53 protein-coding genes (1 of these 53 running past the window's edge) are annotated in these 55,553 nt (G+C 67.3%); 35 read left to right on the plus strand and 18 right to left on the minus strand.

The window, feature by feature from the left end; translation table 11 throughout:
* Nucleotides 1-1,120, minus strand: a 1,120-nt coding sequence (gene mnmD, locus HB681_RS32860; protein WP_256735192.1) for a tRNA (5-methylaminomethyl-2-thiouridine)(34)-methyltransferase MnmD, incomplete at its 3' end; no start/stop codon positions are given.
* A 191-nt stretch (nt 1,121-1,311) separates the two neighbouring features.
* Nucleotides 1,312-1,584: an oxidative damage protection protein gene (locus tag HB681_RS32865; protein ID WP_213959084.1), complete on the minus strand. Its 273-nt coding sequence runs from the start codon at nt 1,582-1,584 to the stop codon at nt 1,312-1,314.
* Between the two features lie 118 nt (nt 1,585-1,702).
* Here HB681_RS32865 and HB681_RS32870 point away from each other — a divergent pair, with 118 nt between their 5' ends.
* The 8 genes from HB681_RS32870 to HB681_RS32905 all read left to right on the plus strand — a co-directional run bounded on the left by HB681_RS32870 (nt 1,703) and on the right by HB681_RS32905 (nt 8,120).
* Nucleotides 1,703-2,743, plus strand: a complete 1,041-nt coding sequence (locus HB681_RS32870; RefSeq protein ID WP_213959085.1) for a sulfate ABC transporter substrate-binding protein — start codon at nt 1,703-1,705, stop codon at nt 2,741-2,743.
* Between the two features lie 95 nt (nt 2,744-2,838).
* The gene (ssuE, locus tag HB681_RS32875) at nt 2,839-3,423 is read left to right on the plus strand and encodes an NADPH-dependent FMN reductase (protein ID WP_213959086.1); all 585 of its coding nucleotides are present in this window, start codon (nt 2,839-2,841) and stop codon (nt 3,421-3,423) included.
* A 115-nt stretch (nt 3,424-3,538) separates the two neighbouring features.
* On the plus strand, nt 3,539-4,498 hold the full coding sequence (locus HB681_RS32880; RefSeq protein WP_213959087.1) for a sulfonate ABC transporter substrate-binding protein: 960 nt from the start codon (nt 3,539-3,541) through the stop codon (nt 4,496-4,498).
* Nucleotides 4,495-5,664: an FMNH2-dependent alkanesulfonate monooxygenase gene (gene ssuD, locus HB681_RS32885; protein WP_213959088.1), complete on the plus strand. Its 1,170-nt coding sequence runs from the start codon at nt 4,495-4,497 to the stop codon at nt 5,662-5,664. The genes HB681_RS32880 and ssuD overlap by 4 nt, the downstream gene beginning before the upstream one ends.
* Before the next feature lie 14 nt (nt 5,665-5,678).
* Entirely contained in the window at nt 5,679-6,518 is an 840-nt protein-coding gene (gene ssuC / locus HB681_RS32890) for an aliphatic sulfonate ABC transporter permease SsuC (protein ID WP_213959089.1), read from the plus strand.
* A gap of 10 nt (nt 6,519-6,528) precedes the next feature.
* Nucleotides 6,529-7,341 carry an ATP-binding cassette domain-containing protein gene (locus HB681_RS32895; protein ID WP_213959090.1) on the plus strand — a complete coding sequence of 271 codons (813 nt, stop codon included), beginning with the start codon at nt 6,529-6,531 and terminating at the stop codon, nt 7,339-7,341.
* Between the two features lie 31 nt (nt 7,342-7,372).
* Entirely contained in the window at nt 7,373-7,588 is a 216-nt protein-coding gene (locus HB681_RS32900) for a molybdopterin-binding protein (protein WP_213959091.1), read from the plus strand.
* Between the two features lie 151 nt (nt 7,589-7,739).
* A complete protein-coding gene (locus HB681_RS32905) occupies nt 7,740-8,120 on the plus strand; it encodes a hypothetical protein (RefSeq protein ID WP_213959092.1) in 381 nt (126 codons plus the stop codon).
* 11 nt (nt 8,121-8,131) lie between these two features.
* On the opposite strand, the gene HB681_RS32910 is transcribed toward HB681_RS32905, so the two are convergent.
* Entirely contained in the window at nt 8,132-10,564 is a 2,433-nt protein-coding gene (locus HB681_RS32910; protein WP_213959093.1) for a PAS domain-containing sensor histidine kinase, read from the minus strand.
* A 265-nt stretch (nt 10,565-10,829) separates the two neighbouring features.
* On the opposite strand from HB681_RS32910, the gene HB681_RS32915 reads away from it, so the two are divergent.
* The 5 genes from HB681_RS32915 (at nt 10,830) to HB681_RS32935 (ending at nt 15,095) form a co-directional block, all read left to right on the plus strand.
* Nucleotides 10,830-11,009, plus strand: a complete 180-nt coding sequence (locus HB681_RS32915; RefSeq protein ID WP_345944798.1) for a hypothetical protein — start codon at nt 10,830-10,832, stop codon at nt 11,007-11,009.
* Between the two features lie 8 nt (nt 11,010-11,017).
* Complete coding sequence (locus HB681_RS32920) at nt 11,018-12,037, plus strand: PHB depolymerase family esterase (protein WP_213959095.1); 1,020 nt, start codon at nt 11,018-11,020, stop codon at nt 12,035-12,037.
* A gap of 117 nt (nt 12,038-12,154) precedes the next feature.
* Nucleotides 12,155-13,189, plus strand: a complete 1,035-nt coding sequence (locus HB681_RS32925; RefSeq protein WP_213959096.1) for a L,D-transpeptidase family protein — start codon at nt 12,155-12,157, stop codon at nt 13,187-13,189.
* Between the two features lie 10 nt (nt 13,190-13,199).
* Complete coding sequence (locus HB681_RS32930) at nt 13,200-13,766, plus strand: M23 family metallopeptidase (protein ID WP_256735193.1); 567 nt, start codon at nt 13,200-13,202, stop codon at nt 13,764-13,766.
* Between the two features lie 255 nt (nt 13,767-14,021).
* Nucleotides 14,022-15,095 carry a helix-turn-helix transcriptional regulator gene (locus HB681_RS32935; protein WP_213959098.1) on the plus strand — a complete coding sequence of 358 codons (1,074 nt, stop codon included), beginning with the start codon at nt 14,022-14,024 and terminating at the stop codon, nt 15,093-15,095.
* Nucleotides 15,096-15,126: 31 nt separating this feature from the next.
* On the opposite strand, the gene HB681_RS32940 is transcribed toward HB681_RS32935, so the two are convergent.
* The gene (locus tag HB681_RS32940; protein WP_213959099.1) at nt 15,127-17,703 is read right to left on the minus strand and encodes a DUF6351 family protein; all 2,577 of its coding nucleotides are present in this window, start codon (nt 17,701-17,703) and stop codon (nt 15,127-15,129) included.
* Between the two features lie 198 nt (nt 17,704-17,901).
* Here HB681_RS32940 and HB681_RS32945 point away from each other — a divergent pair, with 198 nt between their 5' ends.
* The 4 genes from HB681_RS32945 (at nt 17,902) to HB681_RS32960 (ending at nt 21,852) form a co-directional block, all read left to right on the plus strand.
* Entirely contained in the window at nt 17,902-19,656 is a 1,755-nt protein-coding gene (locus tag HB681_RS32945; protein WP_213959100.1) for an IlvD/Edd family dehydratase, read from the plus strand.
* A gap of 86 nt (nt 19,657-19,742) precedes the next feature.
* On the plus strand, nt 19,743-20,576 hold the full coding sequence (locus HB681_RS32950) for an extracellular solute-binding protein (RefSeq protein WP_213959101.1): 834 nt from the start codon (nt 19,743-19,745) through the stop codon (nt 20,574-20,576).
* A gap of 16 nt (nt 20,577-20,592) precedes the next feature.
* Nucleotides 20,593-21,588, plus strand: a complete 996-nt coding sequence (locus HB681_RS32955; RefSeq protein WP_213959102.1) for a molybdopterin-binding oxidoreductase — start codon at nt 20,593-20,595, stop codon at nt 21,586-21,588.
* 54 nt (nt 21,589-21,642) lie between these two features.
* Nucleotides 21,643-21,852: a molybdopterin-binding protein gene (locus HB681_RS32960; RefSeq protein WP_213959103.1), complete on the plus strand. Its 210-nt coding sequence runs from the start codon at nt 21,643-21,645 to the stop codon at nt 21,850-21,852.
* Nucleotides 21,853-21,982: 130 nt separating this feature from the next.
* On the opposite strand, the gene HB681_RS32965 is transcribed toward HB681_RS32960, so the two are convergent.
* The 3 genes from HB681_RS32965 to adh all read right to left on the minus strand — a co-directional run bounded on the left by HB681_RS32965 (nt 21,983) and on the right by adh (nt 25,273).
* Nucleotides 21,983-23,296 (minus strand): DUF2325 domain-containing protein, encoded by a 1,314-nt coding sequence (locus HB681_RS32965; RefSeq protein WP_213959104.1) that lies wholly within the window; start codon nt 23,294-23,296, stop codon nt 21,983-21,985.
* An 82-nt stretch (nt 23,297-23,378) separates the two neighbouring features.
* Nucleotides 23,379-23,750 carry a DUF779 domain-containing protein gene (locus tag HB681_RS32970; RefSeq protein ID WP_213959105.1) on the minus strand — a complete coding sequence of 124 codons (372 nt, stop codon included), beginning with the start codon at nt 23,748-23,750 and terminating at the stop codon, nt 23,379-23,381.
* A 2-nt stretch (nt 23,751-23,752) separates the two neighbouring features.
* Nucleotides 23,753-25,273 carry an aldehyde dehydrogenase gene (gene adh, locus HB681_RS32975; protein WP_213959106.1) on the minus strand — a complete coding sequence of 507 codons (1,521 nt, stop codon included), beginning with the start codon at nt 25,271-25,273 and terminating at the stop codon, nt 23,753-23,755.
* A 225-nt stretch (nt 25,274-25,498) separates the two neighbouring features.
* Between adh and HB681_RS32980 the strand changes: the two genes are divergently transcribed.
* Together HB681_RS32980 and HB681_RS32985 are read left to right on the plus strand one after the other, a co-directional pair.
* Entirely contained in the window at nt 25,499-27,391 is a 1,893-nt protein-coding gene (locus tag HB681_RS32980; RefSeq protein WP_213959107.1) for a sigma-54-dependent Fis family transcriptional regulator, read from the plus strand.
* Between the two features lie 160 nt (nt 27,392-27,551).
* Nucleotides 27,552-27,890 (plus strand): LysR family transcriptional regulator, encoded by a 339-nt coding sequence (locus HB681_RS32985; RefSeq protein WP_256354609.1) that lies wholly within the window; start codon nt 27,552-27,554, stop codon nt 27,888-27,890.
* A gap of 55 nt (nt 27,891-27,945) precedes the next feature.
* Here the strand turns inward: HB681_RS32985 and msrB are convergent, their stop codons facing one another.
* Nucleotides 27,946-28,449 carry a peptide-methionine (R)-S-oxide reductase MsrB gene (msrB, locus tag HB681_RS32990; protein ID WP_213959109.1) on the minus strand — a complete coding sequence of 168 codons (504 nt, stop codon included), beginning with the start codon at nt 28,447-28,449 and terminating at the stop codon, nt 27,946-27,948.
* A 66-nt stretch (nt 28,450-28,515) separates the two neighbouring features.
* On the opposite strand from msrB, the gene HB681_RS32995 reads away from it, so the two are divergent.
* Nucleotides 28,516-29,562 carry an XdhC/CoxI family protein gene (locus HB681_RS32995; RefSeq protein WP_213959110.1) on the plus strand — a complete coding sequence of 349 codons (1,047 nt, stop codon included), beginning with the start codon at nt 28,516-28,518 and terminating at the stop codon, nt 29,560-29,562.
* A gap of 18 nt (nt 29,563-29,580) precedes the next feature.
* On the opposite strand, the gene HB681_RS33000 is transcribed toward HB681_RS32995, so the two are convergent.
* The gene (locus tag HB681_RS33000) at nt 29,581-30,564 is read right to left on the minus strand and encodes an ABC transporter substrate-binding protein (protein ID WP_213959111.1); all 984 of its coding nucleotides are present in this window, start codon (nt 30,562-30,564) and stop codon (nt 29,581-29,583) included.
* Between the two features lie 178 nt (nt 30,565-30,742).
* On the opposite strand from HB681_RS33000, the gene HB681_RS33005 reads away from it, so the two are divergent.
* Nucleotides 30,743-32,038 carry an acetyl-CoA hydrolase/transferase C-terminal domain-containing protein gene (locus tag HB681_RS33005; RefSeq protein WP_213959112.1) on the plus strand — a complete coding sequence of 432 codons (1,296 nt, stop codon included), beginning with the start codon at nt 30,743-30,745 and terminating at the stop codon, nt 32,036-32,038.
* A gap of 139 nt (nt 32,039-32,177) precedes the next feature.
* Nucleotides 32,178-32,897, plus strand: a complete 720-nt coding sequence (locus HB681_RS33010) for a Crp/Fnr family transcriptional regulator (RefSeq protein ID WP_213959113.1) — start codon at nt 32,178-32,180, stop codon at nt 32,895-32,897.
* Between the two features lie 14 nt (nt 32,898-32,911).
* Here the strand turns inward: HB681_RS33010 and HB681_RS33015 are convergent, their stop codons facing one another.
* Nucleotides 32,912-36,847: an AAA family ATPase gene (locus HB681_RS33015; RefSeq protein WP_213959114.1), complete on the minus strand. Its 3,936-nt coding sequence runs from the start codon at nt 36,845-36,847 to the stop codon at nt 32,912-32,914.
* 171 nt (nt 36,848-37,018) lie between these two features.
* Between HB681_RS33015 and HB681_RS33020 the strand changes: the two genes are divergently transcribed.
* The 4 genes from HB681_RS33020 (at nt 37,019) to HB681_RS33035 (ending at nt 38,884) form a co-directional block, all read left to right on the plus strand.
* A complete protein-coding gene (locus HB681_RS33020; protein ID WP_256735195.1) occupies nt 37,019-37,435 on the plus strand; it encodes a hypothetical protein in 417 nt (138 codons plus the stop codon).
* A 23-nt stretch (nt 37,436-37,458) separates the two neighbouring features.
* Nucleotides 37,459-38,265: a hypothetical protein gene (locus HB681_RS33025; protein WP_213959115.1), complete on the plus strand. Its 807-nt coding sequence runs from the start codon at nt 37,459-37,461 to the stop codon at nt 38,263-38,265.
* Nucleotides 38,266-38,372: 107 nt separating this feature from the next.
* Nucleotides 38,373-38,663 carry a hypothetical protein gene (locus HB681_RS33030; RefSeq protein ID WP_213959116.1) on the plus strand — a complete coding sequence of 97 codons (291 nt, stop codon included), beginning with the start codon at nt 38,373-38,375 and terminating at the stop codon, nt 38,661-38,663.
* Nucleotides 38,660-38,884: a hypothetical protein gene (locus HB681_RS33035; protein WP_213959117.1), complete on the plus strand. Its 225-nt coding sequence runs from the start codon at nt 38,660-38,662 to the stop codon at nt 38,882-38,884. Before HB681_RS33030 ends, HB681_RS33035 begins: the two co-directional genes overlap by 4 nt.
* 33 nt (nt 38,885-38,917) lie before the next feature.
* On the opposite strand, the gene HB681_RS33040 is transcribed toward HB681_RS33035, so the two are convergent.
* Nucleotides 38,918-39,955 (minus strand): zinc-dependent alcohol dehydrogenase family protein, encoded by a 1,038-nt coding sequence (locus HB681_RS33040; protein WP_213959118.1) that lies wholly within the window; start codon nt 39,953-39,955, stop codon nt 38,918-38,920.
* A gap of 209 nt (nt 39,956-40,164) precedes the next feature.
* Here HB681_RS33040 and HB681_RS33045 point away from each other — a divergent pair, with 209 nt between their 5' ends.
* A complete protein-coding gene (locus HB681_RS33045) occupies nt 40,165-40,434 on the plus strand; it encodes a hypothetical protein (RefSeq protein WP_213959119.1) in 270 nt (89 codons plus the stop codon).
* Nucleotides 40,409-40,657 carry a DUF1488 family protein gene (locus tag HB681_RS33050; RefSeq protein ID WP_213959120.1) on the plus strand — a complete coding sequence of 83 codons (249 nt, stop codon included), beginning with the start codon at nt 40,409-40,411 and terminating at the stop codon, nt 40,655-40,657. Before HB681_RS33045 ends, HB681_RS33050 begins: the two co-directional genes overlap by 26 nt.
* Nucleotides 40,658-40,671: 14 nt before the next feature.
* On the opposite strand, the gene HB681_RS33055 is transcribed toward HB681_RS33050, so the two are convergent.
* Nucleotides 40,672-41,685 (minus strand): AraC family transcriptional regulator, encoded by a 1,014-nt coding sequence (locus tag HB681_RS33055; RefSeq protein ID WP_213959121.1) that lies wholly within the window; start codon nt 41,683-41,685, stop codon nt 40,672-40,674.
* 207 nt (nt 41,686-41,892) lie between these two features.
* Between HB681_RS33055 and HB681_RS33060 the strand changes: the two genes are divergently transcribed.
* From HB681_RS33060 to HB681_RS33070, 3 genes are all read left to right on the plus strand, one after another.
* Entirely contained in the window at nt 41,893-43,341 is a 1,449-nt protein-coding gene (locus HB681_RS33060; RefSeq protein WP_213959122.1) for an FAD-binding oxidoreductase, read from the plus strand.
* On the plus strand, nt 43,338-44,630 hold the full coding sequence (locus HB681_RS33065; protein ID WP_213959123.1) for a tetratricopeptide repeat protein: 1,293 nt from the start codon (nt 43,338-43,340) through the stop codon (nt 44,628-44,630). Before HB681_RS33060 ends, HB681_RS33065 begins: the two co-directional genes overlap by 4 nt.
* A gap of 81 nt (nt 44,631-44,711) precedes the next feature.
* Nucleotides 44,712-45,659 (plus strand): hypothetical protein, encoded by a 948-nt coding sequence (locus tag HB681_RS33070; RefSeq protein ID WP_213959124.1) that lies wholly within the window; start codon nt 44,712-44,714, stop codon nt 45,657-45,659.
* A 30-nt stretch (nt 45,660-45,689) separates the two neighbouring features.
* On the opposite strand, the gene HB681_RS33075 is transcribed toward HB681_RS33070, so the two are convergent.
* From HB681_RS33075 to HB681_RS33090, 4 genes are read right to left on the minus strand one after another with little or no spacing between them, the layout of a single operon-like run.
* Nucleotides 45,690-47,222, minus strand: coding sequence for a TolC family protein (locus HB681_RS33075; protein ID WP_213959125.1), 1,533 nt, complete (start codon nt 47,220-47,222; stop codon nt 45,690-45,692).
* Nucleotides 47,209-49,251 (minus strand): FUSC family protein, encoded by a 2,043-nt coding sequence (locus HB681_RS33080; protein ID WP_213959126.1) that lies wholly within the window; start codon nt 49,249-49,251, stop codon nt 47,209-47,211. Before HB681_RS33080 ends, HB681_RS33075 begins: the two co-directional genes overlap by 14 nt.
* Entirely contained in the window at nt 49,232-50,281 is a 1,050-nt protein-coding gene (gene mdtN / locus HB681_RS33085; protein WP_213959127.1) for a multidrug transporter subunit MdtN, read from the minus strand. The genes HB681_RS33080 and mdtN overlap by 20 nt, the downstream gene beginning before the upstream one ends.
* Nucleotides 50,282-50,285: 4 nt before the next feature.
* Nucleotides 50,286-50,522: a YtcA family lipoprotein gene (locus HB681_RS33090; RefSeq protein WP_256735197.1), complete on the minus strand. Its 237-nt coding sequence runs from the start codon at nt 50,520-50,522 to the stop codon at nt 50,286-50,288.
* Between the two features lie 270 nt (nt 50,523-50,792).
* On the opposite strand from HB681_RS33090, the gene HB681_RS33095 reads away from it, so the two are divergent.
* Nucleotides 50,793-51,788: a hypothetical protein gene (locus tag HB681_RS33095; protein ID WP_213959129.1), complete on the plus strand. Its 996-nt coding sequence runs from the start codon at nt 50,793-50,795 to the stop codon at nt 51,786-51,788.
* Here the strand turns inward: HB681_RS33095 and HB681_RS33100 are convergent.
* Both HB681_RS33100 and HB681_RS33105 read right to left on the minus strand, forming a co-directional pair.
* Complete coding sequence (locus tag HB681_RS33100) at nt 51,781-52,611, minus strand: hypothetical protein (protein WP_213959130.1); 831 nt, start codon at nt 52,609-52,611, stop codon at nt 51,781-51,783. The genes HB681_RS33095 and HB681_RS33100 overlap by 8 nt on opposite strands.
* A gap of 314 nt (nt 52,612-52,925) precedes the next feature.
* On the minus strand, nt 52,926-53,537 hold the full coding sequence (locus HB681_RS33105; protein ID WP_213959131.1) for a LysE family transporter: 612 nt from the start codon (nt 53,535-53,537) through the stop codon (nt 52,926-52,928).
* A 173-nt stretch (nt 53,538-53,710) separates the two neighbouring features.
* Between HB681_RS33105 and HB681_RS33110 the strand changes: the two genes are divergently transcribed.
* The 3 genes from HB681_RS33110 to HB681_RS33120 form a co-directional block, all read left to right on the plus strand.
* Nucleotides 53,711-54,385 (plus strand): glutathione S-transferase family protein, encoded by a 675-nt coding sequence (locus tag HB681_RS33110; RefSeq protein WP_213959132.1) that lies wholly within the window; start codon nt 53,711-53,713, stop codon nt 54,383-54,385.
* Between the two features lie 28 nt (nt 54,386-54,413).
* Nucleotides 54,414-54,905, plus strand: coding sequence for a VOC family protein (locus tag HB681_RS33115; protein ID WP_213959133.1), 492 nt, complete (start codon nt 54,414-54,416; stop codon nt 54,903-54,905).
* Between the two features lie 125 nt (nt 54,906-55,030).
* Nucleotides 55,031-55,553 carry the 5' portion of a hydroxyacylglutathione hydrolase gene (locus HB681_RS33120; RefSeq protein ID WP_213959134.1) on the plus strand. The gene runs 269 nt beyond the window's last position, so only the first 523 of its 792 coding nucleotides appear in the window; the start codon lies at nt 55,031-55,033; its stop codon lies off the right edge, out of view.

The raw sequence follows: 55,553 nt of genomic DNA on the forward strand, positions 1-55,553 counted from the left end.
ACAGTGGGGTGTCTGGGAAGTCGGGAGACGCGCGCTGACTGAGGAAGCGATGTAGTATGTTGGTGAGTACCGTGCGATAAAGAGCGTCCAGGAAAACACGCACGGAAAGCGGGGGGGCACGGGGGGGGGGGGGGGGGGCCTCGGGGGGGGGGGGAGGGGGGGGCGGGGGGGGGGGGCGGGGGGGGGGGGGGCGGGCGGGCGGCGGGGGGGGGGGGGGGGGCGCGGGGGGCGGGGGAGGGGGGGGGGGCGCGGGGGGCGGGGGGGCGCGCGCGGCGCCCGGCACGGGGCCGGCCTTGGCGAACACGTCGACTTGCCATCCGGGCCGCGCCAGGCTGGCCGCGACCGCCGCGCCCGCCAGACCGGCGCCGATGACGGCGCAACGACCGGGTGCCGCGCGTTCGGCCCGCGGGGTGCGGCGCCGCGGTGTCCAGGCCGGGTGGAACACGGCGCGCAGGCAGTCGCGCTTGGGCGGCAGGCCCGGCGCCTTGCGCACCTGGAATCCGTTCTGCGCGAGCGCATCCCGAACGGCCCGTGCAATGGTCCAGGTGGCAAGGCCGGTGCCGCGCCGGGCAAAGCGCGAGACGGCCTTGAGAGTTTCCGGGGACCACATCGCGGGGTTGCGGTCCGGGCTGAAGCCGTCGAGGTAGATGCTGTCGGCCTCGAAGCGCTGGGCGCGCAGCATGGCCTGCACGTCGCCGACGCACAGCGTCAGCAGCACATGGCCGTCGTCGAAGCTCATGCGGTGAAAGCCCGGCAGCAGTTCCGTCCACTGCCTGGCCAGCGCCTGGGCGAGTTCGGCCAGTTCCGGATAGCCTGACGCGGCGCGCAGCAGACCCTCCACGCCCACGGGATGCGCCTCGATCGAGACGAAGTGCAGCATGCGCGGCCGGGCCGGGTCTGAACGCCAGGCCTGCCAGGTTGTCAGGAAATTGAAGCCAAAGCCGAAGCCGGTTTCGAGAACCAGCCATTGCGGCTGGCCGCGCCAGGCTTCAGGAAGCCCGCAGCCGCCGAGGAATACATGGCGGGACTGGGCCAGAGCGCCGGTTTCCGTGTGATAGATGTCGTCGAAGCGCTCGCTGCGCGGAACACCGTCGGCGCGCCACTGGACGGGTTCGGGCATTAGTCAGCGGACGTCATGAAGCTGGGTACTGGAATACGGGGACCGGACGCAGAGGACGCGAAGGTTTCGCGAAGGACGCGAAAGAAAACCAGAAAAGTCTTCTTTGACTTTTTTGCGTCCTTTGCGTTTCTTCGCGTCCTTTGCGTCCGGCCAAGTCCGCTTTCAAGTCCCCTTTCACAGCCGCCTGAAGATCAGGCGCTCGGCGGCACGTAGCCTTGCGCGACGTCCGCGCCGTCGCCGAAGAAATGCTTTTCCATCTGGCGCTTCAGGTATTCACGGGCGCGCTGGTCGGCCAGGTTCAGGCGGTTTTCGTTCACGAGCATGGTCTGCTGCTTGAGCCAGGCGGCCCATGCTTCCTTGCTCACGCTCTCCCAGATCTTCTTGCCGAGTTCGCCTGGATAGGGGGGAAAGTCGAGTCCCTCGGCTTCCTTGCCGAGTTTCACGCACTGAATCATTCGTGCCATTTGCGGGGTCCTTAGTTGATTTGGCTATTTGGAACTGTGAAAACGGTAGTTCCTGTTTTGTAGGGTGGCTTTCAGAATCGGCAGCTTCTCAGCCAGATTTGCCTTCCGAAAGACCGCCATGAGCCTTCGCCGCGACTTTATCAAGCTTTCCCTCGGTGCCACGCTGGGCGCGAGCATGGCCCTGACGGCGCTGCCGTCGTTCGCCCAGACCGTCAACCTGCTCAACGTGTCCTACGACCCGACGCGCGAGCTCTACGTCGACTACAACAAGGCCTTCGTCGCCTACTGGAAGGCCAAGACCGGCCAGGACGTGGTGATCAAGCAGTCGCATGGCGGCTCGGGCAAGCAGGCCCGCTCGATCATCGACGGCATCGATGCCGACGTGGCCACGCTGGCGCTGGCCGGCGACACCGACGCGCTCGTCACGCACGGCGGCCTGGTCAAGCCCGACTGGCAGAAGCGCCTGCCGCACAACTCGGCCCCGTACACCTCGACCATCGTGTTCCTCGTGAAGAAGGGCAACCCGAAGGGCATCAAGGACTGGGACGACCTGGTCAAGCCCGGCGTGCAGGTGATCACGCCGAATCCGAAGACCTCGGGCGGCGCCCGCTGGAACTACCTGGCTGCCTGGGAATTCGGCAAGCGCAAGTACGGCGGCCCGAACAACGGCAATGACAAGGCTAAGGAGTTCGTCGGCAATCTCTACAAGAACGTGCCGGTGCTCGATGCCGGCGCACGCGGCTCTACCATCACCTTCGTGCAGCGCGGCGTGGGCGACGTGCTGCTGGCCTGGGAGAACGAGGCCTACCTGGCGCTGAAGGAATTCGGCGCCGACAAGTTCGACATCGTTGCACCGTCCATCAGCATCCTTGCCGAGCCCACCGTGACGGTGGTCGACAAGGTGGTCGACAAGAAGGGCACGCGCGCCGTGGCCGAGGAATACCTGAAGTACCTCTACTCGGACGAAGGCCAGGACATCGTCGGCCGCAACTACTACCGCCCGACCTCCGACAAGGCCAAGGCCAAGTACGACAGCCAGTTCCCCAAGCTGACGCTGTTCACCATCGACCAGGCTTTTGGTGGCTGGACCAAGGCCGACAAGGAGCATTTCGCCGATGGCGGCTCCTTCGACCAGATCTACACGGCCAAGTTGAAGTAGGCCGGCCGCCTCCTTTCCCGCGTCGCCCCGATCCGCAAGAGCGCCTGTCCAGCAGGCGCCCGGGGCGAACTCACCCTTCAAAAAAGTAGCTTCCCGTGACCGTCCTCCTGATTGCCGGTAGTCCTTCGTCGCCGTCCCGTTCCACCGCCTTGCTCGAATCGGTGGGCAGCCGGCTCCACGGGCGCGGCGCGCGCATCGAGCGCGTCACTGTGCGCGAGCTTCCGGCGCAGGCGCTGTTGCGGGCCGAGTGGGAGCATCCCGACATTGCGCATGCCATTGCCCAAGTGGCGCAGGCCCGCGTGGTCGTGGTGGCCACGCCGGTCTACAAGGCGGCCTACAGCGGCGTGCTGAAGGTGTTCCTGGACCTGCTCTCGCAAGGCGCGTTGAAGGGCAAGACGGTGCTGCCGCTGGCGACTGGCGGCAGCGCGCACCACATGCTGGCACTCGACTACGCACTGCGGCCGGTGCTGCAGGCCCTGGCGGCGCGGCACATCCTGCCGGGCATCTACGCGACCGATGCGCAGATCACCGCCACGCCGCAAGGCGAATTCCGGGTGCACGACGACCTGGCGCACCGGCTCGACGAAGCGGCCGAGGTGCTGGCCGCCGAAGGGCTGAAGCTGCCGCCGATGCGGGGCTTCGAGCCGGTGCATTTCTCCCGGGTGCGATGTAGCGTTTGAAGCTTCCGCCGCGCATTGGCGCCAGGGCGCGGCAACCGATATCCCGTTCATCGTCCCGCTCTTTTTTCGCCGCTCATTCGCGGCGCGGGACAAGGCTTGCCTGAAGGAATCCATCATGACCTCTTCTCATTCGATCCAGCGTCGCCGCCTGTTGCAGGGCGCGGCCACCGCCATCGCGCTGCCGTCGTTCGCGGCGCTGGCGCAAAGCCCGTCGCGCACGCTGCGTGTGGGCAACCAGAAAGGCGCGCTCACCGTGCTCAAGGGCCGTGGCACGCTGGAGAAGCGGCTCGCACCGCTCGGCGTGGGCGTGACCTGGACCGAGTTCAATGCCGGGCCGGTGCAGCTCGAGGCGCTCAACGTCGGCTCGATCGACTTTGGCGATGTGGGCGAGGCACCGCCGATCTTTGCGCAGGCCGCCGGCGCGCCGCTGGCCTATGTGGCCGCGACCGTGCCGCGGCCGGGCGCCGAGGCGGTGCTGGTGCACAAGGACTCGCCGATCAAGACCGTGGCCGACCTGAAAGGCAAGAAAGTCGCGCTCAACAAGGGCTCGAACGTCCATTACTTCATCGTCAGGCTGGCGGAGCAGGCGGGCTTGAAATACAGCGACCTCAACTTCGTCTTCCTGGCGCCGCCCGATGCACGCGCTGCCTTCGAGAAGGGCTCGATCGACGCGTGGGTGATCTGGGACCCGTTCCTGGCCTCCGCCGAACTCACGCTGGGCGCGCGCATCCTGGCAGATGGCAAGGGCGTGGTCGGCAATCGGGGCTACTACTTCTCGTCTCTGCCTTATGTCGCGAAGAACGCCGACGTGCTCAAGCTGGTGGTCGAGGAGATCGACAAGCTCGACCAGTGGGCCGTGGCCAACAAGAGCGCCTACGCGCAGGAACTGTCCACGCTGTGGGGCTTGCCGAAGTCGGTGGTCGATGTGTCGGTCGCGCGAGCGGCCTATGGCACCGCGCCGATCACCAAGGCCATCCTGGCCGAGCAACAGCAGATCGCCGACACCTTCTTCGAACTGAAGCTGATCCCGAAGAAGATCAACCTGCTCGAGGCCGCCGGGGCGGGCATTGCATGAACATTTTCTGGTTCCTCCCCACCCATGGCGACAGCCGCTATCTCGGCAGCACCGAGGGCGCCCGGCAGGTCGACCTGCCTTACCTGCAGCAGATCGCCGGCGCCGCTGACCAGCTGGGCTACGAGGGCGTGCTGATCCCGACCGGCCGCTCCTGCGAAGACCCGTGGGTGATCGCGTCCAGCCTGATCGGCGCCACGCGCAAGCTCAAGTTCCTGGTGGCAGTGCGGCCCGGACTCCATCAGCCGGGCCTGGCCGCGCGCATGGCCGCGACCTTCGACCGGCTCTCCGGCGGCCGCTTGCTGGTGAACCTGGTCACCGGCGGCGACCAGGCCGAGCTCGAAGGCGATGGCGTGTTCCTCGACCATGCGGCGCGCTACGAGCAGTCGGCCGAGTTCATCCGCATCTGGCGCGAGATCCTGGCGCGCAGTCACGACGGCCAGGCCTTCGACTACGAGGGCAAGCACCTGAGCGTGAAGGGCGCGAAGCTGCTTTATCCGCCGGTGCAGGCGCCGTATCCGCCGGTATATTTCGGCGGTTCCTCGGAGGCGGCGCATGAGCTGGCGGCCGAGCAGGTCGACACCTACCTGACCTGGGGCGAGCCACCGGCCGAAGTCGCCAAGAAGGTGGCCGATGTGCGGGCCCGTGCCGCGCGCCGGGGGCGCACGGTGCAATTCGGCATCCGCCTCCACGTGATCGTGCGCGAGACCGAGGACGCCGCATGGCGCGCCGCCGAAGAGCTGATCAGCCGCGTCGACGACGACACCGTGATCCGCGCGCAAGCCGCCTTCGCGCGCATGGATTCCGAAGGTCAGCGCCGCATGGCTGCGCTGCATGCCGGGGGCAAGAAGCGCTCGCGCGCCGACCTGGAGGTGTCGCCCAACCTGTGGGCCGGCGTGGGGCTGGTGCGCGGTGGCGCGGGCACGGCGCTGGTCGGCGATGCGAAGACGGTGGCCGCGCGCATCGAGGAATACGCGGCGCTCGGGCTCGACAACTTCATCCTCTCGGGCTATCCGCACCTGGAGGAAGCCTACCGGTTCGCCGAACTGGTGTTCCCGCTGCTGTCGAAGCGCGTCAGGCAGCAGTTGCGCGGCGGGCCGCTCGGCGGACCGTTCGGCGAGGTGGTGGCCAATCTCGATGCGCCGTCGCGCCTTCATTCGCAGAGCTGAAAGCAAAAGCATTCATGACTGAACAAGTGCAAACCTTGCCCGTCGATTCCTCACCTCCGTCCGGCGCCGCCAAGGCCTTTGCGCTGGGCGTGGGAACGCGGCTGGTGCCGTGGCTGGTGCCCATCACGCTGATCGTCGTGTGGCAGATCGCCTCCTCGCTGGGTTGGCTGTCGACGCGCGTGCTGCCGGCCCCCATCGACGTGGTGAAGGCCGCGTGGACGCTGGCGCTGTCGGGCGAGCTGTGGACGCATGTGAAGGTGAGTGCGGGCAGGGCGCTCGCGGGGCTGGCCATCGGCGGTGGACTCGGGCTCGCACTGGGCCTGCTGACCGGCTCGGTGAAGTTCTTCGAGACGCTGCTCGACTCGACCATCCAGATGGTGCGCAACATCCCGGCGCTGGCGCTGATCCCGCTGGTGATCCTGTGGTTCGGCATCGACGAGTCGGCCAAGCTGTTCCTCATCAGCGTGTCGGTGTTCTTTCCGATCTACCTGAACACCTTCCACGGGATTCGCAATGTCGACCCGCAGTTGATCGAGATGGGGCGCACCTACGGCCTCAGCCGCTGGCAGCTCTATCGCGAGGTGATCCTGCCGGGGGCGCTGTCGTCGATCCTGGTGGGCCTGCGCTTCTCGCTCGGGCTCATGTGGGTGATCCTGATCGTGGCCGAGACCATCTCGGCGCAGGCCGGCATCGGCTACCTGACGATGAATGCGCGGGAGTTCCTGCAGACGGACATCGTGCTGGTGGGGATCCTGCTGTACGCGTTGCTGGGGAAGCTGGCGGATCTGTTCGCCCGCGGCCTGGAGCAATGGTGGCTGCGTTGGCACCCGGGCTATCAAAAGAAGACCACCTGAAAGAAGCTCAATGACCGATCAAACGATTTCCAACGAAGGCGGCGTCAAGCTGGAAGCGCGCGGCCTTCACAAGCGCTACGGCCAGCGCGAGGTCCTGCGCAACACGCGGCTTGTCGTCGAGCCGGGGCAGTTCGTCGCCATCGTCGGGCGCAGCGGGTGCGGCAAGAGCACCTTGCTGCGGCTTGTGGCCGGCCTGGAAGCGGCCAGCGAGGGCGCGCTCTACACGGATGGAAAGGCCATCGACGGGCTGCACGACGACACGCGGATCATGTTCCAGGAGGCGCGGCTGCTGCCTTGGCGGCGCGTGCTCGACAACGTCACGCTGGGCCTGCCGGCGCAGGCCAGGGGGCGCGGCAAGGAAGTGCTGGCGCAGGTCGGGCTGGCCGACCGCGAGAACGAATGGCCGGCGCGCCTGTCGGGCGGGCAGCGGCAACGCGTGTCGCTGGCGCGCGCGCTCGTGCACCGCCCGCGGCTGTTGCTGCTGGACGAACCGCTGGGTGCGCTGGATGCGCTGACCCGCATCGAGATGCACCGCCTCATCGAGGACCTGTGGCTGCGCCATCGCTTCACCGCGCTGCTGGTGACGCACGACGTGCAGGAAGCCGTGGCGCTGGCCGACCGCGTGATCCTCATCGAGGACGGCCGCATCGCGCTCGACGAGAACATCGCGCTGGCCCGCCCGCGCTCGCAGGGCGACCCGGCCTTTGCCGCGATCGAGAAACGCATCCTCGACCGTGTGCTGCAGAAGCCCGACGCCGAACCCGCCCGCAACGACCCGCACTGGGCCGACGGTCCCGCCCACGCCCTGCGCTGGGCGCTCTGAAGTTTCTTTTTCAACCCACAGGAGTCATCTCATGTCCATCCAGGCCATCAACGTTCGCAACCAGTTCAAGGGCAAGGTGAAGGAAATCATCCGCGGCGACGTTGTCTCCGAAGTCGATGTCGAGACCGCCTGGGGCGTGGTCACCTCGGTCATCACCACCCGCTCGGTCGACGAGCTGCAACTGCGGCCCGGCTCCGACGTGGTCGCTCTGGTGAAGTCGACCGAAGTGTCGATCGCGAAGCTTTAGCAAGCTCGCGCTCGCGTGGCTCGCCCGCTCGCTTGCGAGACTGGACCTACGCGGGTTGCGCCCCTGTGCCCACATGGCGGGTACGTTATGGTCCCAAGACTCCTTTCATCGATACGGCATGTTGCCGTTCCGAAGTACAAGGAGTTGCCAGATGGATGAATTGCAAACGAAGACGCCGGCTGAATTGGTCGAGGACGCCCGCCGCGCCAGCCATGACGCCAAGATTGCCGCATGGAATGTCGCGGCCGAAGCCCGGACCACGGGACAGCATGCCGCCAACGTCGCCAGGGTTGCTGCGAGTGACGCCGGGGACATCGCGTCGGATGCCGCGGCCACCGGACGGGTCTACGCGAAGAACGCGGCGACTGCCGCCGGTGACAAGCTGAATGAACTCAAGGGCCGTGCGATCGACCTGAAGTCCAGGAGCGCCCGGTACATCGCCGATGAGCCCATGCGCTCGGTGGGCTATGCAATGGCGGGCGGCGCCGCGCTGATGGCCCTGCTGGTCGCGATGCGTCCGCGCAGATATTGACCCTTGCGCACTCAGCGCAGTCGGCGCGCCTTGTCCGCGAGGACGCGCCGAATCCGTTTCGCCAGCGCATCGTGCGTATAGGGCTTGCCGAGCAGTTCCACCCCGCTGTCCAGCCGCCCGCCGTGCACGATGGCGTTCTGCGTGTACCCCGATGTGAAGAGCACGGCGATCCCGGGTTGCAACTGTCGGGCCTTGCGTGCGAGTTCGGGGCCGCGCAGCTTGCCCGGCATGACCACGTCGGTGAACAACAGGTCGACCTGCGCACCGTTCTTGAGGATGGCCAGCGCCGCAGCCGCGTCGCGCGCCTCCAGCACTTCGTAGCCCAGGTGACCAAGCAACTCGACGACCGTGGCGCGCACTGCGTCATCATCCTCCGCCACCAGCACGGTCTCGCTGCCACCATCGAGTACGTCCACCTCCTCCGCCACCGTCGACACGTCCCCGGCGGCGCGCGGCAGGTAGATCTTGACGGTCGTGCCGTGCCCCGGCTCGCTGTAGAGCTTCACGTGGCCGCCCGATTGCCGTACGAAGCCGTAGACCATCGACAGTCCCAGGCCCGTGCCCTTGCCCTCGGCCTTGGTCGAGAAGAAGGGCTCGAACACCCTGGCGGCGATCTCCGGTGTCATGCCGCTGCCGGTGTCGGTCACCGCCAGCAGCACGAACTGCCCCGCGACCACGTCCGGGTAGTCGCGCGTGTAGCGTTTGTCGAGCGAGGCATTGCCGACTTCGATGGTGAGACGCCCCGAGCCCTCCATGGCATCGCGCGCGTTGAGCGCCAGGTTGAGCAGTGCGTTCTCGACCTGGGCCGCGTCCACGAAGCTGTTCCATAGCCCGCCGGAGACCGCCGTCCTGATCTCGATCGCATCGCCGATCGTGCTGCGCAGCATGTCCTCCATGCCCGCGATCACGCGGCCGACATTCACCACCTTCGGGTCCAGCGGCTGGCGCCGCGCGAACGCGAGCAACTGGTTCGACAGCCGCGCGCCGCGCTGCGTGGCGGCGATCGCATTCGTCACATACCGCGCGGCGGAACCTTCGGCCCCCACGGTGCGCAAGAGCAACTGCAGGTTGCCCGAGATCACCTGCAGCAGGTTGTTGAAATCGTGCGCCACGCCGCCGGTGAGCTGGCCGACGCTCTCCATCTTCTGCGACTGGTACAGCGCGGCCTGGGTGCGCTTGAGGGCTTCCGCGGCCTCGTGGTCTGTGGTCATGTCGCGGGCCACGGCGTGGATGAAGCGCTCGTCCGGCACGGCGGTCCACATGAACGGGCAGTAGCTGCCGTCCTTGCGGCGGTAACGGTTCTCGAAGCGGAAGGTCGCGGCGCCGTCGGCCAGCCGGGCGAGTTCCGCCAGCGTGGCGCTGCGGTCATCGGGATGCACGAGGTCGAGGAAGTTGTGGCCGACGAGTTCGGTCTGCGACCATCCGAGCAGCCGCGTCCACGCCGGGTTCACGGAAAGGATCCGCGCATCGAAGTCGGCGACCACCATGACGTCCATCGACAGGCGCCACATGCGGTCGCGGTCCGCGGTGCGCTCGGCCACCTGCTCCTCGAGCATCTGGTTCATGTTGGCCAGCACCAGCGCAGCGGCCTTCTGGTCCTCGATGTCGGTGTTGGTGCCGACCCAGTGGATGATCGCGCCGGCCTCGTCGTGCAGGGGTACGGCGCGCGCGATGTGCCAGCGGTAGGCCCCATCGGCGCGGCGCAGCCGGGCTTCTGCCTCGTAGGCACTGCCCTCGGCCAGCGCGCTTTGCCATCGCTGGGTGACATCGGCGAGATCCTCGGGATGCACGATGTTCGCCCACCCCTCGCAAACAAGCTGCTGCAACGGCAGGCCGGTGTAGGTCGAGACGTTGTGATTGAACCAGTCGACCGATCCATCGGGCGGGGCGGCCCAGACGTGATTGGGCATGGCCTCGGCGACGGTCTGGAAGCGTGCGTCGCGCACGCGCACCGCTTGCTCGGCGCGTACCTTGGCCGTGGTCTCGATCACGATGGCCATCACGCCCGCCGGTTGGCCCGACTCGTCGCGCACCGGCGAGTAGTCGAGGTTCATCCATACCTGCTCGGGGGCGCCTGTGCGGTAGAGCGTCAGTTCCTGGTCCCGGTAGCTGAGCGTGCCGCCCGCCAGGCAGACCTTCATGAGGTTATCGGCGAAGTCGAACACCTCCGGCCAACCGTCGCGCACATTCATGCCGAGCAATTGCGGGTGCCGTGCGGCCGCGAAGACGGCATAGCCATCGTTGTAGATCATCACGCCCTCCGTTCCCCAGAGCAGGGCGATGGGCACGGACGACTGCAGCATCATCGATACCGACGCCTTGAGCGTCTGCGACCAGGTGCCGATCGACCCCGCGCTGGTGCGCCCCCAGTCGAATTCCGCGATCAATCGCGCTGCGTCCCCGCCGCCGGTGAGAAACGGATGCGTCGTGCAGTGGGGTTTCATGGTGATTGGAGGGCTAGGGAGGCGGCATGCACTGCGGGTTGTAGCACCGCGCCGCGCGATTCCAGGCGGCCAAAACGCACACCGATACGATCAATTTCAATTGGGCGGCGCACATGAAAACCTATGGCGTAAGAACGAGCCGACACGGTGTCGCGCTTAAACATCGCCTGTGCGACCGCGGCGGGATTTCATGCTGTGTGGTTCGGCCATCCCGGCCCTTGAAAGACATCCAATGCGCAATCCCTGGACGACGAAGAATCCATTCATGAGCATGTGGCTCAGCGCCGCGAATCGAACGGCCGGATCTGCGAGGGGCCAGGCCACCGCGGCGGCCAAGCGCAACGTGGCGACGGCGCAGGCGGAAGTCGCGCGACAGGTGCTCGACTTCTGGAGCGGCAAGTCGCCGGCGAAACCGGCCACGACGAAGAGGAAGTCGCGTCGCTGAACGCGGGCATGGCAAGGCGATACAAGGCCCCGTCATGGGGTGCGATCTTCCAGCGCAGCATCGCGTCGATGACCCGGCAGGGCATGCGCGTGGGCCAGTCGGCCATGGCGTCGGTAGTCAAGCAGACGGTGAAGCAGACGATCAAGAAGCGCAAGCCGCCGGCGGGCGCGGGCCAATGGCTGCAGGGCGTGGCGATGGGCGCGACCGGCATGCGCCGCTACCGGCTGTTCCGCCCGCCCGGCGTCAAGGTGGGCGAGCGCCTGCCCTTGATGGTCATGCTGCACGGCTGCAGCCAGGACGCCAGAACCTTTGCCAACAGCACCCGCATGAACGTCATCGCGGCGCGCGAGCGCTTCATGGTGCTCTACCCGGAGCAGGACCGCGTCTCCAATCCACAGGGCTGCTGGAACTGGTACGACACCACGGGCGGCCGCGCGTACGGAGAGGCCGCGCTCATCATGAGCGCCATCGACCAGGTGACCCTGCTCTACGGAGGCGATCGCGCACGCGTGGCGGCAGTCGGCCTGTCGGCGGGCGCCAGCATGGCCGCGCTGCTGGTCAGCAGGCATCCGGACCGGTTCAAGGCGGTCGTCATGCATTCCGGCATTCCGCCCGGCACCGCGCACTCGACGATGTCGGCGGTGGGCGCGATGCACGGACTGCGGCATACCAAGTCGCTGGCGGCCCGGCCGTTGGCGGTGGTGACCTCCTGGCCGCCGCTCATGGTGATTCATGGCGGGCTGGACCGTGTGGTTTCGCCAAACAACGGCCACGCAGCGGTGCAGGCCTGGGCCTCGGCTGCCGGCGCGCGTGCCACGGCCACCCGCAGCGTGCAGCGAGGCAGCCGCTATCCGGCGACCGTGACCGACTACAAGCGCAAGGGCAGCACCGTCGCCACCCTGGTGGAGATCGCGCGGCTGGGCCATGCATGGAGCGGTGGCGCCGCCAAGGAGTTCTTCAGCGACGACAAGGGGCCGGATGCCTCGCGCATGGCGTGGACCTTTGCGTCGAAGCAGTTCCGGCAGTGAGGAAGAGGAGGCGCGCGGTGGACGCGCGTTGTGCCGAGGCGCTTTGTCTGCCTGCGACTACAGGCACCGGCACGGTCGGGACGAAGGATGGCGCGTCCCCACTTGACCGAGTCCCAAATGACCTCAGCACGCCGAACTTTCCTGATGACTGTCACTGGCCTTGCCTTTGGCGCCTCGCCCTGGGTGGCGCTCGCTGCGCACCGGCCGCCCGCTGGCACGAAGAAGCAGGACGTCGTCGATGGCACGGTGACCATCGACAAGCTCAACGCTGCCCACGACACGCCCACGCTGGCCCAAGGCGCGCGCGGCGCAGCGGTCATGCGCGCGCAGATCCTGCTGGACCGCGCATGGTTCTCGCCGGGCGAGATCGATGGCGGCTTCGGCGCCAACATGCGGCGTGTGGTGGCGGCCTACCAGAAGTCCAGCGGGCTCGCCGTCAGCGGCAAGATCGATGGACCCACATGGGCCGCCCTGAACGCGGACGCTGCGCCGCCGTTCGCGACCTACGCCATCACCGCGAACGACGCGGCAGGTCCATTCACGTCCATACCCCAGGACATGTCCGAGCGCGCAAAACTGAAGTCGCTGGACTACGAGAACCTGCAGGAGGCGCTCGCGGAGAAGCATCACATGTCGCCGCGTTCCCTGGTCGAGCTCAATCGGGGCGCGCGCTTCCAGGCGGGCGATGAAGTCATCGCGGCCAACGTCACCGGCGCGGCGGATGCCGGCATCGTCAAGGCGGCCCGCTCGATCGAGATCGACAAGGGCGAGCACATGCTCTTCGTGCTGGACCGCGACGGAAGACCGCTGGCTGGCTTCCCGATCAGCATCGGCGGGCCGCTGGATCCGCTACCGCTCGGCAAGATGAAGATCACCAACGAGGTCGAGAACCCGACCTTCACCTACGACCCTTCCATCCTGAAGAATGCGCCCGCGGATGCGAAGAAGGTCGACGTGGCTGCCGGGCCCAACAACCCGGTCGGCAACGTCTGGATGGGTCTGTCGAAGCCGCATTGGGGCATCCACGGCACGCCGGCGCCAGAGCGGGTGGGACACGAGGAAACGAACGGCTGCATCCACCTGACCAACTGGGATGCGGCGCGCGTCGCCCGGCTCGCCAAGGCCGGCTTCGCGGTCGAGGTCAGGGCATGAGAAGGATGTGATGCCGCGCGTTGGATGGGTGGCTGCATTGTGGTGCGTGATGTCGGCGGGGGCGGTGGCGCAGGTCGCCGCGCCCCCACCCTCGGCCGTGACGGCGCCGGCGTCGCCATCCACCGATGCGCTTGCGCTGCTGTCCGCGCGTCCATTGCGCTTTCCGGTCGAAGGGATCGACCCGGACAAGTTGACTGACACCTTCAATGACGGCCGTCCCGGCCACCGGCATGAGGCGCTTGATATCCCGGCGCCGCGCGGCACCCGCGTCGTCGCCGTGGACGACGGGCCGCTGGTGAAGTTGTTCACCAGCAAGGCCGGGGGCCTCACGGTCTACCAGTTCGACCCCAGCGGAAGGCTGGCCTACTACTACGCGCACCTGGACCGCTACGCCGACGGGCTGCAGGAAGGCAAGCCCTTGCGGCGCGGCGATCTCATCGGCTACGTGGGCACCACCGGCAACGCGCCGCCGGATGCGCCCCATCTTCACTTCGCCGTGTTCCTGCTGGGGCCGCAGAAGCAGTGGTGGAAGGGGGAGGCGCTGAATCCCTATGAGGCATTGCGGCGGGCTCGTTAGAAGCTGAACGGTCCGCCGCCCGCCGCATGAGGCGACCGACACCGACAGGCCCGCTGTCAAGGCGGCGCGGCAACAGACGCAACCGATCCAAACATCCCGCGGCAGGAGCGCGCGAAGGACCCAGAATCGGTGCTGCTTCCGGCACCGAGGGAACTGCTGTCCTGCGGCAGCAGCACGAGTGACCTGTCCGGGCGCGTCCGGCGTCCTGCGGAGGGCATTCGCGGGGATGTCGAAGGTCCTGGTCGAGGAGATGACATGACACGAATGTCGGCCATTGCCCATTTCCGGCGCTTGTGCTGCCTGGGCCTGCAGCCCCAGGCCGTGATGCCCAGCCTGCTGTCTGCGGCGCACGAACTGCTTCCATCGGAGACCAATGGATTCTTCTGGGCTGACGAACACGGGCGCCTCGCCGGGTTCACGCCGGAATACGTGATCCCTGAAGTGGTGACGACGCTGGCGGAGAACCTCGAGGGTGTCGTCGAACGATCATTGCCCCTCGATTTCGAGACGACGATGCTGCGCGGCGGCGAGGTTGGCAACCTGCTTCCGTTCTTCACCCGGGATTTCTACCGTGGAGACACTTATCACCTGATCTATCGACCCTACGCCTTGCATCACGCCATCGACGGTGTCGTGCGCGATACGCCGAACGGAAAGGGCCTGGGCGCCTTCGTGCTGGGCAGGTCGGCCCGCCAGCCGGAATTCAGCGCGGCTGAAAAGGCCACCTTGCGGCAAATGCTCCCGTACGTCGCGCATGCCATGCACCCGCCCGAATCGTGCGAATCGGGAGGCCTCGCGGACGAGTTCGCGGACAGCGGCGACAACGGCCTGGTCATCCTCGACGAGCGCGCGGAGGTGGCCTACATGAGCGCGCGGGCCCGGCAGATCCTCTATGTCGCGGCGCACGCAAACGCATCCGCCGACTACATACCGCCCGCCATCCTGAGCGTCTTTGCAAATCTCGTGCGGATCTCGCGCGGACGCGAAGCGGCGCCGCCGGTCGTTTGTTGCGACAGCCCGATGGGCCGCTTCGTTTTCCGGGCGCACTGGCTCGATCCCCTTTCCGAAGCCGCGAACGCAATGGTCGGCGTGACCGTCCAGCAGCAGGAGCCCTTGGTGCTGGTGATGGTCCGCAACATGCACGCGGCCGGTTTGTCCGACAAGCAGATGGCACTGTGCCTGCTGCTGGCGCAGAACCATACATTCGCCTCGATCGCGGCGCAGCTTCACATCAGTCTTGCTACGGCAAAGGACTACGCCGATCGCGTCTACCGCAAGCTCGACGTGCACACGCGCGAAGAGGCCTTGCGCAAGCTCGGCCGGACGTAAGCGCTATCGCGATCCGCCACGCCGAGCTTTGTCATGTTTCCGGCTGCTGCGGCCGCCCCAGGTCCGGCTTGCTGTAGTCGCACACGCCTTGCGGGAAGATCAGCTTGAGCTTCGCGACGGAGGCGTCGTCCGGAACCCACGGCGCATAGGTGCCGTCGGCCAGCGCCGCGTCCACGCTCTTCAGCGCGCACTTGTAGATGCCTCCCTCGAAAGGCGCGCCGGCGACGATGCGCGAGTCGGTGAACAACGGGAACAGGCGGGTGCATTCGCCGGGTGCCTTGTTGTCGAGGATCCCATCCCAGACGGTTGGCCCGCGAGCGATCAGCGTGCCGTAGACGTCGAAGCAACTGTCCTGCGCGTCGGCCGGCCGGTTCCCGGCGATGCCCAGTTCCGGATGAGCGCGCATGTTGGCCATCCATTGGTCCATCACGCTGAATGCGAGGAAGCTCCTGTCCGCCTGCGGCGGGTTGGCAGGTGCGCCAGGCGGCGCGGGGGGCACCGTGTCGGTGAACCAGATCACCAGGTTGTCAGTGGTCCCGGTCTTCTGCAGCACGCGCTTGCGCACCGCGAAGGATTGGTGCGCGTCGTGCATGTTGGCCTCGCGCTCGAGGTACTGACGGTTGTCGATGGTGGGCAGCAGGTCGTTGCCGCTGTACACGAGGCCGGAAGCATAGGCGGCCTGCATGGCCTCGATGCTGCCCTCGGTGCGTGGCGCCGGCATGTCAAGCGCCGGGGAGACAGTCATGTTGCGCCGGCTCCAGGGGTCGAACAGCGAGGGGTTCGCGATGACGGCCTGGGCCGAGTAGAGGGGATTGAACGGATAGCCCTCCTGCACCATGTCCTTCGGCTGCACCCAGCCTCCCACCTTGAAGTTGAGGTCAAGGAACTCCTGCGGCGTGATGCTGCCATCTTTCACGGACTTCAGGCCGTACTGCACGCCGACGTTGTCCCACGTGTGGCGCGCGAAGCCGTCTGTGCCGGTGCCGTAGATGTTGACCGCATCGCCGAAGTGCGTCCACTGGATGGGCGGGCGGATGTCGGGCTGCGGTGCGACGACGTCGCCCGGCGGTACGTAGGAATCCGCATTGGCCACGCTCCCGAACCATGGGTTCATCACCAGCGGGAACGCGCCGCGCCAGCCTTTCACGCATTCGGTCGAGCCTGTGCTCATGCTCGGGAAGTTCAAGCCCAGGATCTGCTTGGCCAATGCCATCGGATCCACCACCGCCGGCTCGCCGTTCATGCCCACGAGCAGCGTGCGATTCCTGACATCGCGCCACCGCGTGTTGTTTCGGTCGGTCATGTCCATGTAGTACTCCAGCAACTCGCAATCGCCGACGTGGGTCACCTGCGAAACCATGTCGGGGAAGGACTGGATCGGCACCAGCGCGTCCAGGACGCCCGGGCTGTTCTGCGCCAGGATGTATTGCGCGATTCCACCGCCGGAGCCGCCCACGCCCACGGTGTACGTCGGCACGCCGTAGCGTTCGATGAAGCGCTCCTTTGTCATCATCGCCGTCTCGTCGGCCAACTGCAGGTTGTAGTGCGTGCGAGTGCTGTTGCCGCTCGAGTTCGCGATGGCGTAGCCCAGCGCCAGTATTTCAGGCTGGAGCGCGTCGCTCAGGGTTCCCTGCGAATGGCCGATTCCGACGCTGCCGGTGAAGAAATAGCCGAGGCGACCATTCCACAGACTTGTGTCCAGGTGCGCCGGATCCTCTCCACGCCGCGCCAGCATTGCAAAGCTGTAGAGGAATCGATTGATGGTGCCGACCTCGCGGCGCACGATGAAGTCCACCGTACGCTTGTCAGGCAAGGTCACCCGAGCCATGTCGGCCAGCGCCGCGTCACCGGGCGGCAGCAGTTTCCAGGTGTTGTCGGTGGCGCGGTACGAATAAGTGATGAATCTGTCGATGGAGCAGTCGCGGCTGAAGCCGGCGGGGTTGCCTCCAGCGTCGAGCACCTTGTAGCCAGGCGGAGCCGCCGAGTCGGCTATCGGCTGCAGTCCGAACTGGTTCGTGGTGCAGACGAACGGAACCTGGTGAGGGCCCGAGAACATCGGACCCTCGATCGGCCAGTTATGCAGGCGTATCGACGCTGCGACGATCAGGCCGTGCAGGAAACGGACCTGGAGCGTGTTGTCACCGTTGGCGAAGCCGCTGACAACGCCTTCCATCCTGCGTCCGCTGGAATCCAGCTCCTGCGCCTGCAAGGTCTTCCGGCCATTGATCCAGATCTCCACCTTGTCGTGCAGGATGGGCGGGGCTTGCACCTCGATACGGGCATCGCCACCCGAGACCCACTGCGGTGCGCTCGAAAGAAGCCGAAGGGACACCAGCGCGGGTATGTCAACGTCGATGGGCAGCTTTTCATTGCCGACGTCCGTCTTGGCGCTGCCAACGTCCGCAGCCTCGGCGCCGGGAATCTTTGCATCGGTTGCCATCGGCGCCCGTGTTGACGAGTCGGGCGCGGGCTTCAGGGACGCGGTGGACGGCATCGACGCGAAGTCGGACGACGCGTTGTCTCCACCGCCGCAGGATGCGATGCACAGTGCCATGAGCAGCGACCACGCGAGGCGCGCGCGGCTCGATCCCAACAGAATCCTGTTCATGAGATTCTCCTTTGATCGCGTGTCCGAAACACTATGGGCGCCAGATCCGCAGGCGTCTGCCCCCCTGCGGAGGGCAATTTGCGCAACCGGCCCGTTTCAAGTTCCGCGCGGGGCGGAGATACGTAATGATTGGTTTCTTGCCGGCCTTGCACAGCGTGTGTTCAAGTCGGCATGACCCAAAAGACCCGCAGGACCACGATGCCCAAATCCCCTTTCGAACCGACCGACCCGCCCGACAACTCCGGCATGCGCAAGGGCCTGACCAGCTATGGCGACCAGGGCTTCTCGCTGTTCCTGCGCAAGGCCTTCATCAAGGGCGCGGGCTTCACCGATGCCGCTCTGGACCGGCCCGTCATCGGCATCACCAACACCGGCAGCGCCTACAACCCGTGCCACGGCAATGCGCCGCAGCTCATCGAGGCAGTGAAGCGCGGCGTGATGCTCGCGGGCGGCCTGCCGATGGACTTCCCGACCATCTCCATCCACGAGAGCTTTGCCGCGCCGACCAGCATGTTCCTGCGCAACCTCATGTCGATGGACACCGAGGAACTGGTGCGCGCCCAGCCGATGGATGCGGTGGTGCTCATCGGCGGCTGCGACAAGACGGTGCCCGCGCAACTGATGGGTGCGGCCTCGGCCGCCATTCCGTCGATCCAGCTCATCACCGGATCGATGCTGACCGGCAGCCATCGTGGAGAACGCGTGGGCGCCTGCACCGACTGCCGGCGCTACTGGGCCCGCTACCGCGCCGACGACATCGATGCGGAGGAGACCATTGACGTCAACAACCAGCTTGTCGCGAGCGTCGGCACCTGCTCGGTGATGGGCACGGCCAGCACGATGGCCTGCATTGCCGAGGCGCTGGGCATGACGATGCCGGGCGGCGCATCGCCACCCGCCGTCACGGCCGACCGCATCCGCATCGCCGAGCAAACCGGCGCGCAGGCCGTGCAAATGGCGCGCGAGCGCCTGACCATCGACAAGGTGCTGACGCCGGCGGCCTTCGAGAACGCGATGCGCGTGCTGCTGGCGATCGGCGGCTCGACCAACGGCATCGTCCACCTTACGGCCATCGCCGGCCGCATGGGCCTGGAGATCGACCTGGCCGCGCTCGACCGCATGGGCCGCGACACACCCGTATTGCTCGACCTGAAGCCGTCAGGCCAGCACTACATGGAGGACTTCCACGCGGCGGGCGGCATGGCGACGCTGCTGCGCGAACTCAAGCCGCTGTTGAAGTTGGACGCCCTGACGGTGACCGGCCGCACGCTCGGCGAAGAGATCGAGCGCGCCGGGCCGGGATTCAGGCAGGACGTGATCCGCCCGGCCGCCAACCCGATCTATCCGCAGGGCGGCATCGCGGTGCTGCGCGGCAACCTGGCGCCGGGCGGCGCGATCATCAAGCAGTCCGCCGCCGACCCCGGGCTCATGGAGCACGAGGGCCGCGCCGTGGTGTTCGAGAACATCGAGGACCTGGTGACGCGCATCGACCGCGACGACCTCGACGTGACGGCGCAGGACATGCTGGTGCTGAAGAACATCGGCCCCAAGGGCGCGCCGGGCATGCCGGAGGCCGGCTACATCCCGATCCCGCGCAAGCTGGCGCGGGCGGGCGTGAAGGACATCGTGCGCATCTCCGACGGACGCATGAGCGGCACGGCCTTCGGCACCATCGTGCTGCACGTGACGCCGGAGTCCGCCATCGGCGGGCCGCTGGCCCATGTGCGCAACGGCGACCGCATCCGCCTGAGCGTGGCCAGGCGCGAGATCGCGTTGCTGGTGTCGGACGAGGAGCTGGCGCGCCGCGCCGAGGCGTCGCCGGTGGTCGAGCCGACGGCCGAGCGGGGCTACCGCAAGCTGTTCCTGCAATCGGTGATGCAGGCCGACAGGGGCGTGGACTTCGACTTCCTGCGTGCCGCGAAGATGGTGGGCAAGGCGCCGCGCGAAGGTTGACGCGCGCGGCCGCAAGTGCCGCGATATGATTTGCGGAATACAACGCTCGGCGTTCCGTCGAAGCAAAGTTCCGGAGACATTCATTCATGCGCATCGCTTCCCGGCGGTTGGTCTTGCCTTTTCTTCCTGCGCTTTTGGCGGTGTTCGGGTGCGCGTCACCTGCATGGGCGCAAGACGGCCTGGTGCTCTACGGCGCAGGCTCCTTGCGCGAAGCCATGACCGAGGTGGCAGCAGCTTTCACCGCCAGCGAGAAGATCCCGGTGACCACCCAGTTCGGCGCGTCGGGCCGCATGCGCGAACGCATCGAGGCCGGGGAAAAGGTCGACGTCTTCACCTCCGCCGACCTGGGCCACGCGCGCAAGCTGGTGCAGGATGGCCGGGCCAGCGTGATGGCCTTGTTCGCGCAGAACACGCTGTGCCTTCTGGCACCCGCGCGCGCTGGCCGCATCGACAGTGCCGGGGCGCTGGACGCGCTGCTGAAGGCGGGCGTGAAGGTCGGTGTCTCGCCGCCAAAGGTCGATCCGCTGGGTGACTACACGGTCGAACTGTTCACCGCCGCGGGCCGGCTCAAGCCTGGCGCGGAGGCCGCGCTGCAGGGCAGGGCGGTGGTGCTCGACAACCCGCCCGGCGCGCCGCCTTCGCCCAGCGGCGACTACTACCTCGATGCCTTGAATGACGGCAGGGTCGATCTGGCGGTCGTCTATTGCTCGGGCCGCGAGCGCTACGCGAAGCTGAGCAAGGAAGTCGCGATGGTGCCGTTTGTGCCGGAGCTCCAGGTGGGCCCGCAATACGGCCTGGCGGTCGTCAAGGGCGCAAAGCCGGAGGCGATGCTGCTCGCGCTGCGCATCCTGTCGCCGGAAGGGCAAGCGATCCTCGCGCGCAATGGGTACAAGGCAATCGGCCTGCCACAAGGTCGTTGAAAAGGGAGAACAAGACATGCATGGTTCCAAGAAGTGGATTGCTTGTGCCGGAGCCTGCGCTGCGGCGCTGTTGAGCGCATGCGGCGGAGGCGGTGGCGATTCGTCCAATGCGGCGGCGCTTCTCACGCCGGTGGTGCAGGTCGGCGGCGCCGTCGACCATCCGTCGGGCGTGAGCCTGGGTACGCTGGCGGCCAAGCCGGCGGTGACGCAGACGGTGACCTTCAACAGCGGCACCACGCCGCAGACACACACCTACACCGGCGCCAGCCTGTGGTCGATCCTCGGCGACGCGGGCATCCAGAACGACGCCTCGCGCAAGAACGACGTCCTGAGCCGCTACGCGCTGGCCACGGGAAGCGACGGCTACCAGGTGATCTTCACGCTCGGTGAACTCAGCCCGGATTTCGGCAACAAGCCGAGCATCCTGGCGTACCTGGAGACGGTGTCTGGCCTCAATGGGCCGCTGAATTCCAGCGACGGGCCGGTTCGCGTGACCGCGCCGGGCGATGTGAAGGGCGGGCGCTATGTCTCCAACCTCACCAGGCTCGACGTCTTCGCATCGGCCGCCACCGTGCCGGGCACTGGAGGCGGCGTATCGCCTTCCTTCAGGGTCTCGGGCGCCGTGACCGCGCCGGCAAGCTTCGACCTCGCCGCGCTGCAGGCCCTGCCAAAGTCCAGCCAGACGATCGGCAGCAGCACCTATACCGGCGTCAGCCTGTGGACCCTGCTGAACACGGTGGGGCTCAAGCTGCCGGCATCGGTCAAGAACCCGACCTTGTCGGCGTACGCCGTCGCCACCGGTAGCGATGGCTACCGTGCGGCCGTGTCCCTCGGCGAAATCGACCCGGGATTCGGTGCCAAGGGCGCCTTGATCGCCTATGACGTCAACGGCGCAGGCCTGGGCGCGAACGGCGTCGCGCGGCTCGTCATTCCGGGCGAGGTGAAGCAGGGGCGCCTGGTCTCGAACCTGATTGCGGTGGAGGTGTTCGTGGCCGGCAGCGCTGCCAATTGAAACATATGCGTTTACATTTGCGTTCCAAATCAACTGCTTGACTAGAAGGCTCCCATGAAAATCAGTGCACGCAACGTCCTCACCGGCAAGATCATCAAGATCGTCAAGGGTCCGGTCACCACGGAGGTCACGCTCGAGATCGCCGAAGGCGTCCAGATCGTCTCCACCATCACCTCCACCTCGGCCGAAGGCATGAACCTGGTCGAAGGCGGCAAGGCCTACGGGGTCATCAAGGCGTCCAGCGTGATGATCGGCACCGACTGACAAAAGGCGTGAATCTTTCTACTGCGGACGCCGATCTCGGGTCTGCGGTGCTCACCGCACGAGAGTGCGGTTCCGCTCCTCAACCCGACCTCGGCGCCCTCGCTACGAAATCTTCACACCTTTTGAAGCCTCATCCATGCCGGAGACACATTCGGAAGGTGGGCCTGGCTGGCTCTTGTTCTTCCGCATGGGCGAGCAGCGCGGCGGCGAAGCAGGTCACGCTGGCCGTGCGCAGCGGCAGGAACGGCACCTCGTGCCGTGTGCAGAGCCGCTTCAGGTTGCCCGCCGAGTCGTGATCGACGCAGTCCACCGGAAAAGCAACCAGGTGCGCGCCGGCCAGGGCGCTCGCGAGCAGGCCCTTGCGGTCTTCCAGGCCGCCGTCGTGATGGACGAATTCGCCGCCTGAATCGGTCACCAGCTTGCGGATGGCCGGCGTCGAACTGGGCCGACCGCCGACATAGAGGACCCTGCGTCCCTGGATCGCCAGTCGCAGGCTCTCCGACGTGTCGTGTTCCGGTGCGGCGAGCGCCTGCAGGTGCGCCTCCGCGCCATGCAGTTCGCGGCCCAGCATGTCGATGTGGCGCCTTGCGCCTTCGAGTTCGGCCCGCAGCCGCTCCTCGCTGGCCGCACTGGCGGCCTGCTGCTGTTCCGCTGTGTCGCATCGCTGCATTTGCAATGCGCTGAACTGCCGTTCCACGGAGAGTTCGCGCTGCAGCGACTCGACGTCACCCGGTGGCTCCGCCGGCCGGACGCGGGCCACGCTGCTCTCCATCTTCAGCCCCTCGACATCGAGCCTCAGTTGCTGGTTCTCCTGCAGCAATTCGGCGATGCGCGCCTGCAGTCGTTCGGACTGCTCGCGCCAATCCGCGCATTCCTGCTCCAGCGTGGCCAGTCGGCGGATGTCGGCCCGGTTGGCGGCGCCGACGAGGTGCGACAGCATGTGCACGTCGCCGAAGGCGCGCTGCCGCAATTCGGCCGTGACATGGCGGTGCGACATCAGCGCCCAGTAGGCGCCGGCGATGGCGCCACCCTGCAGGGCCTGCTGCCAGAGCGCTTCCAGCGCATCGGCGTCCTTGGCTTTCTCGAAGCTGCGGATGACGGCCTCATGGCGCTTGTCCAGCGCTTTCGACAAGGCCTTGCCGCCGGCCGTCTGGCTGGCGATCGAGACGCCTTCGTGATGGATCTCGACATCCGACGCACGGGCCGCATCGATGTGGCCGTGCTTCGCGACGATCTTGCGCAGTTCCGCCGTGCTCAGGCAGGTGCCGATGACCGAGCAATGCACGTGCGGGTTGAGCTGTTGCACGCGCGAGCGTCCCCTGCTCTCGGCATCGATCTCGGCCGCGTCATCCTCGCAGCAGGCGACCTGGCGGTAGACATTGGGAACAGGTCCGGTCGCGAAGCCGGAAGAACGCGACAGGTTCAGCGCGAAGGGTGCGGACATGGATCGGACGCTCCATCGATACACGGAAGAATCGCGCAAGCTTGCCACTGGGTGGAGCCTGCGCGATATGTTTTGCCGGATATTACGATAACTCGGCCGATTCGAGTTGCTGCCACTCCTCGTCCGTGAAGAGCCGCGAGCGCGTGAGGAAGCGAAGCCCCTCCGGCCCCTCCAGCGAAAACATGCCGCCGCGCCCCGTCACCACGTCGATGATCAGCTGCGTGTGCTGCCAGTATTCGAACTGTGGCCCGCTGATGTAGAAGGGCGCGCCGTGGATCACGCCGAGCATCTTGTCATGGTCGCCGATGATGAACTCGCCCTGCGGGTAGCACATCGGCGCGCTGCCGTCGCAGCAGCCGCCGGACTGGTGGAACATGACGGGCCCGTGCTTGGCACGGACCACGTCGATGAGCGCCTCGGCCGCTGGCGTGCAGGTGACGCGGCGCAGATCCATGGTCAGAAGAACCCCATCGGCTGCTCGGAATAGCTCACCAGCAGGTTCTTGGTCTGCTGGTAGTGGTCGAGCATCATCTTGTGGTTCTCGCGGCCGATGCCGGACGCCTTGTAGCCGCCGAAGGCCGCGTGCGCCGGGTAGTGGTGGTAGCAGTTGGTCCAGACGCGGCCGGCCTGGATGCCTCGGCCCATGCGGAAGGCGCGGTTCGAGTCGCGGCTCCAGACGCCGGCGCCCAGGCCGTAGAGCGTGTCGTTGGCAATGGCCAGCGCTTCGTCCTCATCCTTGAAGGTGGTCACCGACACCACCGGGCCGAAGATCTCTTCCTGGAAGATGCGCATCTTGTTGTGGCCCTGGAACACGGTCGGCTTCACGTAGTAGCCGCCTTCCAGTTCGCCTTCGAGCTTGTTCCGCTCGCCGCCGGTCAGCGCCTTGGCGCCTTCCTGCTTGCCGATGTCGAGGTACGACAGGATCTTCTCGAGCTGCTCGTTGGAGGCCTGCGCGCCGATCATGGTGCTCATCTCCAGCGGGCTGCCCTGCTTGATGGCTTCGACGCGCTTGATCGCCTTTTCCATGAAGCGGTCGTAGATCGATTCGTGGATCAGCGCGCGCGAGGGGCAGGTGCAGACCTCGCCCTGGTTCAGCGCGAACATCGTGAAGCCTTCCAGCGCCTTGTCGAGGAAGCCGTCGTCCTTCGCCATCACGTCTTCGAAGAAGATGTTGGGCGACTTGCCGCCGAGTTCCAGCGTGACCGGGATGATGTTCTGGCTGGCGTATTGCATGATCAGTCGGCCGGTGGTTGTCTCGCCCGTGAACGCGATCTTGGCGATGCGGTTGCTGGACGCCAGCGGCTTGCCGGCCTCGAGCCCGAAGCCGTTCACCACGTTGATGACGCCCGGCGGCAGCAGGTCGCCGATCAATTCCATCAGCACGAGGATCGAAGCGGGAGTCTGCTCCGCCGGCTTCAGCACGACGCAGTTGCCCGCAGCGAGCGCAGGCGCGAGTTTCCACACCGCCATGAGGATCGGAAAGTTCCACGGAATGATCTGGCCCACGACGCCCAGAGGCTCATGGAAGTGGTACGCATAGGTCTGGCTGTCGATCTCGCTGATGCCGCCTTCCTGTGCGCGGATGCAGGAGGCGAAATAGCGGAAGTGGTCGACCGCCAGCGGCATGTCGGCCAGCGTCGTTTCTCGGATCGGCTTGCCGTTGTCCCAGGTCTCGGCCATCGCCAGCATGGGCAGGTTTTCTTCCATGCGCTGTGCGATCTTCATGAGGATGTTGGCGCGCTCTGTCGGCGAAGTGCGGCCCCATGCGTTCTTGGCGGCATGCGCGGCATCGAGCGCGCGGTCCACGTCTTCGGCCGTGGAGCGCGCGATCTCGCAGAAGACCTTGCCGGTGATCGGCGTCACGTTCTCGAAGTACTGGCCGCCGGCGGGGGCCACCCACTTGCCGCCGATGAAGTTGTCGTAGCGCTTCTTGAACGGCACTTCGGTGCCGAACTTGCCGGGTTCCAACATGTCCATGTTTCTCTCCAAACTGATGGTTGTGAGCGTCGCAGGTCGCGACCCTGGACGCAATGCAATGGCTGTACCGCTTCTTCTAGGGACTATCCCGGGCGTTGCTTCCCTGCGCACGGCGGGCAGTCGACCCTTGCGCGACGCGGGCTGTCGCAAACTGCGACACACGCTTGCGACATATCCATGCGAATATGTCGCGACGCGCGACAGCCGCGCAAACGGAGACAACCGATGCTGGAAGCCGCAGGAGCGATCCGCAGGACGCAACACGCCCGCGAACTCTTCTTCAACCAGGGTTTGGCGCCGACCGACTGGGTCGCGCCGCACATCTCGCGCTCGTGGGCGCGCTCGCGCGGCGCGGGCGTCTGGAACGCGGGGCCGGCGCCGATGAGCAGCGCGCAGTTGCGCGAGCATCGCGAATCCTCGCGCCTGCTGATCGAAAGCGCGCAGCCGGAACTCGATGCGCTCGCGGAGCATGCGATCGGGCAGGGTTGCGTGGTCATCGTGACGGATGCCAGCGGTGTGATCCTCGACGAGATCGGCAGCCCGGAGTTCCTGCCGAAGGCGCAGCGCGTGGCGCTGCTGCCGGGCGTCGAATGGTCGGAGCGGCAATGCGGCACGAATGCGATCGGCACGGTGCTGGTGGAGCGCCATCCGCTGGCCGTGCTGGGTGGCGAGCATTTCCTGGCGGGCAACGGCGGGCTCGGTTGCGCGGCGGCGCCGATCTTCAATGGCCGCGGCGAGATCGCAGGCGTGCTCGACATATCGGGCGATGCCGTTCGCATCGACGGGCACACGCTGGGGCTCGTGCGCATGGCCTCGCAGCAGATCGAGCACCGCATGATGCTGTCCCGATCCAGGGGCGACATCATTCGGCTGCACGCGAACGGGGCGTTGATCGGCAGCGCGCGCGAAGGCTTGCTGTACGTGGTGGACGGCCAGGTGGTCGCGGCCAATCGCGTCGCGCTGGCCCTGCTCGGGCATGAATGGAAGTCGGTGCTGGACCAGCCGGTCGAGCGCCTGCTGGGCAGCGCCTGGCCGGCCGCTGGCGGCCATGCAGAGAGCGTGAACCTGCCGGGTGGCGCGCGCATCGTGATGAGCCGGCAGCATGCGCTGGCACGCCGCAGCGTGGCACTGGCCGGCGCCGGCAGCGCAGCGCATGGGCCCCATGAGCCGGCACGCCGCGACATTGCAGACGACGACGCGGTGAGTACCGCTTTGCGGGCCGCAGTGAAGGTGCTGGATGCCGGCGTGCCGGTGCTGGTCACCGGCGAGACCGGCGTCGGCAAGGAGGTGTTCGCGCGGCGCCTGCATTCGGCCAGCCGCAGGCGCGGCGGGCCCATGGTCGTCGTCAACTGCGCGGCCTTGCCCGAGACGCTGATCGAGGCCGAGCTGTTCGGCTACGAGGAGGGCGCCTTTACCGGAGCGCGTCGCCAGGGCGCCGCCGGCCGCATCCGCGAGGCCCATGGCGGCACGCTCATGCTGGATGAGATCGGCGACATGCCGCTCATGCTGCAGACGCGCCTGCTGCGTGTGCTGGAGGACCGGGTCGTGACGCCGTTGGGCGCCGGGCGGCCGGTGCAGGTGGAGTTCCAGCTCGTCTGCGCCACCCATTGCGACCTGCCGGCCCTCAGCGCGACGGGCGCGTTCCGCGCCGACCTCATGTACCGCATCAACGGCTATGCGCTGCGCCTTCCGAGCCTTCGCGAGCGCACGGACAAGTCGCTGCTGATCCGCCGCCTGTTCGACGAGCTGGGTGGGAAGGCGGCGAAGCTGCGCTTGCAGGACGACGCGGCCGACGCCCTGGCACGGCAGCCGTGGCCAGGCAACATCCGCGAACTGGTGTCGGTGCTGCGGATCATGATTGCGCTGGCCGAGCCGGGGTCGGTGCTCGGGGTTGGCAGCGTGCCTTCGAATCGGGAGGCAGGCCTGTCGACCGGCGCTGCGCCGTTCGAGCCAGCGGTGGCGGACCCGGTGCGCCAGGTGCTGCAGTTGTCGGATGTGGAGGCGAGGGCGATCCATGCTGCGCTGGAGGCGGCCGGCGGCAATGTCGCGCGGGCTGCCAGCAGCCTGGGCTTGCACCGCAGCACCCTGTACAGGCACTTGCGCAGATTTCCCCTCTAGGCTCGGGCGGCAAGGTCGCGGTAACCTGCGGCCGAACAACTCCCACGATGCCGTCGAAATGCCCAGAGCCCCTGCGAAATCCGCGCCCGCCGCCGCCAAACCCCGGAAGACCGCCAGTCCTGCGAATTCGACGGAGGCCAGACCCAAGGTGCGCTTCCGCATGCGTATCACGACCGGCGACACCATCGCGATCGGCCCCGGCAAGATCCAGTTGCTCGAGGCGATCCTCGAGACCGGCTCGCTCACGGCGGGCGCCAAGGCCATCGACATGTCGTACCGGCGCGCCTGGCTCCTCATCAACGAGCTCAACAGCGCCCTGAAAAAGCCGGCAGTCGAATCCGGCAAGGGCGGCGAGCATGGCGGCGGCAGCGTCGTCACTGACGTGGGCTGCCGGCTGATCGAGCACTACCGCAACATCGAGACGACCGCGGCCGAGGCCTGCAAGGCGGAGATTCGCGCGTTGACGGGTCTGTTGGCGGCGGTGACATCGCTGGAATGACGTGCGCGATCGCTGGCCTCGCGTCGCTGGCCACCAAGACCGGGATGGCCGGCATTCAAGCCGCCGGCGCAGTCCCCGCCGTGAAAGCCAGCGCCAGCCCGTTCATGCAATAGCGCAGCCCCGTCGGCTTGGGCCCGTCGTCGAACACGTGTCCAAGGTGCCCGCCGCAGCGCCGGCACAGCACCTCGTCGCGGGTCATGCCGAAGGTGGTGTCGGTGGCCTTGACGACGGCGTTGTCGAGCGGCTTCCAGAAGCTGGGCCAGCCGGTGCCGCTGTCGAACTTGGTGGCGGACGAGAACAGCGGCAACTGGCAACCCGCGCAGGAGAACACGCCGGCGCGATGCTCCTTGTTCAGCGGGCTGGTGAAGGGCGTTTCCGTATCGGCCTGGCGCAGCACCGCGTATTGCTGCGGCGACAGGCGCTTCTTCCATTCGGCGTCGCTCAGCGTCAGCTCGAAAGTCGTCTTGGCGGCCCTCGCCGTTGCGCTGAGCATCAAGCCCGGCAACGCGGCCAGCGAAGATGCCGCGAGGGTGTTCAGGAATTGCCTGCGGTGGTACATACGAGAGTCTCCTGAGGTGGCATGGTCCGCGCTCCGGAACAACCTTGTAGCTGCAAAGGAATCGGCATGACGGACATCCATGGTGAAAAGGCGCGCGACCTGGCGGCGGCGGTGCTGGAACAGGTGCTGAAGTGGAAGGACGCCGGCGCCGGCGTGGTGCTGGCCACGGTGGTCAAGGCATGGTCCACCGCCCCGCGGCGCGCCGGCACGCAGATGGCCGTGCACGAGAACGGCACGCATTTCGGCACGCTGTTCGGCGCCAGCGTCGACACGCTGGTGGTGTCGGCCGCGCTGGGCGTGCTGGCCGAGGGCAAGGACACGATGGTGAAGGTGTCGGTGGACGACGCCACCGCCTCGGCCGCCGGCATGGCTTGCGGCGGCGGACTGGAGATCCGGCTGGAATGCATCGATGGCAGCAGGAAAGGCGGGCAGGGCGGCCAGGTCGAGGTGTTGCGCGAGGCGCTCGATGCGATGCGCAGCGGCCGCAGCGTGGTGCTGTGCACCGGGCTGTCCGACGGTCGCCGCTTGCTGATCTCGTCGGACGGTCCCGCGTCGGGCGCATGGGCGAGCGAGGCCCACAAGCGTGCGCGCATGGACGACACCGCCATCGCGCTCGTGGAAGGGGACGAGGTGCTGTTCCAGGTGTTCAACGCGCCCTTGCGGCTGTTCGTGGTGGGGGCGGTGCGTACGGCCCGGGCCTTGCGCGACGCGGCGCAACTGATCGGCTTCGAAGTGACCATCATCGAGCCGCGCGCCCATGCCGTGGGGCCGGAGGTCTCCGGGGCGAACATGCTGGTGGGCGACGTGGGCGCGACGATGCGGTCGCTGCGCCTGGACAGCCGCTGCGCGGTGGTGGTGCTGGCGCATGCGCCGGAGATCGACGACCCGGCGCTCATCGAAGCCGTGCGCAGCCATGTCTTCTACATCGGCGCGCTGGGCAGCCGCAAGTCGCATGCGGCGCGGCTGGCGCGGCTGGAGCAGGCCGGCGTGCTGGCCGATCAAGGCGCCAGGATCCATGGCCCGGCGGGCCTGGACATCGGCGCGATCGGGCCGGCAGAGATCGCCGCGTCGATCGTGGCGGAGATGGTGGCGGTGCTGCGCAAGACGCATTGACGGCGGCGGCCCGGCGATTCACAGCAACACGTCGGCACGCAGCAGCAGCGCCTGCCGCAGCGTCAACCCGATCGTCTTGGCGGTCTGGAGGTTGATGACCAGTTCGAAGGTCGTCGGCTGCTCCACCGGCAAATCCGCGGGATGCGCGCCACGCAGGATCTTGTCGACATAGCTCGCGGCCCGGTAGAACTGCTCAGCCAGGTTCGGGCCATAGCTCATCAACCCGCCGACCTGCACGGGCTCCCGCGACGAGAACAGCGTGGGCAGGCGTTGCTGGATCGCCAGTTCGGCAATGCGGCGCGCCTGCGAAAAGAACAGCCCGTCGCCGAGCACGATCACGGCTTGCGCGCGAGCTTGCCTGACCGCGTCGAAGGCCGCCTCGATCTGGCCGGCGTCCGCCGCTCGCAGCGGGAGCACTCGCACCGACGCCGGGGTGGCCGCCTGGATGCTCCGGAGGTAGTCGGGGTGGCCGGGATGCCCCGGGTTCATCAGCACGGCAACCGTCGAGAGGCTGGGTATCGCCTCGCGCAGGAACTCCAGGTACTTGCCGCTCAGGTCGGCGCCGACGCTGGACACCCCGGTCACGTTGCCGCCGGGTCGCGACAGGCTCCGGACGAAGCCGAACACGAGCGGATCGCCACTTGCCGCGAAGACGATGGGCACGGTGCTGGTGGCCTTGCGCATGGTCAGGATGGCGGCCGGCCCCGCGGCCACGATGAGGTCCGGCTTCTGCGCCAGCAGTGAAGCGGTGAGCCCGGGAAGGCGCTCGTAGGCGCTCTCGGCCCAGTGCGCATCGATGACGATGTCCCTGCCTTCCACCTGGCCGAGGTCGCGCAGGCCCGCGCGCAGCCGGTCCAGCCGGTTGCTGGAGGTGCTGGCCGAAGCGGTGTCCAGGTAGCCGATGCGCCGCGGCTTCGATGCCTGCCCTTGCGCGAGGGCGGCGCAGGGGGCGCAGGCGGCCCCGATGGCAAGCGTCAGGAGGATTCTTCGGAGCTTGTTCACGCCGCTGTTCCCGCTCTCCGACATGGAGTGGGCGAGTATGGGTCGATGCAGGCCTTTGCGCCAAATCAAACCCCGTGGAAGCACGACTGCGAGAGTGGCGGAAGCCGCCCTATATTCGACGCTTGCCGGCGGCAATGTCCCCGGCAATGTCCGCAACGGTCCACAAGGAGCAAACCGCATGTCGTTCGAGGCGCAGTACCAGGAAAAGCGGACTTCCGCCGCAGAGGCCGTGCGACAGGTGCGCGATGGCGATTTCATCATCGTGCCCACGGGCGTCGGCGAACCGCCGGCATTGCTCACTGCGCTGTCGGAGCAGCGCCTCGACTTCCGCGACGTGAAGGTCGCCCAGATCCTGGCCGTCCGCAAATACGCCTACATCGACCCGGAGACCACGCAGCATGTGCGGCACGTGGCCTTCTTCTACGGTGGCGCGACGCGTGCCGGTGGGCAGGCCGGCTGGATCGATTTCATCCCCAACTACTTTTCCGAGATTCCGCGCATGATCGAGCGCGGGCAGATCCCGGCCGACGTGGTGTTCAGCATGGCCTCGCCGATGGACGAGGACGGCTTTTTCTCGCTGAGCCTGGGCGCCGACTACACCATGGCCGGCGTGGCCCGGGCGCGGGCGGTGGTACTGGAGGTCAACCCGAACGTCCCCGTCGCCTTCGGTGACTGCCGCGTGCACGTCTCGAAGGTCGCGGCGCTGGTGGAGAGCAGCGATCCGGTGCTGGAGGTCGGCTTGCCGGTCATCGGCCCGGTGCAGCAGGCGATCGGCAAGTACGTCGCCGACCTGATCGACGATGGATCGACGCTGCAGATCGGCTACGGCGGGATTCCTGACGCGGTGGTCATGCAGTTGACGCACAAGCACGACCTCGGCATCCACACCGAGATGATCGGCGACGGCATCCTCTCGCTGGTGGAAAGCGGGGCCGTCACCAACAAGCGCAAGAACTACCTGCCGGGGAAGTCGATCGCGACTTTCGCGCTCGGCTCCGGCAAGCTCTACCGCTACATGCACCGCAACCCGGCGCTGGAGATGCATCCGGTGAACTTCACCAACGATCCGGCGCTGGCCGGGCTGAACGACAACCTGGTCTCCATCAACGCAACCTTGCAGATCGACCTGCTGGGGCAGTGCGGCTCCGAGAGCCTGGGGCTGTCGCCCTATTCGGGCACGGGCGGGCAGTCCGACTTCGTTCGTGCGGCCAATCGCTCGCGCGGCGGCAAGTCCTTCATCGTGCTGCCGTCGACGGCCAAGGGCGACACCATTTCGCGCATCGTCCCGGTGCTGTCGCCGGGCACGCACGTCAGCACCAGCAAGAACGACATCAGCTACGTGGTCACCGAATACGGCGTGGCCCAGTTGCGCGGGAAGTCCGCGAAGCAGCGTGCGCAGGAACTCATCGGCATTGCGCATCCGGCCTTCAGGGGCGAACTGACGGAACAGGCGCGGTCGCTGCGCATCCTCTGATCCGCCGCCCGGCGTGTGGGGACTGTCCGGTAGCGCACCAATGGGGGCACGAGATGCCTATACTGGCCTGAAGCGAGGGCGGCGTGGGGGCGCAAGCCCCGACTCGAGTCCAGTGCCTGCCTTGTTGCGGAGTTGCGCCATGCCCAAGTCCCCCGATCCCCTCCTCAATCGCCTGCTGGCCGCATTGCCTGATGCGGAGCGGAAGCGTTGGCTGCCTGACCTCGAACCGATCGACCTGCCGCTCGGTCAGGTGCTCTACGAATCGGGCCGGACGCTGAGCCACGTGTACTTTCCGACGACTGCCATCGTGTCCTTGCTGTACGTGATGGAGAACGGCGCCTCGGCCGAGATCGCGGTGGTGGGCAATGAAGGCATCGTGGGCATCTCGCTCTTCATGGGCGGCGAGTCGACGCCGAGCCGCGCGGTGGTGCAGAGCGCAGGGCGGGGCTTCCGGCTCAAGGCGGAACTCATGAAGGAAGAATTCAACCGCGCCGGCGCGGTGCTGCACCTGCTGCTGCGCTACACGCAGGCGCTGATCACCCAGATGGCGCAGACGGCGGTGTGCAACCGGCACCATTCGCTGGACCAGCAACTGTGCCGCTGGCTGCTGCTGAGCCTCGATCGCCTGCGGGGAAGCGAACTGGTGATGACGCAGGAGCTGATTGCCAACATGCTCGGCGTGCGGCGCGAAGGCGTGACGGAGGGTGCGCTCAAGCTCCAGCATGCGGGCCTGATCCGCTATGCGCGCGGCCACATCACGGTGCTGGACCGCAAGGGCCTGGAGCGGCGCACCTGCGAGTGCTATGCGGTGGTCAAGTCGGAGTACGACCGGCTGCTGCCGACGACCACCGCGATCTGATGACGACTTCGCAATCAAGCGGTCTGCGGCGCTCCGCCTTGTTCTGCGCCTGAAGCCGTATCCTGCAGGAGTCCGGCCGCCAGGAGCAGATCCGGCGTGTCGAATCCTTCGGTGAACCATCCGTGCGTCTCCGCCAGCAACTGGCGCGCCTGCGCGTGCCTGCCTTGCTGCCGCCAGAGCCGGGCCAGGCACACGGCGGCACGCAACTCCAGCGTCTTGGCGCCCTGGGCGCGGCTGATGGCCAGGGCGCGTTCGAATGCGGCCTCCGCGGCCGCCGCGTCGGGCGGCGTGAGCGCCAGCAGGCACAGGCCCCGGAGGCGATGGCGCTCGGCCGCGAACTGCAGGCTGCCGGTGCTGAGCTCATCGGCCTGCGCCTGGTCGAGCAGGCGCAGCGCTTCCGCGTGGAAGTTCAGGTGCATGTGAAGCTCGGCCATGTCGGCCATGCGCAGCGCCGAGTACGAAGGCGAGGCGGCGCTGAGGCGGGCCGCCAGTGCCGTGAGCGCCGCGAGCGCGTGTTGGTCCCGGTGGCCGTCCTGGAGGACCTGGGCCTTGCCCTGCAGGGCTTCGCCCGTCGCCATCCAGTGCAGCATGCCGTGCTGGCGCGCGAGCGCAATGGTCTCCCCGGCGAGGCGGATGGTCTCCGCATGCTTGTTGAGCCAGCGGCGCAACATGGTGGCGAACAGGAGGGCCATTGCCAAGGTCTTGGGATGCGCCATCGCGCGCGCCTGCTCCAGCATTCGCGCGCTGACCTGCTGCGCCTGGTCCGGGAAGCCCCGGAAGCAGAGTGACCACGACAGGTGCCCGGCGAAGGACACCGACAGGTCCTCGCCGAACAATTGAAGCATCAGGTGATGCTGGTCCGGGCGATACAGCGCGATGGCTTCCACCGCATGCGCGCCGGAGTCCGCGAAGTCGCCGAGCCAGAAGGTGGCCATCGCCGCCGCGTAGTGCGCCGCTTGCCGGGCGATCGGGTCGTCGCGGACCTTTTCCAGCAGGCGCATGGCGGCTTGCGGCACACCGCGGGGGCCGATGGTCGCCACGGCGTTGCGCAAGCGCGTCCATTCCGCGAGGAAGAGGTCGGGGCTGCCCGCCACCTGCGCGTGCAGCGCCGAGATCCGCGCGGTGACGCGGCCGATTTCTTCCGAGCCGTCGCCTTGCGTGGCATGGAGCGCGGGACAGAGCGCCACAAGGATCGAGAACTCGGCCTGGTCCCTTTTCGATGTCGCGGGCAGCGTCATCAGCGATTGCAGCGCGCGCTTGAAATGCGCGATGGCTTCCAGGTTGGCCGAGCCGGAGATGGCCCGGCGCCCCGCGCGGATCCAGTGCTCGATGGCTTGCGCATCGTCTCCCGCGCAGGAGAGGTGCTGCGCCAGCAATTCCGGCCGGGCTGCGACGCTGTCCGGCAGCTCGGCTTGCAGCACCTGCGCGATGCGTCGGTGCGCAGCCTGCCGGTCGGCCCGCGTCTGCGACTGGTAGGCCGCTTCCTGGACCAGCGCATGCTTGAACTGGAAGGTCGTGTCGTCGACCCTCGACACCAGGCCGGCATGGTTGAGTTGATCGAGATGGGCCGACAGCGCCTCGGGCTCGTCGGGCGACACCTTGCGCAGCAGGTCTGCGCTGAATTCGCGCCCGATGGTGGCGGCCAGTTGGGCGGCGTATCGCGCTGCGCCCAGGCGGTCCATGCGGGCCGCCAGCAGGTCATGCAGCGCGATCGGAATGGCGGCCCAGTCCTCTCGTGTGGCCGATTTCGCCAGCTCCTCCGCAAAGAGCGGCACGCCGTCGGCGCGTGCCGCGATGCCGCGGACCATTTCGGGCGAAAGTTGCGGGCTGACCGAGGCGATCAGTTGCGTCATCTCGGATTCCGCAAGGGGCGCGAGCGACAGCGCATGCGTTGCCACGGGCCCGGCGAATTCGGGGCGTGCTGTAAAGACCGACAGCAAGCCGCCGTCGCCCTTGCCCTGCGCGACCAGCATGGCCAGCAGCTCCAGCGTCGAAGGATCGGCCCAGTGCAGGTCCTCCACGATGAACAGCACACCCATGTGCGCCGTCGGCCCCCTCAGCATCGCCTGCAGAAGCCTGAAGGTCTGCTCCTTTTGCGATGGCCGTACGGGCGCGGGCGCGCGCTCGTCGGCGGGTGGGGGGAGTCCGAACAGGGCGGCGATGAGGGGGACGGCATCGGCGGTCCACGCGGGCCAGGCCGCGGACACATGCTGCGCCAGCTTGGCCGACTTCAGCTGGGGCGTATCGCCAGCGGCGAATCCCATCCTTTCCGCCAGCAGGACCAGCAGCGGATGAAAGGGCGATTGGCTGTACTCCGGAAAGCAGCGCAGCACGCGGACCGCATGCGCCTCGTCCGCCAGGCCTTGCCGGAAGGCATGCACCAGGCGGGACTTGCCGATGGCCGGCTCGCCTTGCAGCAGCACGGCATGGTTGGCGCCGTGGCGGGTCTCTTCCCACCATTGCGTCAGTTGCGCGAGCTCGGCCTGTCTCCCGACCAGCGGCGTCAGCGGCGTCGCCGCGTCCAGCCGTGTGCGGGCGCCGCTTTCCTTGTCGACCCTGAAGATGGCGATCGGCTGCGACGTGTCGGGCAACACCTGGCTGCCCAGGCCCGTGCAATCGAAGTAGCCGGCCACGATGCGGTGCGCTTCCCCGCTGATGGCGGCCTCGCCGGAGCCGATGAGGCGCCGCAACTGGATGGCGACGGCGGATGTCTTGCCCACCGCATCGGGCAAAGAAGGATCGCCATCGGTCAGGATCAAGCCGGTGTGGACGCCGGCGCGGATCTTGATGCCGTCGATCGCTTCCTGCACCAGGGCCAGGGCGGCGCGCACGGCGCGCACCGCGCTGTCCTCCCGGGATTGCGGATAGCCGAAGTAGGCCAGCAGTCCGCCGCCATGCATGGGCAGGACATGCCCGGAGAAGCTCCGCAGGATCTCGGTGCAACGGGCGCGCGGCGCGAGCATGCGCTCCATCGCGTCGTCGGCATCGTCGACGCCTGATATCGCGAGTTCGCAGAAGAGCACGGTGACCTGGCGACGCTCGGCATGCGGCGCTGTGGGCGTTGGCGTTTGCGTTGGCGGCCGCTGTGGTGCGGTCGGCAACGCGGCCGCGGCGTGCGCCAGTTCATCGTTGCGGATGCGTTCGGCCAGTGCCTGCGTTTCCGGGCCGGGGGCGATGCCCAGTTCGTCTTGCAGCAGTCGAGCGCAAGCATCGAACTGCCGCAGCGCCGAGCCGTTTTGCCCCAGCAGGGCATGCAGGCGCATCGCACGGCGGTGGGCGGCTTCGTCCCAGGGCTCCAGCGCCACGTGGCGCAGCGCGAATGGCAGGGCCTTGCCAGGGTTGCCGGCGGACTCGTGGAAGCCTGCCAAGTGTTCCAGGAGTGCCAGTGCGCGACGGTGCATGACGCCGCGCTGGACGTGCAGCCAGTCTTCGAAGGCAGGGCAATCCGCAAGGTAGAAGCCCGCCATGAATTCACCGCGGTAGAGCGCGACGAGGCGCTCGTCGCGCTGGTGCGCCGCGTCGTCGCCGGGCGGCGAGCCCGTGTCGTTGAACGCGACTGCGTCGATGCGGGGGCTCTCGAGCCGATGCGTCGTGGTCATCCCGCCCTGATCCGCTGAGGTGTGGCCGAGCATGAAGCGGATGGTGCTGCGGCTGGTGGAGAACAAGGCCGGGCCGGCGGGCGTTTCCAGCACGCGACGCAAGTCCGACAAGGTCCGGCGCAGGTTGCCTCGTGCGGTGACCGGATCGTTGCCGCTCCAGAACAGTTCGGCCAGCAGTTCGCGCTTGTGGTCTTGCGCATGTCCCATCGCGAGATAGGCGAGCAGCCCGCGCATCTTGTCGTACGACATCCCGGCCACGGGATGGCCGTCCAGGGCACAGCGGAATCCCCCCAGCAAGTCGATCTGGAGGCCGCGCCCTGCAGGACTCGCGGACGGCTTCAGGTCGGCCAACGTGACATGTTCATGGGAGGGCGCGAGCGCGCGAACGATGGGCGAACGATCGCGCCCTAAGGTGAGCCGGGTTCATGCAACAACCTTTCGGGGAAAGCCATGAGCAGGTGCGTTGGCGAAAGCCTGCGCGGAGTCTGCCACCGCTTCATTGCCTTGTCCTTTGATTTTCAAATGATGTTCCCACTGTCCCGGCGATCCGAGCGCATCGGATGCTTTGCGGCGGGTGCGCTGCTGGCGGGCGTCGTGCTTGCCTTCGCGCCGCACGGGCCTTCCTCCCCGCCGGCCGGGCCTGCGCGGCCAGCGCATGCCGCCAGGCCGATACCACGCGTGCTCGCTGCCCAATCGCGGCTGGACGTGCTGCGCAACGAGGCGGCGAGCGGCGACGAACTCTCGAACCGTGAACTGTCGATCGCCCTGCTCGACCGGTACGAGCAGACGGGCGACACGGACGATCTCTACGAGGCAGTGATCTGGATCGATCGGCGATGGGAAGCGGCCGGCAAGGCAGAACTGATCGCGCGCGTCGTTGCGCACCATTGCGGGCAGCGCGTGCTGCGATGGCACTGGCTGTGTTTGCCGGGCGAATGATGCTCGCATGCAAGGGAGGCTGAATGGATTTGCCACGCTTCGCATCGGTGCTGATGGCCAGCCTCTTCGCTGCGGGCGCGGCACGTGCCGACGTGGAGTGCCGCCCGCTCAGGCAGGCCGTGAAGGAAAGCTCGCGCGCCGGCTACACGGGCTTTCTCTATGCGAACGAGATCGCCAGCACGGGCGGAACGTCGAAGGGCATTGCAACGCGCAGCGCGGGTGCTTCGCAGGTGCGCGTCAAGCTCGAGTCGCTGGTCGACATGTCGCTCGACGCCGGGGCGCATGCAGAGGAAGCGGTCGAGCGTGGGGTCATCCGGTCCGGCGCCGAGCCGCAATTCGTCGCGCAGGTCCGGCAGCACCTGCATGCAAGCCTGCTGCGCGAGAACGCGATCGCAGCGTGGCTGGTAGTGCTGGTTCATCGGAAGACTGGCGAGGGCGTCGTCTGGGTGCGCAGGTACGAGTTTCCCCGCGACGGGCTCGCGGGCGTGATGAACGGCGCCGAGCAGCTTTGCGTTCGCGCGCGGCTCGCTCAGGCATCCCGCTGGCCGCTCGGGCAACCCGCGACATCGCTGGCGTTGCTTGGCCGTCGTGAGCAGCCTGACTGCGGGGCCGCCGCTGCCGCTGGCGTCGACTGCGCGGGTCTCGGCAGCCAACTCGAGCGGGCCGCGTCGGAAGGCGAGTCGGTCGTCGCGACGGCGAGAAGCGGCCCGGTGCTGTGGGTCTACACGCGCAACCCCGGCACCGGCAGAGGGCGGGCGCTGAACGTGGATGCCGCCGGCACGACGCTGGTCGACACCTGGCTTTTCAATGTCGAGGCGCCGACGCAGTAGCGCTCACCGCAGTTCCGGTCGGGTTGCGCCGGCATGCGAACGATGCGCGAACGGTCGCGCCCTAGCCTGAGGCTCGTTCAAGCAACAGCCCCACGGGCAAGGCCTTCATGAAGCGCCATACCGATGCAGATACCGATCCAGGTCGCACGCGCGAGTTCGAACTGCTGTGGCTGCTGCTCCTGCTGGCTTTCGCGCTCGCCTCCTTGTCCGACTTGCTCTGCGCGCCAGTCTGGCCCTCGATCACCGAGGTGCCGACGGCCGCGGAGGCTGAAGGCGACGCAAGGCAAGGCGCGTTCATCGAGCCGTGGATTCCCTCGATGCCGGACGCCCCGCTTCCGCAGCAGGCGCAATGGGCGGATCGGCCCGCCGAGCCACCGCCCGTCGGGAGGCACGGATGACGCGGGTTGCGGCTTTCCTGTATCGCCGCTTCCAGGGCATTCCGGCAAGACAGCGGCAGCATGGCCTGCGCATCCTGACCTTCGCGGTAGCGGTGTGGGCCTGCGTTGCAGGGGTCGCGTTGTTCACTTTTCGGGGCAAGACGAACGGTGAGCGCGAATCCGTTGCGCGAGTTGAGCGAGTGACGGTCGCACCGGAGGCCGGGCTCAGAGCCGGTGAATGAATCGGACGTGCATGGCCGATCTGTTCACCCGTTTCATGTCTCGATGATGACCTTCAGCGCCCGCGTGCCAGCGGCGTTGCCGAAGGTGTCGTAGGCCTCCAGGATGTCGGCGAACTTGAAGTGGTGAGTGATCAGTTGCCGCGCGTTGATGCGCTTCGACAGCAAGGTCTTCAGCAGCATCGGAATCGACAGCGTGTCCACGAGCCGCGTCGTGATCGTGATGTTGTGCGACCACAGCTTCTGCAGCTTCAGGTCGACCCCGCAGCCGTGCACGCCGACATTGGCGATCGTGCCGCCGGCGGCCACGATGTCCTGGCACAACTCGAAGGTAGCGGGAATGCCGACCGCTTCGATGGCGGTGTCCACGCCGCGTCCGCCGGTGAGCTTCATCACCTGCTGCGCCGCGTCGCCGGCGGCGCTGTTCACCGTCGCCGTCGCGCCGAAGCGCTTGCCCACGGCGAGCCGGTTGTCGTCCAGGTCGACCATGATGATCTCTGCCGGCGAATAGAACTGCGCGGTGAGCAGGGCGGCCAGCCCGATCGGCCCGGAGCCGACGATGGCCACCGTGTCGCCGGGCTTGACCTTGCCGTTGAGCACGCCGCATTCGAAGCCCGTCGGCAGGATGTCGCTGAGCATGACCAGGGCTTCTTCATCGGCGCCTTCGGGTATCGGGTAGAGGCTGGTGTCGGCCCACGGAATACGCACGAACTCGGCCTGCGTCCCGTCGATGCTGTTGCCCAGGATCCAGCCGCCCGTCGTGCAGTGCGAGTACATGCCCGTGCGGCATTGCTCGCAGCGCCCGCAGGCGCTGATGCACGAGATCAGCACCCGGTCCCCCGGATTGAACGTGCTCACGCCGGCTCCGACTGAGTCGACGACGCCCACGCCCTCATGGCCGAGCACGGTGCCGGGCCGGCAGCTTGCCACGTCGCCCTTGAGGATGTGCAGGTCCGTGCCGCAGATCGTCGTTCGCGTGATGCGAACGATGGCGTCCGTGGGCTTGAGCAGCGCGGGCATCGGCCGTTCTTCCACGGCCTTCTGGCCGGGACCGTTGTAGACGAGGGCCTGCATGGTGGACCGCTTCCCGAGGGGAACTGCCCCGGAGGTGGGGAGCGCGTGGGGCGGGACAAGGGTTTGCTGGTTCATGGGTTGGTCCTGGGTGGTCTTTCACCCGCTTTGTAGGCTCGTTGCGGCGCGGGCTCTGTGCGCTGCCGTACCGACCTTGGGGTGGTGAAGCCCTATAACCGGCTCTTCGGGTTCTACCGAACCGGAAGGACACCATGGACCACGACAGCGATTCAATTCGCCTCCGTTATCACGGATGGGATGTACGAAGCAACCTCATGCAGAGTTCCCTCGACGGCATGGTTGCGGCCGGCGCGATGCTTTACTTCGACGAGGCCTGCAAATGCCACCTCGTCTCGTGCCGGCAATTTGCCAATGCCGGCGTCGCCATCCAGGCCATCCAGCTCAAGGCCACGCAGTGGATCGATGCCCGCGAAGCAACGGCGGAGGAAGTCGCGCATGTCGAACCCACCTTTCTTTCATGAAGCCTCCGGCACCGTTCGATTCTGGATCCTGATCGACGGCGTGCACGTGGGGGCCAGCATCGGCAAGGAGGTGCTGCACTACCACTACCGGCCCACGGCGGCCGATGACAACCCCATGGAGACCTATGAGCTTCACGCCGAGGAGATCGATGCGGCGGTGCGCAAGCGCGTCGCTGGGGGCTCCACGGAGCCCGTGATGCTCCGGGAGTACGACCTGAGCTAGGGAGAGATGGGAGACTACTGCGACGCGGCGGCGTCCCGCTCGCGTCGCCACTGGCCGGGCGGCTTGCCGACCACGCGCTTGAACGCACGAGCGAACGCCGCCTCCGAGTCGTAGCCGACATCCAGCGCGATGGCCGCGACGGTGGCGCGCGTCTCCAGCAGCTTGCGCGCCGCGGCCTGCATGCGCCACTGCGCCAGGTACTGCATCGGCGCGACGCCCACCAGTTGCACGAAGCGGTCGTGCAACGCCGAACGCGACAGGCCGGCATGACGGCCGAGTTCCTCGACGGTCCACTCCTTCGCCGGTTGCTCGTGCATCACCGCGAGCGCGCGACCGACGAAGCGATCGCGCAAGCCCGCCAGCCATCCGGCGCTCTGTGCCGGCAGGCTGTCCGCATAGCGACGCACCGCATCGACGAACATCATCTCGCTCATGCGTGCCAGCATGGCCTCGCCGCCGGGGCGTTGCGCGTGTGACTCGGCCACGGCCTGCTGCGTGAACTTCGCGATCCAGGCCCCGTCCTCGCTCGCGCGCAGGTGCAGCATGCGGGGTAGCGCGTCGATCAGCGGGTTGAAGGGTTGCAAGTCCAGTCCGAGGAAGCCGCAGACGATGTTCACGTCGGCATCCGGGTTGGGCGCTTCCGCTGGCGGCAGCAGGACGTTGTTGCCGTTGTAGGCCACGCGCAGCGGCAACCGGCCCGCGGCCTCGGTACCGGGGAACCAGCTGAAGTCGCCGTCGCCGCGCATGCCCGGTGCGCTCGACACCACGTGCGCATCGCCGTGCGGAAACATCACGACGTCGCCCGCCCGCAGCTGCACCGAAGGCCCGCCGGGGATGCTGGCCCAGCAAGTGCCTTGGGCGACCGCGTGGTATTCGATGACGTGGTCGACACCGCGCATCAGCATCGGTGCGAGTTCCTTCGCGGACGGGGCTTCGGCGGCCCAGTCGCTGCTGCCGCTGATGTTGAAGAACACGGCGCCGCGCAGGCGCACGCCACGCAGCACGTCGGACAGCGTGTCCTGGCTCATGCGTGCATCAACGCCGCGGCGTTTCGATCAAGTCGCGCGGACATCCGATCAAGCCGGCGCGCCGCGTTCGCACAACGAAAGATGCGCAATCAAGTGCGGTGGACGCGCGGTGAAGCGCGCAGGCGGGCGAAGCAAAAAAATGATTGCACCCGTCGAGAACCCAACGCGGTGGCTTGTTCTTCAACACCTTCATCACAGGAGCACCTCATGCAATCTCTCACTTACCTTACGCTGGACAAGGATGTCCGGCAAGTGCAGCCGCAACACGTCGACGCTTTCGCCGCGCAGGTCAGCGGCGGGGTGTTGACGGCTGCGGACGCGGCCTACGACGAGGCGCGCAGGATCTGGAACGGCACCATCGATCGTCGCCCGGCGTTGATCGCGCGGTGCATGAACGACAGCGACGTGCAGGCCGGCGTGCGCTTTGCAGCGGCGCACCGCATGCTGGTGAGCGTACGCGGCGGCGGCCACCACATCGCGGGCAACGCGGTGGCGGAGGGTGGGCTGATGCTCGACATGTCGGGCATGCGTACCGTCGACATCGATGTGGCGAAGCGCACGGCGCGCGTCGCGGCCGGCGCCTTGCTCGGCGATTTCGACAGCGCGGCGCAGGCGCACGGGCTGGCCACGCCGCTCGGCATCAACTCCACCACCGGCGTGGCGGGGCTCACGCTCGGCGGCGGCTTCGGCTGGCTGACGCGTCGCTACGGCATGAGCATCGACAACCTGCTGAGCGCGACCGTGGTGACCGCCGACGGCGCGCTGCGCGTGGCATCGGCGACTTCGCAGCCCGATCTGTTCTGGGCGCTGCGCGGTGGCGGCGGCAACTTCGGCGTGGTGACGTCGTTCGAGTTCCAGCTCCATCCCGTGGGGCCGGAGGTCTACAGCGGCCTGGTGGTCTATTCGTTCGCGCAAGCCCGCCAGGTGCTGCGCGCATGGCGCGATTTCAATGCCGAGGCGCCCGATGAGCTGAGCGTGTGGGCCGTGCTGCGCAAGGCGCCGCCGCTGCCCTTCCTGCCCGAGTCGGTGCATGGCAAGGAGGTGGTGGTGCTGCCGCTGGTCTACAGCGGCAGCGTCGGGGAGGGCGAGCGCGCTGCGGCGCCGGTGATGAAGTTCGGCGACCCGGTGGGCGTTGCTGTCGGCCCCACGCCCTATGCCGGCTTCCAGACCGCGTTCGACCCGCTGCTGGCGGCGGGTGGTCGCAACTATTGGAAGTCGAACAACTTCAGCAAGATGAGCGATGCGGCGCTCGATGCCGTCATCTGGTCGGCCGCCTTCCTGCCCGGGCCGGAGTGCGAGATCTTCATCGCACAGCTTGGCGGCGCGATGGCGCGCGTGAAGCCCACCGCCACGGCCTTTGCCGGCCGCGATGCGCACTACATCATGAACGTGCACGGCCGCTGGTCTGATCCGCAGGACGACGACAAGGTGCGCGCCTGGGCCCGCCGCGCCTTCGAGGAGGCCGCACCGCACGCCACCGGCAGCGGCTACGTCAACTTCCTGACGGAGGACGAGGCAGAGCGCGTGAGCATGAGCTACGGCGTCAACTACGAGCGCCTGCAGGAGATCAAGAAGCGCTTCGACCCGGACAACCTGTTCCGCATGAACCTCAACATCGCGCCGGCGGCGCCTCCACATCGGCGGGTGGCGATATGAGCACCAGCGGACTGGACTCTCGCGGCTGCCGCATCACCGGCGCCACGTCCGCGAGCCTCATCGCCTTCGAACGCGCGCTCGCCGCCTTCCAGAACTGGCGCGCCGGCGCCGATGCGGAAGTCGACATCGCCCTGCACGAGGCGCCGGACTTCGTGATGGCCCATGTGCTGCGCGCCTGGCTGTTCCTGTGCAGCCGCGATCCGCAGCGTGTGCGGCTGGCTCGACCGCTCTTCGCGATCGCGGCCGGCTTGCCGTCCACCCTGCGCGAACAGCGGCACCTGACCGCCATCGCCGCCGTGCTGGGCGACGACTACGAAGGCGCGAAGTCCGCGCTCGGCGCGCTGTTGAAGCTGCACCCGCGCGATGTGCTGGCCCTGCAGGTGGCGCACGCGCTGGACCATGTCACCGGCGACCTGGCCGCGATGCGCGAGCGCGTGTCCGCCGCGCTGCCGCACTGGTCGTATTCCATGCCCGGCTATCACGCGGTGCTGGCCATGCATGCCTTCGCCCTGGAGGAGTGCGGCGAGTACGGGCGTGCCGAGGACGCGGCCCATGCCGCGTTGAATGCCAATGCCTTGAACGCACGCGCGCACCATGCCCTGGCGCATGTCTTCGAGATGACCGACCGGTTCGACGAGGGCGTGCAGTGGCTGAACGGCCACGTCGACGCCTGGGGAAAGGACACCGTGGTCGCGACGCATTGCCAGTGGCACCTCGCGCTGTTCCACCTTGCGCGCGGCGAATGCGACGCGGCATTGGCGCTGTATGACCGGCACATGGGCGCAGGGCAGTCCAGCGACATCGCGGACCTGATCGACGGCGCGGCACTGCTGTGGCGCGTCGGGCTGGCGGGTGGCGATCCGGGCGCGCGCTGGGTCGAACTCGCGCAGGCATGGGCGCCGCGCATCGACGATGGTTTCTGCAGCTTCAACGACCTGCACGCAGCGCTCGCGTTCGTCGGTGCGCGCGACTGGGACAGCGCCAGGCGACTGGAGCAATCGCTGGCGCGTGCACAACAGTTGCCCACGCGGCACGGCGAGACCACGCGGCAACTCGGGCTCGCGTCATGCCGCGCCATGATCGCATTCGGCGCGGGCAACGACGCGCTGGCGATCACGCTGCTGGCCAGCCTGCCCCTGATGGCGCATCGGCTCGGTGGCAGCCATGCGCAGCGCGATGTGCTGCACCTGACGCTGCAGAGAGCCATCGATCGCATGCGGCGACCGGCGCGCAGGCTGCATCGCGTCGGACCGGCAACGATGCCTGGTGCGCCCGAGGCACTTGCGTGACTTCGCTTGTCCGGCTGGGGCCATAGAATTTTTGCGACGCCATCTGCCAGATCCCTTCGACCCAGCCGGACCCACCCACCCATGAGCCAAGCTTTCACCGAATCCCCGTTCCTCTGCGGCCACCTGCGCCAGCCCCGCCAGATGCTGGCCGACCAGCGCTACGACGGCCACAAGTCCATCCACGACGACGCCATGGCCGAGGGGCTGGGCCTGCGCGCGGGACCGATCGAAGGACCGACGCATTTCAGCCAGTTCGATCCGCTGCTCTACAAGGTGTTCGGCCAGGCCTGGTTCGAAACGGGCTGCATCAGCGCGCACTACCAGAACATGGTGGTGGAGGGCGAGGAGGTGCGCGCCTTCGTCGAATCGACGCCGTCGCAAGCACGCTTCGTCCGCATCTGGGCCGAGAAGCACGACGGCACGCCGGTGCTCACGGGCTCGGCTTCGGTCGGCGACGCGAATGGCCTGCCGCACGAGATCCAGCAACGCATCGCCAAGCTGCGGCCAGCCACGGGGCTGGTCATCAACCGCGACCTCAAGGTAGGGCAGCGCGGCGCGGCCGTCGAGAAGATCCGCATGGGTTTCGACGACCACATGGGCGACCACTATCCGTTCACGCTCGCCGACAAGCTGAAGGTCATCACCGAGCCCTGCGCCTGGTATTCACGCGAGACCGGAAGCCAGTCGCCCTGGGGCCGGCCGATCATCCCGATGGAGATGATCAGCGTGCTGCTCGGCGCAACCTCCGCCGAGGCCGGGCTGAGCGGGCGCAAGCCGGCCGTCGGGCTGTTCGCGGGCCAGGAGATCCGCCTGCTGAAGGGGCCGCTGTTCGTTGACCAGGCCTACGAGCTGGAGCGCGAGATCATCGCGCTGAGCGAGAGTGCGCGCACCGAATCGGTCTGGATCCGTACGAGGGTCTTCGAGGCGGGCTCGCGCGAGGCGGTGGCGGAGATGATCCTCAATGGGGCGGTGATGAAGGCGTCGTATCCGGCGTATGAGGAAGAGGCTCGCGCGCTGGGGCTGTCGTAAGTGAGAGCCTGACCGGCGATGAGCAGTCGTCTATGGGCGTGAACTGCCAAGGGCGCCGGTGGACAGCGCGAGCGTCGCCGCCGCCGACAGCGCCGTGCTGTAGGCGTCGGCACGCACGTTTCTGGCCAGCAGCAGCTGCGTTTCCGCCAGGTTCACATCGGTGATGGAGCCGACCCCACCGCGATAGGCGCCGAGTGCCGCATCAAAGGTGGTCTGCGCGGCCGACACCAGCGCCTTCGAGGCGTCGTGGGCGGCCAGGCTGGTGCGCAGGGCGTTGTCCGCGAGCACGATCTGGCGCACCGCTTCCTCGCGAATGCGCGTGAGCCGGGCTTCGGCGCTGTCGGCGTCGGCGCGGGCCTGGGCCAGCATTGCATCGCGCGTGCCGCCGTCGTAGAGCGGGATGGTCACGCCCGCGAAGACCGTGCCGCCGAGGCGCTTGCCGTTGATGTTGACGGTCGGGGATTGCTGCCCGATGGAGGGCAGCGCCGTCACGTCCAGGTTGCCCGAGTTGTAGGCGCCGGTGGCCGACATGAAGATCTTCGGCTTGAACTCCGCCTCCGCCGCGCGCACCTTCGCGAGGCTGGCTTTCTGAGCGGCGTAGGCGCCCAGCACGTCGGGGCGCCGCGACAACGCTTCCGAGACGATGCTCTCGACGGAGGCAGCCATCGCTGGCGACAACTGGCGGTCTGATACGTCGGCAATCCTGATCTTCGTCAACGGCGAGATGCCCATGGCCGTCACCAGCCGCAGATGGGCGTCCTGCGCTCCGCCGGTCGCCTGCACCAGCGCGAGATTGGCTTGTGCCGTGGCCTGGCGCGCCTGGGCCACCTCGACGACGGTCCCGATGCCATGCTTGCGCCGGTCTTCGGCAGCGGCCTGCACGGACTCGGTGTTCTTCAATGACTGCGTCGCCGTCGCGAGGCGCGTGCGCGCCGCGGCGTTGGCGTAGAAGGCCAGGCTGACGTCGTAGATGACCTGCTGGTGGGCCGCGGTGAAGGCGATGTTCGACACCAGCGATGCCTGCTTTGCCGCCTCGACGATGGCCGCCCTGCCGCCGAAATCGAACAGCAGCCACACGAGCGAAACCGCCGAGATGACGCCGGTCGCGGATTCCCTGCCGTTGCCGCTGAACCCGAGCACCGAGTCGTTGCTGCTGCTCGACTGGTAGGCGCCCACGGCACTCGCCGTGATCCGCGGCAGGTAGGTGCTTTCAGCGATGCCGGCGGCGAGTGCGACACGACGCGCGTCGTTCCATGCGATGCGCGTCTGCGGGTTGCTGGATTGCGCGAGGTCGATCAGCTCGGGCAGGGTGTAGTCCCTGGTCTCGTCGATCGCGGGCCCCGGGGGGAAAACCGCCAGTGCCGGATTGGCGGGCAGCACGTAGCCGCCAGTGGGCGCATCGGCCGCACCCTTCTGGCCGGCGATCATCTCGCCCTCGGAGGTGATGGCCGGCGTCCAGGGCCGGTCGGGCTGCGGCGGCGCCATCTCGAGTGCCGACGTGGCGCAACCGGCCAACCAGGCCGCGCACAAGGCGCATGTGATGGCGCCTTCAAGCCGGCGCATGGTCGGCCCTCCCATCCTGGCCTTCGCTGGATTCATGGACCAGGGCTTGCTCCAGGGACAGGAGATGGGCATCGATGCGCCGACGCATGGCGCGCGTGGGGATGTCAGGCAGGTCCTGGCGCCAGGCTGCGAACGGCGAGCCGATGCCCACGCCGGAAGCGGCTTGCCGATCGCCGTCGCCATCGGCAAGTCGGTCGAGCCGATGGGCGATCCTGTGGGCTTGCACCGGATCGAGGGAGGCGCTCAGGAGCAGCGGGCCCTGGAGATCGGCGATCTCCTGTGTTGCCTGGGTCCGGGCAGCCAGCCAGTCCCGGGCCGGGCGGATGCTGCCCGGCTCATAGCGCAGGAGCCCCATGTCCTGCCGCAGGGTGCCCATGGTGGCGTGGGCCACACCCGCGATCGCGTAGCGCTTCGAATGGCCGGCGGCCAGGATCATGGCGCTCAGCTGGCGCAGCACAGACGCGATGGCAGGATCGATGCGCCGCGCCACGCTGACCGGCCAGATGGCCGTGAACACCGCATAGACCACCAGGTTGCCGAACAGGATGCCGACGACCCGGTCCCGTGCGACCACCATGTCGAAGCCGGGGCCGGCGCCCTGGATCACGCACAGGAAGAAGGCGAATGCGATCTGGAACCCGGCGTAGGCGATGCGGGGCGTGCCGGCCGCGACCCAGCCCGACGCGAGCGCGGCGAGGAAGACGATCGCCAGCAGGCCGCTGATCGAGGTCACGCCGGGCATGACGAAGACGAGCGTCGCGAGCCCGGCGGCGGCACCGACCAGGCAGCCCAGTATCCGCAGCGTCAGTTTCTCGACGGTCTCGGCCGCGGTGCCGAGCGAAACGATGTAGCAGGTGATCAGGCTCGTGTGGATGCCTGGCCATTCGAGCAGCGTATAGACGACGTAGCAGAACATGGCCGCAGCGGTCGTCTTGAGTGCGTACTGGACGTGTTCCGGGTTGGTGAAGGCGTCAGGCAGGAAGAAGCCACCCGCAGGCTGCGGCTGCGCTGGCGTGGGCGGGTGCTCGGGCGGTGGCGCCTCCGGCAAGGGCGGCTCGGCGAAGTGCGCCAGAGCCTCCTTCATTTCCGCCAGGATCGCGGCACCCTCGGGCGGCAAGGCTGGCTCGGTGTCTTCGAGCGGGAGCGCGATCTCCACCGGATACCCTCCGGCGCGCAGGACCGAAGCCATCTCTTCGAGCGTGCCCGCCACGCGATGGCGCAGCGGGGGCGGCCACGTGCCGGCGGCGCTGCGTTCGACCAGGTCGACGAGCAGGAGGATCTGTGTCGTGGAAGCCGTGGCTAGCCGTAGCGCGGCGATGTCCGCGGCAGCGGACGACTTTTCTGCCGCGGCCAGTTTCAGCCACTTCTGTATCTCGCCCGATCCTTCGGCCAGGCACTCGCCAAGGACTTCCCGACTGCGCGCCGCGGACGTCGCGAGCACGTCCGCTGCGACAGCGAGCCGATGCGCCAGCGCGCGCTCCGCAAGGCGTCGCGGCGCCGGGCCGACGAGCAGGTTGACGACGATCGAGACGCTGGCCGGAATGCCCGCGAAGAGCCACGCATAGAGGAGGCCGCGGGTCGCCAGTTCGCCGATCTGCGCGTTGCTCAGCAGGTCGAGCGCATAGGCCACGACCAGCGCGAGGATCCCGCCGATCGGCCGCAGCTTGCTTGCAGTGGCGATGAAGAGCAGGCCGAAGGACAGGACCGCCATGGCTGCCACGCGCCACAGCGGGTAGTCGATCACCACCGTCGAGATGACCAGCACGAAGCTGATGATCAACGTGATCAATATCAGGATCGCGAGGCTCATGATCACGCTGCTGGCGCGGTCGGGCTTCATGACGAAGAAGGCGACGTAGGCGGTGAGCGCGGCCTCGGGGGTCTGGTAGGTCTGCGCAACGAGCGTCGCCAGGGCGCAGATCAGCGCCAGCCTGAGCGCGAACTCCAGCCTGCCGGGTGACGGCGCCAGCAGTTCGAGGAAGCTCGCGAGAGACGCTGCCGGCCGCGGCTCACTTGCACGCGCGGCCATGCTGTACCTCTACGGCGGCGGTGGCGCCCAGCCTCACGAGCCGGGCGGGCGGCTCTTCGAGGCGAACGCGCACGGGAAAGCGCTGGGCCACCTTCACCCAGTTGAGCGAGCGCTCGACGAAGGGCAGCGAGCGCGGCAGGTTGATGCGGCCGCTGTCGAGGACGCCATAGCCGATCCCCTGCACGACGCCCTTGATGGGTTGCCTGCGATCGAGCATCGAGTACACCGTGGCGCAGTCGCCTTCGGCGATGGCTGAAAGATCGTTCTCGCGGAAGTTCGCGACCGCGAACCATTCCTCGGTGTTGATCAGCGTGAACAGCGACTGGGACGGCGCGACGATCTCGCCGGCCGACACGGTCAGGCCGACGACGCGCCCGCTGTGCGGCGCACGGACCGTGGTGTCCTCGAGTGCACGCCGCGCGATGCTGAGCGCGGCCTCGCGCGCATGGACAGCGGCCTCGGCGGCCGCATCGGTGTCGACCGCGCGACCGGCCGCAGCCTGTTGCTCCTGCGCCTGCCGCAGCGAAGTCGCCGCGTCGCGCTGCGCGGTCTGTGCCTGGTCGAGTTGCTGGTCCGGCACATAGCCCTTGGCGGCGAGCGGCCGGAGCCGATCGACCGTGCGGTTGGCATGTTCGAGATTGGTGGCTGCGCGCCGGGTCTGGTCGCCGGCAACGACGGCGGTGGAGCGCTGCGTCGACAGCACGCGCCGCTGCGTCTCGAGCGTGGCCTTGGCAAAGGCGAGTTCCGCCTGCGCCTGTGTCAGGACCAGCCGATAGGGCTCCGGATCGATCTGGAAAAGCAGGTCGCCCTTGGCCACGCTTGCGTTCTCCGCGACCCCGATCTCGGTGATCCGGCCACCGACGACCGAGGCGACGTGGACGATGTCGGCATCGATCGAGGCATCGTCTGTCGACGGCATGCTGGCGTGCCGGTGCGCCACATAGATCCCGAGGCCGATCGCGATCGCGATGATCGCCGCGGACGCCAGTTTTCCCCAGAGGGGAGGGCGGTGGATTCCTGCGGCCTTCATGCGCTCAGGCAAACCAGAGCAGCCAGGCGAGCAGCGCAAAGGAGAACCCTGTCGCCGTGCACACGAAAAGCTGCAACGGAAGGGCAGAGGACAGGCCCGTCGCGACGAACACCGCGCGCGCGCAGATGGAAGCCAGGATCCCGAGGAATGCGCACAGCATCCACGCGGGAAAGTAGGCGCCGAACAGTGCAAACGATGGCGCCCCACGCTGGCTGCAGCCGCTCAGTGCCAGCGGGATCATTGGCAAGAACAGCGCGCACGCAGATCGCTGGCGAACGATGCTGGCAGGCGTAAATCTCTCGGACTTCTCGATCCTCTTCGGCATGCGGGGCATCCTACGATACGTCCACGAATGTTCGCAATGCTGGCCAGTCTCGTGCCCCGAATGGGAGCGGGGTACCCCGATTCACCTCGTCTCGACGTTGACGCGACGTCGTGCGAGTCCTAGTCTGTCGCACCGAGCGGTGGCTCCAATCGGGATGGACATGGCCTGTCGGATGGGGGTTCAAACATGAACGGTCGCAAGGTGGCGGTCTACTACGCATGGGACAGGTCGATGGAAGTCAGCGCGCCGCTGGCCGTCCTGGAGAATCGATTCCCGGCGCTGTTCGAGAGCCGTCGGATGCTGTACCCGCGCTTCAGCGAGCTGTCCGACCCTGAGCGCTTCAACCAGGGGATCGAAGGTTTTCTGGACCAGATCCTGAAGAAGAACTTCGTCGAATTTGCGGAGTTCGCCAGCCGCGAGACCGGCCATCGCACGCTGGAGATCGAGCGCGGTGGCCACGACGATCGGCACACGCCGCTTGGCAATGAGTTCCTGCGATCCATCGACACGCTGATCGTCATCAGCTTTGATTCGATCCGGACGGCGCAGCAGGCAAGCGTCGAGGAGATCGCTGGTGTCGCCGAGTTTCTTGAGCGGACGGACAACCTGGTCTTTGTTTGCCCTCACCACAGCATCGGCCACGCGGATGAAGCATCGGAGGCCGCTCTGAGGGATCTCCAGTTGCAGGAGTTCCTGCATCACGGCGACAAGACAATCCCGCCGCAGCAACGCTTTGGCGGCTTCGCCAGGTCGCTGCTGTCCGGACTCGGCGTTCCCGTGGAGAACCTCTTCGGTCTGCGCCCTGCTGCGCAGGCAGATGGGTCACCGGCGCCGATCAAGATCGAACGAGACCTCGATCACCTTGGCATCCTTGAGGGTGTCACGACTTTCAACGCGCATCCCCACCTCCCGCATCTCAGGAGAGTTGGCGATGGCGGCGGGAAGCTGGACGTGCTGGCCCGTCAGCGCATCGACACGGCGGCCCCACCGCACTCGTTTGTGCAAGGCGGCCGAACCGACTTTGACGCCTTGTTGCAGGCAAGACCGGGCGTCTTTGCCGGCAGCCTGCTGGTCGGCGATGCCACGCTTTGGAGTTCCACGGCCGGTGGTGTCGATAACTTGCGTCGACTTTGGAAGAACGTCGTTGGGCGCCCGAGCCGCCCAGTCATCGGCTTCAGTTGATCCGGGTGGCGACGAGCGGCGAATAGCGGTTCGAGGTCGCGTTCATCCTGGTCGCGCGGGCGTAGGCGTTGTAGAAGGTCTCTCGCGTCGAGCCGCCGTCCATGGGGTTCCAGTCGATGACCAGCGTGGCGGGCGCCGCATAGGTGCAAGTGCCGGTGTTCAGCGGATGCGCCGGCGGCGGCGAACCCGAAGTGGGCTGCGTCCTGGTGTATTGCACGCTGCCGTTCGGGAAGAAGTAGTAGTAATAGTCGCTGCCGTCCCAGACCTTCCACCAGCCGTACAGCCATGACATCGCGGCGTCGCCGGCGGAGGGCGATGTGGCGGCATCGAAGTAGGTGTCGATATCGATCCAGCCCACCAGCTTCTTGAAGTCATAGGGGCCGGTGCCGCGCACGCGCTTGATCACGTCGCAGCCCATGCTCTTGCCACCCTGGCCGCCGGCCGCGCGCAGCAGCACATCCCCATCGAAACCGAGGCACACGTCCACGTGGAAGGAGGCATGGCGCAGGATGTCGCCGTACGCGGGCCGGTTGTTCTGCCTCGACAGCACCCATGAACCCGGCTTGCCGGCCTTCTTCACGATCCCTTCCAGGTCGAAGCCGCCGAGGTAGGTCTTGGAGCCCATCTTTGCGCCGTACCAGCCGGTGAAGCCGTTGCAGCCGGTCATGATGCCGCCCCTGGCCCAGTTCTCGGACATGACCTTCTGCGAGAGCCCGGTCATCTCCGTGTACTTGGAAGCCGTCGCGCCGTTCGATGTGATGACCGTGTTGCCGGGCAGGACGGAATCGAGCAGCTTGCGTGCGTCGTCGCGAACAGTGGACATGGTGTTTCACCTCCTTGAAATGGCGACTTGATCGGTGCCTGGAGAGCGTTCCCTCAAGGCAGCAATTCAGTCTAGGCAAGGCGGGTGAACTGTGAAAGGGCGGCGGGGCCGGTGGCTCACCCATCCGTGGGAGGAAAGTGGCGCGTCGCGCCACTCAACTTGCATCGCTCTGCTTTTTGTTCGAAGAGTTCCAGTTTTGGCGGAAGCAAACGTAATAGTTGTGCGGTCGCGTTGATTACGGCACGTCAGATCACTTCCAACGCTGCGCCTGTCGACCGGTTGCCAGATGGACCCCGCGCGACGCACCAAGCCGACTACCGGGTCATCGGCAACGCCACGCCCATCGCAGCGAACATGCCGCCGCAGACGCGGTTGAAGTTGCGCCCCGCGCGCTCCAGCCATGGCCGGATGCGGTGCGCCAGCAGCGCGAGCAGGTACTCCACGATCACCTCGATCGTCACGAACACCACCGCCATGATCACGAGCTGCGGGGCCAGCTCGCGTGCCGGATCGATGAACTGCGGCAGGAAGGCGCCGTAGAAGAGCAGGGCCTTCGGGTTGGAGACGGCCGTCAGCAGGCCCTGGCGAAACATCGTGGCGCCGCGGGTGTCGGCGGTCGAGGCATCGGCGCGCAGCTGGATGGCCGGTGCGCGCCAGAGCTGGATACCGAGCCAGATCAGGTAGGCGCCGCCAATGAACTTGAGCACGATCAGTGCATGCGCCGATGCCTGGAGCAGCGCGCCGATGCCGAGCATCGACAACGCAATCAGGACCACGAATCCGATGGCGCCGCCCGCTACGGTGAAGAGTGTCTTGCGATGGCCGTGCAGCGCACCGTGGGTGAGCACGAGCAGGCTGTTGGGGCCGGGCGTGAGCGACAGGCCGGTGGCGGCGACGAGGTAGAGCAACCAGGTGTGAAGGGTCATGGCTGGATTGTCGGTAATTTGTCGTGCGGCGCGTTCGTTCGCGGCATGGGGCGGCTCTTCGTTTTTCGCGCGGCTCGACGATTTGCGGCAGTGCGCATGGACAGCCGCTGCGGCAGCGCCTATTGTCTGGCCGGGCGCGGACGACACAGGCAACTATTGCGAGGCAAACACCCATGAAGCTCCACTACCACCCGATCTCCACCACCAGCCGCCCGGTCATGCTGTTCGCCGCGGAGAGCGGCATTCCGCTGGAAATGCAGGTGGTCGACATCTTCACCGGCGAGCACGTGAAGCCGCCATACACCGGCCTCAACCCGAACAAGCTGATCCCTACGCTGGAGGACGGCGACTTCGTGCTGACCGAGAACTCGGCCATCCTCAAGTACCTGGCCGACAAGATCGATTCGCCGGCCTACCCGAAGGACCTGCAGAAGCGCGCCCGCGTCAACGAGCGCATGGACTGGGTCAACACGCAGCTGTGCATCGACCTGGTCTACGGCCTGGTCTACCCGCAGATTTTCGACACCCACAAGCGCCGCAGCGACGAGGCCCAGGCCGCGACGCTGGAGCGCGGTCGCGAACGCGCGCAAGGCTGGCTGAAGGTGCTGGACGAAAACGTGCTGGGCAAAGGCAACAAGTATTTGTGCGGCGACGACATCACCATCGCCGACTACCACGCGGTGGCGTATGTGGCGCTGGCCGAGGTGATCGGCAGCGACCTCGCCGCGTTCCCGAACGTGAAGGCCTGGCTCGGCCGCATGAAAGCGCTCAAGACCTGGGCCAAGGTCTATGAAGTGATCGACGGCTATGCGGCTTCGCTCAAGAGCAAGCCGATGCTGGCCGTCTGAGCGCGCCGTTCAATCCAAGGAGTGCCCCATGATCCGCAAGCTGCATCACAACGCCTACCGCTGCCGCGACTCGGAAGAGACGCGCGCCTTCTATGAAGACTTCCTGGGCCTTCCGCTGGTGACCACCCTGGAACTGGGCCAAACCAAGACCGGCCGCGAGACGCACGCGCTGCACACCTTCTACCAGCTGGACGACGGCTCACACCTGGCCTTTTTCGAGGTCGACGACATGCCCTTCGAGTTCAAGGCGCAGCACGACTTCGACCTGCACATCGCGCTGGAGGTCGGCACCGAGGTGCTGCAGCCGATGATGGCCAAGGCGCGCGAAAAGGGCATGGAATGCCGCGGCCCGTCGGACCACGGCATCATCGACTCGATCTACTTCCGCGACCCCAATGGCTACGTGATCGAGCTGTGCGCCAAGCGGGCCAACCACGACGAGATGATGGACCCGGCGAAGAATGGCGCGCGCGAGAAGCTGGAGCATTGGACGGCCGCGAAGACTGGCACGCCTGCCTGAGTGGCGAGGGGCGCGTCTGACTCCCTCTCCCCTCCGGGGAGAGGGTTGGGGTGAGGGTCGGGCCCCACACGTGCACCGCACCCCACCCGATGGCATGATCGCCGTCAAATTCGGAGCACAACCCCATGATCGTCGAGCGCATCTGGACCGGCAACGCCTACCGCAACTACAACTACCTGATCGCCTGCCCCGAGACCGGCGAGGCGCTGGCCATCGACCCGCTGGACCACCAGAAGTGCCTGGCCGCAGCCAGGGACAAGGGCTGGGACATCACGCAGATCCTCAACACCCACGAGCACCACGACCATACCGGCGGCAACGAGGCCGTGGTCGCGGCAACGGGCGCCAAGGTCATCGCGCATCACCAGTCGGGCTCGCGCATCGCAGGCGTGGACCGCGGCGTGAAGGCGGGCGACATCATCAAGGTCGGCAAGACGGTCGAGCTGGAGTGCATGGACACGCCCGGCCACACGATGTGCCACATCTGCCTGCGCTCCCACACCGAGCAGCCGGCGCTGTTCTCCGGTGACACGCTGTTCAACGCTGGCGCCGGCAACGTCCACAACGGCGGCAGCGCGGACAGCCTGTACAGCACCTTCGTCGACCAGCTCGCGAAGCTGCCGGCCAACACCCGCGTGTATCCGGGCC

It is taken from the genome of Variovorax sp. dw_954 (assembly GCF_018449755.1).
Lineage (GTDB): Bacteria > Pseudomonadota > Gammaproteobacteria > Burkholderiales > Burkholderiaceae_C > Variovorax.

Excerpts from the sequence above, each read along its gene's own strand:
- HB681_RS32865 (WP_213959084.1), bottom strand. The coding sequence starts at position 1,584 with ATGGCACGAATGATTCAGTGCGTGAAACTCGGCAAGGAAGCCGAGGGA.
- HB681_RS32870 (WP_213959085.1), top strand. The coding sequence starts at position 1,703 with ATGAGCCTTCGCCGCGACTTTATCAAGCTTTCCCTCGGTGCCACGCTG.
- HB681_RS32880 (WP_213959087.1), top strand. The coding sequence starts at position 3,539 with ATGACCTCTTCTCATTCGATCCAGCGTCGCCGCCTGTTGCAGGGCGCG.
- ssuD (WP_213959088.1), top strand. The coding sequence starts at position 4,495 with ATGAACATTTTCTGGTTCCTCCCCACCCATGGCGACAGCCGCTATCTC.
- ssuC (WP_213959089.1), top strand. The coding sequence starts at position 5,679 with ATGACTGAACAAGTGCAAACCTTGCCCGTCGATTCCTCACCTCCGTCC.
- HB681_RS32895 (WP_213959090.1), top strand. The coding sequence starts at position 6,529 with ATGACCGATCAAACGATTTCCAACGAAGGCGGCGTCAAGCTGGAAGCG.
- HB681_RS32900 (WP_213959091.1), top strand. The coding sequence starts at position 7,373 with ATGTCCATCCAGGCCATCAACGTTCGCAACCAGTTCAAGGGCAAGGTG.
- HB681_RS32905 (WP_213959092.1), top strand. The coding sequence starts at position 7,740 with ATGGATGAATTGCAAACGAAGACGCCGGCTGAATTGGTCGAGGACGCC.
- HB681_RS32910 (WP_213959093.1), bottom strand. The coding sequence starts at position 10,564 with ATGAAACCCCACTGCACGACGCATCCGTTTCTCACCGGCGGCGGGGAC.
- HB681_RS32915 (WP_345944798.1), top strand. The coding sequence starts at position 10,830 with ATGAGCATGTGGCTCAGCGCCGCGAATCGAACGGCCGGATCTGCGAGG.
- HB681_RS32920 (WP_213959095.1), top strand. The coding sequence starts at position 11,018 with ATGGCAAGGCGATACAAGGCCCCGTCATGGGGTGCGATCTTCCAGCGC.
- HB681_RS32925 (WP_213959096.1), top strand. The coding sequence starts at position 12,155 with ATGACCTCAGCACGCCGAACTTTCCTGATGACTGTCACTGGCCTTGCC.
- HB681_RS32930 (WP_256735193.1), top strand. The coding sequence starts at position 13,200 with ATGCCGCGCGTTGGATGGGTGGCTGCATTGTGGTGCGTGATGTCGGCG.
- HB681_RS32935 (WP_213959098.1), top strand. The coding sequence starts at position 14,022 with ATGACACGAATGTCGGCCATTGCCCATTTCCGGCGCTTGTGCTGCCTG.
- HB681_RS32940 (WP_213959099.1), bottom strand. The coding sequence starts at position 17,703 with ATGAACAGGATTCTGTTGGGATCGAGCCGCGCGCGCCTCGCGTGGTCG.
- HB681_RS32945 (WP_213959100.1), top strand. The coding sequence starts at position 17,902 with ATGCCCAAATCCCCTTTCGAACCGACCGACCCGCCCGACAACTCCGGC.
- HB681_RS32950 (WP_213959101.1), top strand. The coding sequence starts at position 19,743 with ATGCGCATCGCTTCCCGGCGGTTGGTCTTGCCTTTTCTTCCTGCGCTT.
- HB681_RS32955 (WP_213959102.1), top strand. The coding sequence starts at position 20,593 with ATGCATGGTTCCAAGAAGTGGATTGCTTGTGCCGGAGCCTGCGCTGCG.
- HB681_RS32960 (WP_213959103.1), top strand. The coding sequence starts at position 21,643 with ATGAAAATCAGTGCACGCAACGTCCTCACCGGCAAGATCATCAAGATC.
- HB681_RS32965 (WP_213959104.1), bottom strand. The coding sequence starts at position 23,296 with ATGTCCGCACCCTTCGCGCTGAACCTGTCGCGTTCTTCCGGCTTCGCG.
- HB681_RS32970 (WP_213959105.1), bottom strand. The coding sequence starts at position 23,750 with ATGGATCTGCGCCGCGTCACCTGCACGCCAGCGGCCGAGGCGCTCATC.
- adh (WP_213959106.1), bottom strand. The coding sequence starts at position 25,273 with ATGGACATGTTGGAACCCGGCAAGTTCGGCACCGAAGTGCCGTTCAAG.
- HB681_RS32980 (WP_213959107.1), top strand. The coding sequence starts at position 25,499 with ATGCTGGAAGCCGCAGGAGCGATCCGCAGGACGCAACACGCCCGCGAA.
- HB681_RS32985 (WP_256354609.1), top strand. The coding sequence starts at position 27,552 with ATGCGTATCACGACCGGCGACACCATCGCGATCGGCCCCGGCAAGATC.
- msrB (WP_213959109.1), bottom strand. The coding sequence starts at position 28,449 with ATGTACCACCGCAGGCAATTCCTGAACACCCTCGCGGCATCTTCGCTG.
- HB681_RS32995 (WP_213959110.1), top strand. The coding sequence starts at position 28,516 with ATGACGGACATCCATGGTGAAAAGGCGCGCGACCTGGCGGCGGCGGTG.
- HB681_RS33005 (WP_213959112.1), top strand. The coding sequence starts at position 30,743 with ATGTCGTTCGAGGCGCAGTACCAGGAAAAGCGGACTTCCGCCGCAGAG.
- HB681_RS33010 (WP_213959113.1), top strand. The coding sequence starts at position 32,178 with ATGCCCAAGTCCCCCGATCCCCTCCTCAATCGCCTGCTGGCCGCATTG.
- HB681_RS33020 (WP_256735195.1), top strand. The coding sequence starts at position 37,019 with ATGATGTTCCCACTGTCCCGGCGATCCGAGCGCATCGGATGCTTTGCG.
- HB681_RS33025 (WP_213959115.1), top strand. The coding sequence starts at position 37,459 with ATGGATTTGCCACGCTTCGCATCGGTGCTGATGGCCAGCCTCTTCGCT.
- HB681_RS33030 (WP_213959116.1), top strand. The coding sequence starts at position 38,373 with ATGAAGCGCCATACCGATGCAGATACCGATCCAGGTCGCACGCGCGAG.
- HB681_RS33035 (WP_213959117.1), top strand. The coding sequence starts at position 38,660 with ATGACGCGGGTTGCGGCTTTCCTGTATCGCCGCTTCCAGGGCATTCCG.
- HB681_RS33040 (WP_213959118.1), bottom strand. The coding sequence starts at position 39,955 with ATGCAGGCCCTCGTCTACAACGGTCCCGGCCAGAAGGCCGTGGAAGAA.
- HB681_RS33045 (WP_213959119.1), top strand. The coding sequence starts at position 40,165 with ATGGACCACGACAGCGATTCAATTCGCCTCCGTTATCACGGATGGGAT.
- HB681_RS33050 (WP_213959120.1), top strand. The coding sequence starts at position 40,409 with ATGTCGAACCCACCTTTCTTTCATGAAGCCTCCGGCACCGTTCGATTC.
- HB681_RS33055 (WP_213959121.1), bottom strand. The coding sequence starts at position 41,685 with ATGAGCCAGGACACGCTGTCCGACGTGCTGCGTGGCGTGCGCCTGCGC.
- HB681_RS33060 (WP_213959122.1), top strand. The coding sequence starts at position 41,893 with ATGCAATCTCTCACTTACCTTACGCTGGACAAGGATGTCCGGCAAGTG.
- HB681_RS33065 (WP_213959123.1), top strand. The coding sequence starts at position 43,338 with ATGAGCACCAGCGGACTGGACTCTCGCGGCTGCCGCATCACCGGCGCC.
- HB681_RS33070 (WP_213959124.1), top strand. The coding sequence starts at position 44,712 with ATGAGCCAAGCTTTCACCGAATCCCCGTTCCTCTGCGGCCACCTGCGC.
- HB681_RS33075 (WP_213959125.1), bottom strand. The coding sequence starts at position 47,222 with ATGCGCCGGCTTGAAGGCGCCATCACATGCGCCTTGTGCGCGGCCTGG.
- HB681_RS33080 (WP_213959126.1), bottom strand. The coding sequence starts at position 49,251 with ATGGCCGCGCGTGCAAGTGAGCCGCGGCCGGCAGCGTCTCTCGCGAGC.
- mdtN (WP_213959127.1), bottom strand. The coding sequence starts at position 50,281 with ATGAAGGCCGCAGGAATCCACCGCCCTCCCCTCTGGGGAAAACTGGCG.
- HB681_RS33090 (WP_256735197.1), bottom strand. The coding sequence starts at position 50,522 with ATGATCCCGCTGGCACTGAGCGGCTGCAGCCAGCGTGGGGCGCCATCG.
- HB681_RS33095 (WP_213959129.1), top strand. The coding sequence starts at position 50,793 with ATGAACGGTCGCAAGGTGGCGGTCTACTACGCATGGGACAGGTCGATG.
- HB681_RS33100 (WP_213959130.1), bottom strand. The coding sequence starts at position 52,611 with ATGTCCACTGTTCGCGACGACGCACGCAAGCTGCTCGATTCCGTCCTG.
- HB681_RS33105 (WP_213959131.1), bottom strand. The coding sequence starts at position 53,537 with ATGACCCTTCACACCTGGTTGCTCTACCTCGTCGCCGCCACCGGCCTG.
- HB681_RS33110 (WP_213959132.1), top strand. The coding sequence starts at position 53,711 with ATGAAGCTCCACTACCACCCGATCTCCACCACCAGCCGCCCGGTCATG.
- HB681_RS33115 (WP_213959133.1), top strand. The coding sequence starts at position 54,414 with ATGATCCGCAAGCTGCATCACAACGCCTACCGCTGCCGCGACTCGGAA.